The 55,707-nt window shown below is 63.0% G+C and carries 60 protein-coding genes (2 of these 60 cut by a window edge); 28 read left to right on the top strand and 32 right to left on the bottom strand.

The features are described 5' to 3' along the window. Positions 1-180, top strand: partial view of an MFS transporter gene (locus NKH50_RS18925; protein ID WP_352880386.1) — the 3' portion only. 1,044 nt of this gene lie to the left of the window's left edge; the window shows 180 of its 1,224 coding nt (coding positions 1,045-1,224); its start codon lies beyond the left edge, outside the window; the stop codon is at positions 178-180. Between the two features lie 59 nt (positions 181-239). Here the strand turns inward: NKH50_RS18925 and ribB are convergent, their stop codons facing one another. Both ribB and aroC read right to left on the bottom strand, forming a co-directional pair. Beyond that, positions 240-1,340, bottom strand: a complete 1,101-nt coding sequence (gene ribB / locus NKH50_RS18930) for a 3,4-dihydroxy-2-butanone-4-phosphate synthase (RefSeq protein ID WP_352880388.1) — start codon at positions 1,338-1,340, stop codon at positions 240-242. Between the two features lie 109 nt (positions 1,341-1,449). Then, positions 1,450-2,550 carry a chorismate synthase gene (gene aroC / locus NKH50_RS18935; protein ID WP_352880390.1) on the bottom strand — a complete coding sequence of 367 codons (1,101 nt, stop codon included), beginning with the start codon at positions 2,548-2,550 and terminating at the stop codon, positions 1,450-1,452. A 275-nt stretch (positions 2,551-2,825) separates the two neighbouring features. Between aroC and NKH50_RS18940 the strand changes: the two genes are divergently transcribed. After that, entirely contained in the window at positions 2,826-3,089 is a 264-nt protein-coding gene (locus NKH50_RS18940; protein ID WP_023716902.1) for a DUF1344 domain-containing protein, read from the top strand. A 63-nt stretch (positions 3,090-3,152) separates the two neighbouring features. Here the strand turns inward: NKH50_RS18940 and NKH50_RS18945 are convergent, their stop codons facing one another. Together NKH50_RS18945 and fabI are read right to left on the bottom strand one after the other, a co-directional pair. Continuing rightward, complete coding sequence (locus NKH50_RS18945; protein ID WP_352880392.1) at positions 3,153-3,740, bottom strand: histidine phosphatase family protein; 588 nt, start codon at positions 3,738-3,740, stop codon at positions 3,153-3,155. Positions 3,741-3,771: 31 nt separating this feature from the next. After that, entirely contained in the window at positions 3,772-4,590 is an 819-nt protein-coding gene (fabI, locus tag NKH50_RS18950; protein WP_031211054.1) for an enoyl-ACP reductase FabI, read from the bottom strand. 571 nt (positions 4,591-5,161) lie between these two features. Here fabI and NKH50_RS18955 point away from each other — a divergent pair. From NKH50_RS18955 to NKH50_RS18975, 5 genes are all read left to right on the top strand, one after another. Further along, positions 5,162-8,257, top strand: coding sequence for an ATP-binding protein (locus NKH50_RS18955; RefSeq protein WP_352880394.1), 3,096 nt, complete (start codon positions 5,162-5,164; stop codon positions 8,255-8,257). After that, complete coding sequence (locus tag NKH50_RS18960) at positions 8,257-9,405, top strand: YcaO-like family protein (protein ID WP_352701611.1); 1,149 nt, start codon at positions 8,257-8,259, stop codon at positions 9,403-9,405. Before NKH50_RS18955 ends, NKH50_RS18960 begins: the two co-directional genes overlap by 1 nt. 61 nt (positions 9,406-9,466) lie before the next feature. Then, positions 9,467-10,135, top strand: coding sequence for a TfuA-like protein (locus NKH50_RS18965; RefSeq protein WP_352505228.1), 669 nt, complete (start codon positions 9,467-9,469; stop codon positions 10,133-10,135). A gap of 85 nt (positions 10,136-10,220) precedes the next feature. Then, positions 10,221-11,402, top strand: coding sequence for a gluzincin family metallopeptidase (locus NKH50_RS18970; protein ID WP_352505229.1), 1,182 nt, complete (start codon positions 10,221-10,223; stop codon positions 11,400-11,402). Positions 11,403-11,430: 28 nt separating this feature from the next. Next, positions 11,431-12,093: a hypothetical protein gene (locus NKH50_RS18975; protein WP_352880396.1), complete on the top strand. Its 663-nt coding sequence runs from the start codon at positions 11,431-11,433 to the stop codon at positions 12,091-12,093. A 136-nt stretch (positions 12,094-12,229) separates the two neighbouring features. On the opposite strand, the gene NKH50_RS18980 is transcribed toward NKH50_RS18975, so the two are convergent. Both NKH50_RS18980 and NKH50_RS18985 read right to left on the bottom strand, forming a co-directional pair. Further along, positions 12,230-13,156, bottom strand: coding sequence for a DnaJ C-terminal domain-containing protein (locus tag NKH50_RS18980; RefSeq protein WP_352880398.1), 927 nt, complete (start codon positions 13,154-13,156; stop codon positions 12,230-12,232). Positions 13,157-13,256: 100 nt separating this feature from the next. Next, on the bottom strand, positions 13,257-13,718 hold the full coding sequence (locus NKH50_RS18985; RefSeq protein WP_352880400.1) for an RT0821/Lpp0805 family surface protein: 462 nt from the start codon (positions 13,716-13,718) through the stop codon (positions 13,257-13,259). Between the two features lie 39 nt (positions 13,719-13,757). Here NKH50_RS18985 and pdxH point away from each other — a divergent pair, with 39 nt between their 5' ends. The 4 genes from pdxH (at position 13,758) to NKH50_RS19005 (ending at position 15,452) form a co-directional block, all read left to right on the top strand. Beyond that, positions 13,758-14,375, top strand: coding sequence for a pyridoxamine 5'-phosphate oxidase (gene pdxH, locus NKH50_RS18990; protein ID WP_292663882.1), 618 nt, complete (start codon positions 13,758-13,760; stop codon positions 14,373-14,375). 71 nt (positions 14,376-14,446) lie between these two features. Then, positions 14,447-14,692, top strand: coding sequence for a CopG family ribbon-helix-helix protein (locus NKH50_RS18995; RefSeq protein ID WP_352880402.1), 246 nt, complete (start codon positions 14,447-14,449; stop codon positions 14,690-14,692). Beyond that, positions 14,689-14,982 carry a type II toxin-antitoxin system RelE/ParE family toxin gene (locus tag NKH50_RS19000; protein WP_352880404.1) on the top strand — a complete coding sequence of 98 codons (294 nt, stop codon included), beginning with the start codon at positions 14,689-14,691 and terminating at the stop codon, positions 14,980-14,982. The genes NKH50_RS18995 and NKH50_RS19000 overlap by 4 nt, the downstream gene beginning before the upstream one ends. Positions 14,983-15,152: 170 nt before the next feature. After that, on the top strand, positions 15,153-15,452 hold the full coding sequence (locus NKH50_RS19005; RefSeq protein ID WP_352880406.1) for a hypothetical protein: 300 nt from the start codon (positions 15,153-15,155) through the stop codon (positions 15,450-15,452). Between the two features lie 90 nt (positions 15,453-15,542). On the opposite strand, the gene NKH50_RS19010 is transcribed toward NKH50_RS19005, so the two are convergent. Next, entirely contained in the window at positions 15,543-16,295 is a 753-nt protein-coding gene (locus tag NKH50_RS19010; RefSeq protein ID WP_352880408.1) for a crotonase/enoyl-CoA hydratase family protein, read from the bottom strand. A 53-nt stretch (positions 16,296-16,348) separates the two neighbouring features. Continuing rightward, positions 16,349-18,112 carry an acyl-CoA dehydrogenase family protein gene (locus tag NKH50_RS19015; protein ID WP_352880410.1) on the bottom strand — a complete coding sequence of 588 codons (1,764 nt, stop codon included), beginning with the start codon at positions 18,110-18,112 and terminating at the stop codon, positions 16,349-16,351. A gap of 123 nt (positions 18,113-18,235) precedes the next feature. Here NKH50_RS19015 and NKH50_RS19020 point away from each other — a divergent pair, with 123 nt between their 5' ends. The 3 genes from NKH50_RS19020 to NKH50_RS19030 all read left to right on the top strand — a co-directional run bounded on the left by NKH50_RS19020 (position 18,236) and on the right by NKH50_RS19030 (position 20,412). Continuing rightward, the gene (locus NKH50_RS19020) at positions 18,236-18,616 is read left to right on the top strand and encodes a type II toxin-antitoxin system TacA family antitoxin (RefSeq protein ID WP_352505233.1); all 381 of its coding nucleotides are present in this window, start codon (positions 18,236-18,238) and stop codon (positions 18,614-18,616) included. Beyond that, positions 18,613-19,116: a GNAT family N-acetyltransferase gene (locus NKH50_RS19025; RefSeq protein ID WP_352501976.1), complete on the top strand. Its 504-nt coding sequence runs from the start codon at positions 18,613-18,615 to the stop codon at positions 19,114-19,116. The genes NKH50_RS19020 and NKH50_RS19025 overlap by 4 nt, the downstream gene beginning before the upstream one ends. A 195-nt stretch (positions 19,117-19,311) precedes the next feature. Then, complete coding sequence (locus NKH50_RS19030; RefSeq protein WP_352505452.1) at positions 19,312-20,412, top strand: glycoside hydrolase family 25 protein; 1,101 nt, start codon at positions 19,312-19,314, stop codon at positions 20,410-20,412. 21 nt (positions 20,413-20,433) lie between these two features. On the opposite strand, the gene purD is transcribed toward NKH50_RS19030, so the two are convergent. Next, positions 20,434-21,711, bottom strand: a complete 1,278-nt coding sequence (purD, locus tag NKH50_RS19035) for a phosphoribosylamine--glycine ligase (protein WP_352737074.1) — start codon at positions 21,709-21,711, stop codon at positions 20,434-20,436. A gap of 156 nt (positions 21,712-21,867) precedes the next feature. On the opposite strand from purD, the gene ubiA reads away from it, so the two are divergent. Beyond that, positions 21,868-22,851, top strand: coding sequence for a 4-hydroxybenzoate octaprenyltransferase (gene ubiA / locus NKH50_RS19040; protein WP_352470707.1), 984 nt, complete (start codon positions 21,868-21,870; stop codon positions 22,849-22,851). Here ubiA and NKH50_RS19045 read toward each other — a convergent pair whose 3' ends face one another. The 3 genes from NKH50_RS19045 to NKH50_RS19055 all read right to left on the bottom strand — a co-directional run bounded on the left by NKH50_RS19045 (position 22,852) and on the right by NKH50_RS19055 (position 26,034). Further along, entirely contained in the window at positions 22,852-23,418 is a 567-nt protein-coding gene (locus NKH50_RS19045) for a DUF6101 family protein (RefSeq protein ID WP_023674094.1), read from the bottom strand. A gap of 186 nt (positions 23,419-23,604) precedes the next feature. Then, a complete protein-coding gene (locus NKH50_RS19050) occupies positions 23,605-25,035 on the bottom strand; it encodes an FAD-binding oxidoreductase (protein WP_352737075.1) in 1,431 nt (476 codons plus the stop codon). Between the two features lie 18 nt (positions 25,036-25,053). After that, positions 25,054-26,034, bottom strand: a complete 981-nt coding sequence (locus NKH50_RS19055) for an L-threonylcarbamoyladenylate synthase (RefSeq protein WP_352737076.1) — start codon at positions 26,032-26,034, stop codon at positions 25,054-25,056. A gap of 201 nt (positions 26,035-26,235) precedes the next feature. Here NKH50_RS19055 and NKH50_RS19060 point away from each other — a divergent pair, with 201 nt between their 5' ends. After that, positions 26,236-26,625 carry a hypothetical protein gene (locus tag NKH50_RS19060; RefSeq protein WP_352737077.1) on the top strand — a complete coding sequence of 130 codons (390 nt, stop codon included), beginning with the start codon at positions 26,236-26,238 and terminating at the stop codon, positions 26,623-26,625. A 28-nt stretch (positions 26,626-26,653) separates the two neighbouring features. Here NKH50_RS19060 and glyS read toward each other — a convergent pair whose 3' ends face one another. Further along, complete coding sequence (glyS, locus tag NKH50_RS19065; RefSeq protein ID WP_352880414.1) at positions 26,654-29,254, bottom strand: glycine--tRNA ligase subunit beta; 2,601 nt, start codon at positions 29,252-29,254, stop codon at positions 26,654-26,656. Between the two features lie 236 nt (positions 29,255-29,490). On the opposite strand from glyS, the gene NKH50_RS19070 reads away from it, so the two are divergent. Further along, the gene (locus NKH50_RS19070; RefSeq protein WP_023674088.1) at positions 29,491-29,664 is read left to right on the top strand and encodes a hypothetical protein; all 174 of its coding nucleotides are present in this window, start codon (positions 29,491-29,493) and stop codon (positions 29,662-29,664) included. Positions 29,665-29,693: 29 nt separating this feature from the next. Here NKH50_RS19070 and NKH50_RS19075 read toward each other — a convergent pair whose 3' ends face one another. The 3 genes from NKH50_RS19075 to NKH50_RS19085 all read right to left on the bottom strand — a co-directional run bounded on the left by NKH50_RS19075 (position 29,694) and on the right by NKH50_RS19085 (position 33,410). Beyond that, positions 29,694-30,755 carry a glycine--tRNA ligase subunit alpha gene (locus NKH50_RS19075; protein ID WP_352880416.1) on the bottom strand — a complete coding sequence of 354 codons (1,062 nt, stop codon included), beginning with the start codon at positions 30,753-30,755 and terminating at the stop codon, positions 29,694-29,696. Positions 30,756-30,819: 64 nt separating this feature from the next. Next, complete coding sequence (locus NKH50_RS19080) at positions 30,820-32,595, bottom strand: tetratricopeptide repeat protein (protein WP_352880535.1); 1,776 nt, start codon at positions 32,593-32,595, stop codon at positions 30,820-30,822. 209 nt (positions 32,596-32,804) lie between these two features. Continuing rightward, the gene (locus NKH50_RS19085; RefSeq protein WP_352880418.1) at positions 32,805-33,410 is read right to left on the bottom strand and encodes a TetR/AcrR family transcriptional regulator; all 606 of its coding nucleotides are present in this window, start codon (positions 33,408-33,410) and stop codon (positions 32,805-32,807) included. 104 nt (positions 33,411-33,514) lie between these two features. Between NKH50_RS19085 and NKH50_RS19090 the strand changes: the two genes are divergently transcribed. Further along, a complete protein-coding gene (locus tag NKH50_RS19090) occupies positions 33,515-34,951 on the top strand; it encodes an MFS transporter (protein WP_352880419.1) in 1,437 nt (478 codons plus the stop codon). Between the two features lie 37 nt (positions 34,952-34,988). Here NKH50_RS19090 and NKH50_RS19095 read toward each other — a convergent pair whose 3' ends face one another. Beyond that, entirely contained in the window at positions 34,989-36,005 is a 1,017-nt protein-coding gene (locus NKH50_RS19095) for a polyprenyl synthetase family protein (protein ID WP_254818409.1), read from the bottom strand. Between the two features lie 160 nt (positions 36,006-36,165). On the opposite strand from NKH50_RS19095, the gene NKH50_RS19100 reads away from it, so the two are divergent. The 6 genes from NKH50_RS19100 (at position 36,166) to moaB (ending at position 39,860) form a co-directional block, all read left to right on the top strand. Further along, positions 36,166-36,390, top strand: coding sequence for a putative signal transducing protein (locus NKH50_RS19100; RefSeq protein WP_352880421.1), 225 nt, complete (start codon positions 36,166-36,168; stop codon positions 36,388-36,390). Then, positions 36,390-37,190 carry a tRNA1(Val) (adenine(37)-N6)-methyltransferase gene (locus NKH50_RS19105; protein ID WP_352880423.1) on the top strand — a complete coding sequence of 267 codons (801 nt, stop codon included), beginning with the start codon at positions 36,390-36,392 and terminating at the stop codon, positions 37,188-37,190. Before NKH50_RS19100 ends, NKH50_RS19105 begins: the two co-directional genes overlap by 1 nt. An 87-nt stretch (positions 37,191-37,277) precedes the next feature. Beyond that, the gene (locus NKH50_RS19110) at positions 37,278-38,135 is read left to right on the top strand and encodes a S49 family peptidase (RefSeq protein ID WP_352880425.1); all 858 of its coding nucleotides are present in this window, start codon (positions 37,278-37,280) and stop codon (positions 38,133-38,135) included. 81 nt (positions 38,136-38,216) lie between these two features. Continuing rightward, positions 38,217-38,402, top strand: a complete 186-nt coding sequence (locus tag NKH50_RS19115) for a hypothetical protein (protein WP_292665400.1) — start codon at positions 38,217-38,219, stop codon at positions 38,400-38,402. Positions 38,403-38,428: 26 nt separating this feature from the next. Beyond that, positions 38,429-39,331, top strand: coding sequence for a 4-(cytidine 5'-diphospho)-2-C-methyl-D-erythritol kinase (locus tag NKH50_RS19120; protein WP_352880537.1), 903 nt, complete (start codon positions 38,429-38,431; stop codon positions 39,329-39,331). Continuing rightward, the gene (moaB, locus tag NKH50_RS19125; RefSeq protein ID WP_352880427.1) at positions 39,318-39,860 is read left to right on the top strand and encodes a molybdenum cofactor biosynthesis protein B; all 543 of its coding nucleotides are present in this window, start codon (positions 39,318-39,320) and stop codon (positions 39,858-39,860) included. The genes NKH50_RS19120 and moaB overlap by 14 nt, the downstream gene beginning before the upstream one ends. Before the next feature lie 33 nt (positions 39,861-39,893). On the opposite strand, the gene NKH50_RS19130 is transcribed toward moaB, so the two are convergent. Continuing rightward, complete coding sequence (locus tag NKH50_RS19130; protein ID WP_352880429.1) at positions 39,894-40,868, bottom strand: phytanoyl-CoA dioxygenase family protein; 975 nt, start codon at positions 40,866-40,868, stop codon at positions 39,894-39,896. 188 nt (positions 40,869-41,056) lie between these two features. Then, positions 41,057-41,560 (bottom strand): glycosyltransferase, encoded by a 504-nt coding sequence (locus NKH50_RS19135; RefSeq protein WP_352880431.1) that lies wholly within the window; start codon positions 41,558-41,560, stop codon positions 41,057-41,059. Positions 41,561-41,711: 151 nt separating this feature from the next. On the opposite strand from NKH50_RS19135, the gene NKH50_RS19140 reads away from it, so the two are divergent. Beyond that, the gene (locus NKH50_RS19140; RefSeq protein WP_352540123.1) at positions 41,712-42,866 is read left to right on the top strand and encodes a PA0069 family radical SAM protein; all 1,155 of its coding nucleotides are present in this window, start codon (positions 41,712-41,714) and stop codon (positions 42,864-42,866) included. 168 nt (positions 42,867-43,034) lie between these two features. Continuing rightward, a complete protein-coding gene (rnhB, locus tag NKH50_RS19145; RefSeq protein WP_352880433.1) occupies positions 43,035-43,730 on the top strand; it encodes a ribonuclease HII in 696 nt (231 codons plus the stop codon). A gap of 258 nt (positions 43,731-43,988) precedes the next feature. Here rnhB and NKH50_RS19150 read toward each other — a convergent pair whose 3' ends face one another. The 7 genes from NKH50_RS19150 to NKH50_RS19180 form a co-directional block, all read right to left on the bottom strand. Continuing rightward, a complete protein-coding gene (locus NKH50_RS19150; RefSeq protein ID WP_023674071.1) occupies positions 43,989-44,480 on the bottom strand; it encodes a F0F1 ATP synthase subunit B in 492 nt (163 codons plus the stop codon). 10 nt (positions 44,481-44,490) lie between these two features. Then, positions 44,491-45,072 (bottom strand): F0F1 ATP synthase subunit B, encoded by a 582-nt coding sequence (locus tag NKH50_RS19155; protein WP_352880435.1) that lies wholly within the window; start codon positions 45,070-45,072, stop codon positions 44,491-44,493. 81 nt (positions 45,073-45,153) lie between these two features. Continuing rightward, on the bottom strand, positions 45,154-45,378 hold the full coding sequence (locus tag NKH50_RS19160) for a F0F1 ATP synthase subunit C (protein WP_254820421.1): 225 nt from the start codon (positions 45,376-45,378) through the stop codon (positions 45,154-45,156). Positions 45,379-45,444: 66 nt separating this feature from the next. Then, positions 45,445-46,203: a F0F1 ATP synthase subunit A gene (locus NKH50_RS19165; RefSeq protein WP_352880438.1), complete on the bottom strand. Its 759-nt coding sequence runs from the start codon at positions 46,201-46,203 to the stop codon at positions 45,445-45,447. 70 nt (positions 46,204-46,273) lie between these two features. Beyond that, entirely contained in the window at positions 46,274-46,672 is a 399-nt protein-coding gene (locus NKH50_RS19170) for an AtpZ/AtpI family protein (RefSeq protein WP_023716852.1), read from the bottom strand. Positions 46,673-46,927: 255 nt separating this feature from the next. Then, a complete protein-coding gene (locus tag NKH50_RS19175) occupies positions 46,928-48,112 on the bottom strand; it encodes a cell wall hydrolase (protein ID WP_352880440.1) in 1,185 nt (394 codons plus the stop codon). A gap of 107 nt (positions 48,113-48,219) precedes the next feature. Then, the gene (locus NKH50_RS19180) at positions 48,220-49,539 is read right to left on the bottom strand and encodes an MFS transporter (RefSeq protein ID WP_352880442.1); all 1,320 of its coding nucleotides are present in this window, start codon (positions 49,537-49,539) and stop codon (positions 48,220-48,222) included. Positions 49,540-49,660: 121 nt separating this feature from the next. Between NKH50_RS19180 and NKH50_RS19185 the strand changes: the two genes are divergently transcribed. Further along, on the top strand, positions 49,661-50,578 hold the full coding sequence (locus tag NKH50_RS19185) for a LysR substrate-binding domain-containing protein (protein WP_352880444.1): 918 nt from the start codon (positions 49,661-49,663) through the stop codon (positions 50,576-50,578). Between the two features lie 367 nt (positions 50,579-50,945). On the opposite strand, the gene NKH50_RS19190 is transcribed toward NKH50_RS19185, so the two are convergent. The 6 genes from NKH50_RS19190 to NKH50_RS19215 form a co-directional block, all read right to left on the bottom strand. Beyond that, complete coding sequence (locus NKH50_RS19190; RefSeq protein WP_352880446.1) at positions 50,946-51,836, bottom strand: SDR family NAD(P)-dependent oxidoreductase; 891 nt, start codon at positions 51,834-51,836, stop codon at positions 50,946-50,948. Beyond that, positions 51,833-52,612: a hypothetical protein gene (locus NKH50_RS19195; protein ID WP_352801461.1), complete on the bottom strand. Its 780-nt coding sequence runs from the start codon at positions 52,610-52,612 to the stop codon at positions 51,833-51,835. Before NKH50_RS19195 ends, NKH50_RS19190 begins: the two co-directional genes overlap by 4 nt. Positions 52,613-52,622: 10 nt before the next feature. Beyond that, complete coding sequence (locus tag NKH50_RS19200; protein ID WP_254820426.1) at positions 52,623-53,210, bottom strand: protein-S-isoprenylcysteine O-methyltransferase; 588 nt, start codon at positions 53,208-53,210, stop codon at positions 52,623-52,625. 200 nt (positions 53,211-53,410) lie between these two features. Beyond that, positions 53,411-53,983, bottom strand: coding sequence for a hypothetical protein (locus tag NKH50_RS19205; RefSeq protein ID WP_254820425.1), 573 nt, complete (start codon positions 53,981-53,983; stop codon positions 53,411-53,413). A 148-nt stretch (positions 53,984-54,131) separates the two neighbouring features. Continuing rightward, the gene (locus NKH50_RS19210) at positions 54,132-54,266 is read right to left on the bottom strand and encodes an ABC transporter (protein WP_254820414.1); all 135 of its coding nucleotides are present in this window, start codon (positions 54,264-54,266) and stop codon (positions 54,132-54,134) included. Between the two features lie 198 nt (positions 54,267-54,464). After that, a complete protein-coding gene (locus NKH50_RS19215; protein ID WP_352880448.1) occupies positions 54,465-55,037 on the bottom strand; it encodes a L,D-transpeptidase in 573 nt (190 codons plus the stop codon). A gap of 188 nt (positions 55,038-55,225) precedes the next feature. On the opposite strand from NKH50_RS19215, the gene NKH50_RS19220 reads away from it, so the two are divergent. Then, on the top strand, positions 55,226-55,707 hold the 5' portion of the coding sequence (locus NKH50_RS19220) for an SDR family NAD(P)-dependent oxidoreductase (RefSeq protein ID WP_254820412.1). The gene runs 274 nt beyond the window's last position; 482 of the gene's 756 nt are visible here — the first part of the coding sequence; the start codon lies at positions 55,226-55,228; its stop codon lies beyond the right edge, outside the window.

Consider the following 55,707-nt stretch of genomic DNA (forward strand, 5'->3'; position numbering starts at 1 on the left):
GCGCTCGGCTCGTTCGCCGCCGGCTGGGTGGTGGACGCTTTCGGCGCGCAGAACGGGTTCTGGGTATCGGTGGCATCGGGCACAATCGCGCTGGTCATCGTGCTCGCCGGCCAGCGCAGCCTTGCCGCGCCGGACTGCGACATGGCTGCATGCGACGCAGCTGCGGTCGCTGCGGAATAGTTTCCGGTGCGTCCGGCCCCGAGCCGGGGCCGGACGCATACCAGCACCGTGAGAATGGCCTAAAGAATCTCGGTGTTGGCGATGTGGATGCCAAAACCTTCGAGGCCGACATAATGGCGCTCGCGCGAGGCGATCAGATTGATCGAGGAAATGCCGAGATCCTTGAGGATTTGCGCGCCGAGGCCGATCTCGCGCCATTCGTTTTCGCGGCGGCGAGCCTCTTCGTGATCCTCGCGGTCGCCGGCAGCCGGGCGCTTGCGCTCCTGATGGGCGACGCCGACCGAGCCTTCGCGCAGATAGACGATGACGCCGCGCTTACGCTCGCCCATCGTCTTCATGATGGCGTCCAGTCTGTGGCTGGTGCCGAACACGTCGCTGACCACGTCCTCGGAATGAAGGCGCACCGGCACCTCATCGCCGTCGCGGATGTCGCCGAAGACGATCGCTACATGATGCATCGAATCCCAGGGCAGCGTGTAGGTGAAGACCTGTGCCTTGCCGCCTGCCGTCTCGATGTCGGAACAGGCGACACGCTCGACCAGCGTTTCCTTGCGCTGCCGGTAGGCGATGAGGTCGGCAACCGAGATCTGCTTCAACCCGTGCTTTCCGGCGAAGGCCTGCACCTGCGGGCCACGCATGACGGTGCCGTCATCGTTGACCAGCTCGGAAATGACGCCGACCGGCGGCAGGCCGGCGAGCTTGCAGAGGTCGACAGCGGCCTCGGTATGGCCCGAACGCATCAGCACGCCGCCTTCGCGCGCGATCAGCGGAAAGATGTGGCCGGGCCGGACGAAATCGGAGGCGCCGACATTGCCATTGGCGAGATTACGCACCGTCAGTGTGCGGTCGTCCGCTGAAATGCCCGTCGTGGTGCCGTGCTTGAAATCGACGCTGACGGTGAAGGCGGTGGTGTGGGCCGAATCATTGTCGGCGACCATCGGCGACAGGTTGAGCCGCTTGGCTTCCTCGCGCGGCATCGGCGTGCAGACGATACCCGACGTGTTGCGAACGATGAACGCCATCTTTTCCGGCGTGCAATGGACGGCGGCTACGATCAGGTCGCCCTCGTTCTCGCGGCCGTCATCGTCCATAACGACGACGATCTCGCCGCGCTCGAAGGCGCGCAGGGCTTCGACGATTTTCTTCTGGTCGTAAGGCATAAGTGCTCGCTTCGCTCGCAGGGAATAGGGGAGTAGGGCAGTACGGGAGTAGAGAAAAGGAAAAAATGCTGTCGTGGGAGCTGCGTAACCTGCTCCCCTACTCTACTCCCTACTCCCTTCCCGTTTGTCCCCGATGACGCAGATAATGATCGGCAATGGCACAGGCAACCATCGCCTCGCCGATCGGTACGGCGCGGATGCCGACGCATGGATCGTGCCGGCCCTTGGTCATGATCTCGACGTCGCTACCGTCCTTGTCGATCGACTTTCGCGGCGTCAGGATCGACGAGGTCGGCTTGACGGCGAAACGCGCGACGATCGCCTGGCCGGTCGAGATGCCGCCGAGGATGCCGCCGGCATTGTTGGACAGGAAGACCGGCTTGCCGTCATTGCCCATGCGCATCTCATCGGCATTCTCCTCGCCGGTGATGCGGGCGGCCTCGAAACCGTTGCCGATCTCGACACCCTTGACGGCGTTGATCGACATCAGGCCGGCGGCGATGTCCTGGTCGAGCTTGGCATAGATCGGCGCGCCAAGCCCCGCCGGAACGCCGTCGGCGACGATCTCGATGACCGCACCGACCGAGGAGCCCGCCTTGCGGATGCCGTCCAGATATTTGGTGAAGACGGCGACGGACGCCGGATCAGGCGTGAAGAACGGGTTTTCGGCGTCGCCGACGAAATTCCAGTTCCAATTGGCGCGATCGATCGATTTATCGCCCATCGACACCAGCGCGCCGCGCACCACCATGCCGGGCACGACCTTGCGGGCAAGCGCTCCGGCCGCCACCCGCGCCGCCGTCTCACGCGCCGAGGAGCGGCCGCCGCCGCGGTAATCGCGCAGGCCGTATTTGACCTCGTAAGTGTAATCGGCATGGCCCGGCCGGAACTGGCGGGCGATGTCGCCATAATCCTTCGAGCGCTGGTCGACATTCTCGATCAGCATCGACACCGGCGTGCCGGTGGTGATCATCGTCTCGCCGTCCTCATCGAGGATGAAGCCGGACAGGACCTTCACCTCATCCGGTTCGCGACGTTGCGTCACAAAACGTGACTGGCCGGGGCGGCGCTTGTCGAGTTCGGCCTGGATCTCGTCGCGCGTGAAGCGGATGCCTGGCGGACAGCCGTCGACGACGCAGCCCAGCGCTGGCCCGTGGCTTTCGCCCCAGGTGGTGACGCGGAAAAGATGGCCGAACGTGTTGTGCGACATGGAACCAGCCCTGCCGGCGTCGGAGCCGGCCTAGCGCATAACCCCGAAAATCGGAGCGATTTTCGGAAAGGATCATGCACAAAATCAAAAGTGCTACAGCGTTCCTTGCGCGTCCAGGAGAACGCGCGGCGCTGTCGCCTGCCTTCTATTGGCGTTTTCCACAGTGGTCAAACTGTGATCCGGCGGATTTAGTTTTGACACATTCGATTGGTTTCTGCTCAGTTCCGTTCCGTTGGACCGAGCCGCTGTACCGGCAATGATTAAAGAGGACGATGATGCGTATCCTGATTGGCGCTGTTGCCGCCACGCTGTTGATCTCCACCGCCGCCTTCGCCGGCCAGACCGAAGGCCTGATCAAGAAGGTCGACAAGGATGCGCTGACGCTGACGCTGGACGACGGCAAGTCCTACAAGCTGAACGCCGAAACCGACCTCGATGCGCTGAAGCCAGGCATGGACATCGTCCTCGCCTATGACGTGACGAATGGCGAGAATGTCGTCACCGATATGGAACTACCGGACACCGGATCGACCGAGTAGGACGCGTCGACACTCAGCTGATGCCGGCCCGACCTGATCTCAACATACGCTGCGTCATCGGTCTCAAAGGCACTCCAGGCGCCGGCCGTCCAGTCTGAGCACGCGGTCCTGCGGCACGTCCATGCTGACCGCATCTTGTTCGGACATCCCCAGTACCAAGCGGAACATTACGCGCATGACGCCACCATGGGTCACGCAGACCGTCTGGCGATCGAGCGCGTCGAACCACGGCTTCACCCGTTCGAGCAGCATCTGGTAGCTTTCGGCGCCCTCGCCGGGCGGCTGGAAATTCCATTTATCGAGGCGGCGTCGCCTGGTCGAACCGGGATTGTTCGCCTCGAGTTCGGCAAAGGTGAAACCCTGCCAGTCGCCAAAGCTCAATTCCACGAGCAGCGGCTCGGTACGATAGGCGTGCGGATCGAGCTTCATCGCCGCGCGCAGGCGCTCCATCGTCTCGCGCGTGCGCCGCATCGGGCTGGCGACAAAGTCGAAATCTTCGGGCTTGTCGATGAGTTCGGCCAGCCTGCGCCCGTTGTGGCTAGCCTGCTCGCGGCCAAGCTCGTTGAGGTCGGTATCGGCCTGCCCCTGCAGCCGGGCCTCGGCGTTCCACGCCGTCTGGCCGTGGCGCACGATATAGACGAGCGGGTACATCAGGTCTTCCGGAAGAGGTCAGGCGGTGGCGTCAGTCCTTGACCGTCGAAATATCCGGCGCGTCAACGGCCTTCATACCGACGACATGATAGCCGGAATCGACATGATGGATCTCGCCGGTGACGCCGCGCGAAAGGTCTGACAGGAAATAGACGCCGGAATCGCCAACCTCCTCCTGCGTGACCGTCTGCTTCAACGGCGAATTGTATTCGTTCCATTTCAGGATATAGCGGAAATCGCCGATGCCGGATGCGGCAAGCGTCTTGATCGGGCCGGCGGAGATCGCGTTGACACGGATCTTCTTGGCGCCGAGGTCGACGGCCAGATAGCGCACGCTGGCTTCGAGTGCCGCCTTGGCGACACCCATGACGTTGTAGTGCGGCATCACCTTTTCCGCGCCATAATAGGTCAGCGTCAGCAGCGAGCCGCCGTCGGTCATCAGCGCCTCGGCACGTTTGGCGATGGTGGTGAAGGAATAGACCGAAATATCCATGGTACGCAGGAAATTGTCGCGCGTCGTCTCGACATAGCGGCCGGTCAGCTCGTCCTTGTCGGAAAAGGCGATGGCGTGGACGAGGAAATCGAGCTTGCCCCAATGGCTGGCGATATCGGCGAACACCGCATCGAGGCTGGCCGGGTCGGTCACGTCGCAATGGCCGGCGACATGCGCGCCCAGTTCCGCGGCAAGCGGCTCGACACGTTTCTTGAACGCCTCGCCCTGATAGGTCAGCGCGATCTCGGCGCCGTGATCGACACAGGCCTTGGCGATGCCGTAAGCGATCGAGCGATTGTTGGCGATGCCAAGGATAAGGCCGCGCTTGCCGGCCATAAGGCCCCGTCCACCCGCCATGTCAGCGCTCTCCGCAAGGTTCTCTACTTTGTGGAGTGCCTATCGCACAGCCACAGTGCCCCTTCAAGCGTTCAAAGCGGACAGTTCGGGGGACAAAGCGGTTGCTCAACAGCGCCGCGCGTCCTTTGGGCGCGCAAAGGACGCTGTAGTGCTTTGACCTTGCAGTCGTGGGCCAGTGGAAAAATCCGACGCCAGGATCGGTGTCACGGCGGAAGATGACCCTTTGGCAGAAGTTTCGTTGGCCAGCGGCCGAAGTCACGCTCATGACGCCGAGCCAACTTCCATACTTTGGGCCGTGGACGACCGCTTTGCGGTGCGCCGGGAGCGGACGTCTGGGCTTAGGCCGTCGAATGTCTGCCTTTGGACAAAAAATTTGACGTTGAGTCCGCCAACCCACAGGCGAGAGGTCCTGAGCAGCCGTCGCACCTTCCGGCGATCGCCGCTCAGTAATTTGTGCTCTGTCATACTTTTGATAGTATGCCCTGTCAGCGAGGGTGACATGTCGCATAAGAGCCGAGTTGATGTTCCGAAGGCGGGGACTGGCTCGCGCCTTCCGATCGGCAAAGGGTTGATGGATGACGGTGTCGAGACCCGTCACGAACGGCGCATACTAACCGCTCTTTGCTACGATCTCGTAGGCTCCACCGAGCTGCTGGGCCTGCTCGGCATCGAAGATTTTGAGGAACTTATCTTGGCGTTTCAAATGGCCGCCAAGGAAGCGATTGTATCGTGCTCCGGAACCGTGACGGTCGAGGTCGGCGACGGCGGCGTCGCTGTGTTCCCAGTCGATCTGGGTGCGAAGGATGCGGCGTCGCTGACGATCAGCGCCGGGCTTGGGATCGTCAGGGCGTGCAAGCTCCTTGCCGCGGAGAAAGGGAGGAGCGACCTGCATGTAAGGGTAGGCGTGGCGACCTCGATGACGCTAATCCTGAAGGGCGACACCGCTGTAGCGCAGGACACGGTAACCGGCCCTGCATTTGCGCTGGCAACCAGGCTGCAGGCAATTGCCCGGCCGGATACCGTCGTCGTGTGCAACGAGACGCGCAATCTGGCACGGCGCTCACACGTATTTAGCTTCTACGGTTCTCACGTCATCAAAGGCTTCGCGCAACCCGAGCAGGTCTGGCAGGCGCTGAGTCACAAGCGGGGGGTAGACCGTTTCTCCGCGTTCGGACGCCTCACCAGCCCCTTGGTCGACCGTACGGATGAGGCCGAGCTGATCCACGAATGTTGGAATGAGGCCGTTTCGGGACGTGGCCAAGTCGTAGTGATCGAGGGCGAGGCCGGCATTGGCAAGTCGCGCATCCTACACGAGGTGCGCCGGCGAACGCGCTTCCAACGCAACAGGTTGCTCCTCTTCCAATGTATGCCAGGCGACTCGCGTTCGACGCTGTATCCACTGCGGCAGGCGATGCTGGGCAATTTCGACGACGGCGAGCGTGCACTCACCCCTGCGCTTGTAGCAGAGGTGTTCGCAGCACATGACATTCACGACGCCGAAGTCGTCGACATCTTTTCTTTTCTGCTCGGCGTGGAAGGCGCGAGGTCCGGTTTCCATGAGATGGATCCGGAAGTGATCCGAGAGAAAGCCGGTTGGGCTGCGCGCCATGCGTTACAAGCAACGTGCGCCAGTGGCCCAGTGATCTTGATCGCTGAGGATATTCACTGGATCGACCTTACGTCGAAGCAACTGCTGGGTGAACTTGCAAAACTGGTTCCTAGTTGCCCCGTGCTCTTGATCGCAACGACGAGGCCGGGATCTGGCGACTGGCTGGATGAAAAAAGCAAGCATGTCCTGCTCGCTCCCCTTGAGCATGCCGACACCTTGCGGGCAATCGCGACGATGTGGCCTCAGGGCAAGCGAGCGCCCGCGCCTGACCTGATAGAGTTGGTCGAGCGCGTCACCGGCGGTGTACCCCTGTTCATCGAGGAGGTTTGCCAATGGATGGCGGAGAATGCCGCTAGCGGTACTGAGCACCTGCCACAGGGTGTTTCGCTCGGCCGCGCGGCGGTGTTGGAAACAGTGTTGGACGCCCGGCTCGAGCCTCTCGGCCGCGCCCGCGAGGTGGCGCGCGCGGCCGCCGTCGCCGGCAACAGATTCAGCCTGGACTTGCTGTCGGCGCTCTTGCCGGAATTTGACCCGGGCACAATCTCTGCGGCGCTCAATGCCCTGGCCGAGGCTGGCTTCGTACGCGCCAGGCATGCAGCAGCAACAGTGTACGCGTTTCGGCATGCGCTTATCCAAGAAACGATCTATAGTGGAACACTACGGAAACGGCGCCGGACCCTGCATCAGCGTCTTTATGCGGTGGCTAGTGGCAACCGCAGCCTCGTTGGCTGGCTAACAACGGCAGCTCTTGCCGATCATGCTGAGCGAGGTGGCCTGCTTGACGAAGCGATCGGCGAGTTCGTCAATGCCGGCATGGAAAGCTCGTCCCGCTCGGCTATGGCTGAGGCAAGGCAGCTGCTCGAGCATGCCATTGCGCTTTGCGGGCAGGTTTCTGATCATGACAAACGGGATGCGCTGCGGCTCTCGGCGATGGTGGCGCTCGGGCCGATATTGACCGCTGTCGAAGGGCCAAATTCCGAGCACGCCCGCAGGCTCTACGACGAAGGCGTAAATATCGCACGGCGTCGGCCGATAGCGGAGCGCGCCAAGTGGTTCCCGATCTATTGGGGTTGGTGGTTCACGGGTTCGGTCGTTGATGGCGAGCGGGCGCAGGCCGTCGTCAGTGATCTAAAGGAGGTTAACGACCCCGAGATTCAGCTTCAGGCTAGGCACTGCTTGTGGGCAGTCGATTTCAATCGCGGAGACCATGGTGGATGCATAGCCGCGGTTGATGCTGGATTGCCGCACTATGACGTGGGCCAGGGGCACGCGAATGCCACGCGTTTTGGGGGGCACGACGCGCGCGTGTGCGGCTTGGCGCATCGTGCACTGTCGCTGTGGTTCTCGGGACGTGCAACGAGCGCTCTCCGCTCCATGTCGGAGGCCCGCCGCTGGGCTCAGCAGACTGGCCATGTCAGCAGCATCGCGCATGCCTGTATCAACGGCGCGATGCTGAGTTGCTATCGCCGCGACTTCGCTTCGTTGCGTGACGTGATTGAGGATCTGCGGCAGCTGACCGCGCTTCATCACCTGCCTTCGCTAGTCGTCTCGGCACAAATCTTCGAGGGCTGGTGCGATGGCAACGCTGGCCACCTCGAGCGGGGCAAGGACAAGATGCGTGAGGCCCTCGGCCTGCATGGACAAGTGCAGACACCTGAGGACGAGCCCGTCTATTGCGGCATGCTGGCGGAACTTCTCGCGCGCTCGGGTGAGATCAGTGGCGCGCTTGCCCTGCTTCATTCGGCGGTGGCGCAGGCCGAGGCGGGTGGCAGTCGATATTGGCTGGCGGAACTACATCGGCGAATTGCACAACTTCTCGTCCTTGACGGCGCGGCAGCTGGCCAGGTGGCAGCTGCCCTTGAGAAGAGCCTCAATACTGCAGCCGAGCAAAATGCCGTGCCCATCCTCATCGCGGCCTACGAGACGCTCAGCGTGTCAAATCTCTCGCCCGTCCTGCTTCGGAGCTACAACGACCGTATCGAAGCGGCAAGGAAATCGGTTGAGCCCGGCGAACCGCTGATCGTCAACCCTGAGCCGGAACTGCGGGCCAGCCGATAGTGGAACAATATGAGCGCCTTGGTCCTCCGGCAGACGAAGCGCTGACGTATCTGATGTCGATGCGACAAGCGTTGGGCATCACCCGTATTGCGGACATTACCGGCCTGGACCGTGTCGGCATCCCGGTCGTGCAGGCAACGAGGCCGTTCTCGTTTTCAAACGCGGTCGCGCAGGGAAAGGGTGCCAGCCTGGCTCGCGCTGCCATATCGGCCATTTTGGAATCCGCTGAGAGCTTTTTCGCCGAGCGCATCGAATATCTTGATGCAGCTTACGCTTCGGCCACTTTACTCGGCATACCCTACGGGCGATTTGAGACGTGGCTGCGAGAGCCCGCCCCTGCTGATTGGCGCGGCCGAAAAATCGCTTGGATGGAGGCGGAGAACCTGCTGGGCGGCGGCCGCGACTTCGTTCCGCTGGAATTGGTGCACACGGCCTATCTCGTACCGCCCAGCCCCTGTGACGGAATTTTCACGCCAACCACAACCGGACTGGCGGCCGCGCTTGATGAAGCAGACGCCATCACACACGGCATATTGGAATGCGTCGAACGCGATGCGATCGCCCGCGCTCTCAAGACGCATGGTTTTCTGCAACACCAGCGAATCGATCCAGCGACCATCGATGACGCAAGGGTCTTGGCTTTATTGGATGAACTCGCACGAAAAGACATGATCGTCGGCCTTTGGCTCGCGCCGTCGCCTGTTGGCCTGCCTGTGATTTGGTGCCATCTGATGGAGAGCAATCCTCGAGAGACGGCATTGCTCCATCTGCCGGCCGACGGCTCGGCCGCTGCATTCGATCCGGCGGCAGCTGCCGTCCAAGCGATCCATGAGGCGGCGCAGGCGCGGCTTGCGGCGATCTCGGGTGCGCGCGACGACATGACCCGGGCGTCTTATCCGAAATATCCCGACTGGCAGCTTATCGAGGCGCACCGCCAGCTGATCACCGGCGGCCGCAAGGACGTGAGTTTCGCCCGCCAGCCTGCCGATCGAGCGGCGAGCGGGCAGACCTTGCGTGGCAGCCTTCTCGCACGACTGGAGGAAAGCGGAATCAGCGCGGTGTATCTGATCCGCCTCAACACCAGCCCTTGGAACCGACTGTCGGCCGTCAGGATAGTTATCCCGCAATTGTACCCTTTAGTGGAGTGACCGGATGCGACCTCGGCTCGTTTTCACCGGCCCCACGCTATCGCATCCAGAGGCACAGCAGGTGGCCGACGTGATCTGCCTGGCGCCCGCGGTACAAGGCTCGATCATAGCCGCGGTGCAGCGTTATGACCCGGCTGCAATTGTCATCATAGACGGCGCTTTCCAGGCTGAGCCGGCAGTGAGGCACAAGGAGATACTGTGGGCGATCAGCCAGGCCATCCCGGTAATTGGTGCGGGAAGCATGGGAGCCTTGCGAGCCGCCGAGCTTTACCCGTACATGCACGGCGTTGGCCTTATCTATCGATGGTATCGCCGCTTCGCTTTCCTGCCTGATGACGCAGTGGCAGTGCTGTACGGTCCGAAGGCGGTGAATTTTTCGCCACTAACGCACGCTTTGGTTGATTTGCGAATAACCGTCCGCGCCGCTTGGAGGCGGAACCTGATCTCCACCGATTTGTCAGGAAAGCTTGGGAATACGGCCCGGAACCTCAATTTTAGGGAACGTACGCTGTCGCGAATGGTCCGCGAGACATTACCGGAAGCCGGTGACCATGATATCGAAGCCTGCCGGCAAATTCTCGCAGGAGCTTTCGTTCAGCAAAAGAAACGCGACGCACTGTCGGCTCTGCAACTTATGAGAGAAAAGGCATTGGTGCCGGCGGAATTGAAGAATTTCAGAATGACGGTCGCGTTTGTCCAGGATTTGGAGGACGCCGGCTTAGCAATCTGACGACAGAGTTGCCGGTGATACCTGGTGCAATTTACGAAGTGCAGGCTTCGTGCTAGTGTTGCCGACTATGAGAGGGGCCGCGCAGTTGAACGCGCTCGATGTCGCCGGTCGGGCGGGGATGTCGGCTGGAACGCGCTTCCTGCTATACCCACAAGCGCCTCACGTTTCTGGGTACGAGAAACCCGAGGCGGTCTGGATTTCAACATCGCCTGGTTTGATCCATCCGGGCCCGGAGGATCATCGCATATACGTGCGTGATCCCGTGCTGGACAAGCAGCCGTACGAGTATCCTTACCTGCCGCCCTTTGTTGGCGCGTATTTCCCACCAGCCGAACCCGGCCTTGATGGTCATTTCGACCACCTCTCTCTTCAGTCGCGCCAGTTCCTGGCAGCGCATGCGTTCGCGGCCGCGAGCCGGGTGCTGGACATCTGGGAAAGCTATCTGGGCAAGCCGATTGTCTGGTACTTCGCCGAAACATACGAGCGGCTTGAGATCATTCCCTGGCTTGACTGGGAGAATGCGCAATCGGGGTTTGGATATCTGGAGCTTGGCCGCGAGCGTGGAGCCGACGGGCGCGGCCATCCGTACGCCCTCAACTTCGACGTGATCGCGCACGAAATGGGTCACGCCATACTCTTTTCTCTCTTCGGAGTGCCCACGCAAGGCCTGCAGGACGGCGACTTCGGGCCGTTCCACGAAGCCAACGCCGATCTTATTTCGCTGCTTTCGTTCCTGCATTTCGACAGCGGGATGGATCGATTGTTACGGCACAGCCAGGCAAACCTGCTTGTCCTCAACGAGCTCAACCGCATCGCCGAACTGACGGGCGACCGCCAGATCCGCCTTGCCAGTAACTCGCGCAAGATGACGGAAGTGACCGAAGAAATTCATGACCGGTCTCGCCCATTCACGGGAGCGGTGTTCGATACTCTGGTCGATCTCTACCATGCCGGCCTGGTGCGGCAGGGCTTGGCCGACGAGCGCCTGCTTGGCTTCGACATCAGGCAGGTTGGCGAAGCCGACATGCGGCACATCTCCGACTTCACGGGCGATGCATTCCGGGCCCGTCCGTTCCTTTTTAAGACCGAGCTAATCAAGGCGCGCGACGATGTCGCGCTTGGGCTTGCGCGCGCGTGGACACGCCTCGATGCCGATCATCTCACATTCGCAGTCGCAGCCTCCACCATCATCGAAGTGTCCGACCGCATCCGCCCGGCCATAGCGGCAAGCTTCGAAGAGAATTTCAGGTGGCGGGAAATTTTATGAATTGGTGATTGCAACGGAGGGTAACAACATGAGCGACGATTTTCATCGACCGACTTACACCACGAAAGATCCCCATGGAGCATTTAACGCCACACAAGTGCGCCTCTATGGAATACCTGGTCTTGGTCTTCCTATATCCAGCAAAAAGAAAAAGACATTGGAGCCAATAACAGGAAAATACAAGAATCATTCTATAATAATAGCAAAGATACTTGATGACGGCGATCCTGATGACAAAAGAATTTTACGGTTTAAGAAATATCTTAGTAAAACCCCACCTAACAATAGCAGTTATGTGTTTGTTAATTCGATCGTAAATAGGTTTATGCTTATGCTTGGGGCGATTGATATAAACCCGGCAAATGGTGATAAAGAAATACTTAGTTGCGGTGTAATATTTGGATATGCCTACGAGGGTCATACTTATGATCTCCCGAAGCCCAAGGTAATGTTAATTCCAGCAAATCCGGAGGCAGATATTCCTGAAGACGACTCCAACTATAAATCCAAGGAGAGTGAAGGATACGCCGTCTGGATCGTTGATAAGCTCGACAAATGCGTGGAGATTGAAGTGAATCAGGGTTTCGTCGAGCAGATTGTTCTTGACGCGAATCTACCGGGCAAAAGCTCGCCCACAATGTACGCGTCCCGAATGATGATGGGGCACCGCGGGGGAAGACTTGGCGACTGATAGACGCTAGAGCATGGCCGATCGCGAGTTGTGGTCGGCCAGCCCAGTGGCGCTGGTTGCTCGTTTCATGTCGATAACCGACGGCATGAAACCACTCACGCCCGCTTACGACGTCAAGCGCCAGCCTTTTCGACCATCAGCCCTTTCGCCGGCGCATCAGCGCCTCTAGCTCGGCGTCGCCGCCTTCCGGCAGCATCAGCCGCACGTGCGCGTAGAGGTCGCCGTGACCGCCGGCCTTTTCCGGCAGGCCCCTGCCCTTCAGCCGCAGAACCTTGTCCGAGCTCGACCAAGGGGGGACGTTGACCGCAATCCTGCCGGTCGGGGTTTCGACCGCCACCTTGGCGCCATGCACCGCATCGGCCAGTTCCACCGGCAGGTCGACATGCAGGTCGCGGCCCTCGACGCGGTAGCGCGGGTGCCGGCGGAAACGGATCTTGACCAGTGCATCGCCCGGCTGCCCCGGTCCTTGCTCACCCTGGCCTTTCAACCGGATGGTCTGACCGTCCTCGACATAGGCCGGCAGCTTGACCGCCACCTTGCGGCCGTCGGGGAACATCGCCGTCACTTTCTCGGCGGTTGCGGCCTCCTCGATGGTCACGTCCAGCGTGACGTTGAGGTCGGCTGCGGTCGGCATCCGGCGGCCGGCGCCCATGCCGGCTCCGCGCTGCTGGCTGAAAGCATCGCCGAAGATCTGGCTGAAGATGTCGCTGTTGCCGTCGAACGGATCACCGCCGGGACGGCCGGTGCGGAATTCGAAATGCGCGCCGCCCGGCCCTTGCTGCCGGCGGAAACCGGCGAAAGGATCGGCGCCGCCGGCCGCACTCTCGAAACCCTGGAACCGCGGTTTGCCTTCGGCGTCGATCTCACCGCGATCGAAAGCCGCCCGGTTCTTCTCGTCGCCGACGATCTCGTAAGCCTGGTTGGCGGCGGCAAAACGCTCCTTTGCCTTGGGATCCGGATTCTGGTCCGGATGATACTTCTTGGCGAGCTTTCGGTACGCCGATTTTATGTCCTTGGCCGATGCGTTCTTGGCAACGCCCAGCACCTCATAGGGGTCGCGCATGCTTACTGCCCTGGAGAAGGAGTGGTTCCATGATCGCCTCCTATATGCGCTTGCATAGGAAGAAATTCCAGTGGCTTACCACTATGTCTCCGGCGGAAAATCAGAGCGCCTTGAAATCCTGCATTCGCCAGGCGCTGCCGCCGGCCAGGCATACTTCGCCTTTGAACAGCGCGACGCCGTCGAAGCTCTCGCGTGAAGCGGTGAAGCGACGGCATGTCTCGCCGTTAGCCCTGAATTCCGCGAGCTCGGTGATGGAGCCGCGCGAGCCGGTATCGGCATTCGCCCACGGAATGGCCTGCCCGGCCAGTTGCTCGACGTCGGCGGAGGACACGGCGTTGCGGATCGTGGCCTGGTCGGAGGCGCGGTCCTGATCGAGCGGCGTGACCGAGGCCGGCGTGCTCGAGGTGAGTATCGAGCGGTCGACCTCCGCCTGCTCCAGACTGAAGCCGCCCCCGCCACAGGCGGTAAGCGGCAGGATGATTGTCACGATCATGGCTTTGGCGCTGGCCGAAGCGATAGCGCTCCATTGCCCACTGTCAAAAGCTTGCGCGATACGCGACAATCGGCAATCTCCCCAGCCGGCGATAAATTTGAGAAAACTATGAGCGAAACCGGGTTAACAAGCGGTGACTTTACCGAGGCGGCGGAACCGTTCCGGCTTTTTGCGGCGTGGCTCGACGACGCGACGAAGAGCGAGATCAACGACCCCAACAGCGTGGCACTGGCGACGGTCGATGCCGAGGGCATGCCGAATGTGCGCATGGTGCTGCTCAAGGGGTTCGATGAGGGCGGCTTTGTCTTCTACACGAATTTCGAGAGCGCCAAGGGCCGTGAGATCCTGGGCAGCATGAAAGCGGCGATGTGCTTCCACTGGAAATCGCTGCGCCGGCAGGTGCGGGCGCGCGGCCCGGTGGAGATCGTCACCGACGCCGAAGCCGATGCCTATTACGCGACGCGCCCGCGCGGCAGCCGCATCGGCGCGTGGGCGTCCAAGCAGTCGCGGCCGCTGGAAAGCCGCTTCGCGCTGGAAAAGGCGGTCGCCGAATATACGGCGCGCCACGCGATCGGCGACATCCCGCGGCCAAAACACTGGTCGGGCTTCCGCATCGTGCCGCAGACCATCGAGTTCTGGCACGACCGTCCGTTCCGGCTGCACGACCGTGTCGTCTTTTCGCGCAACGCCGAGGGCGGCTGGGACAAGGTGAGGCTTTATCCGTAGAGGACGATGCGGCAATCCTTGACGAACACTTTGGTTCACTAATAATCATAGTGAACCAGAGGAATGTGGCCATGACGGCTTTTACCGTGCGCGTTCGTGACGAAACTGCAGACCGGCTAGACCAGCTTGCCGAGAAGCTCGACCGCTCGCGCTCCTATGTGGCTGCGAAGGCCATCGAGGATTTTGTAGCCCGTGAGGAATGGCAACTCGCCGAGACAGAGGCCGGATTGGCTGAAGCCTCGCAAGGCGATTTTGCGGGTGCCAGCGACGTAGAGGCTGTCGTTAGAAAATACGTTAAATCCACCCGCCAGGCATGAGCCATAAGCGAATCCGCTGGGCCAAGCGGGCGTTGCGGCGGCTTGATGAAATCGGCACGCATGTTGAGAAAGACAATCCCGAGGCGGCCGCGAGGATCATTGCGCGTATCGTAACGGCGGCGGAACATCTCACCGAACAGCCGGCGATGGGGCGCATCGGGCGCATCAAGGGGACACGGGAACTCGTCTTGGTCGATGTGCCGTATATCGTCCCTTGTCGCATCGACGGCGAAACTGTCGAAATCCTCACCGTCATGCACGCCGCGCAGCGCTGGCCGCAGACCATGTAAGTCGCATCGAGACACAGGAGATCAGGCTCCTGCGCGACCCATGCCGGGCTATAGAGACCTGGCGTTTCCAATCCCACGATCACGATCTCGTGTGCGTGAAACGTTCCAGCGTGCCGCAACGAACCAGGAAAGGGCTCAACGCGCCGCTGGCGCAAATTCAGGAGGAAGCAATGCATTCACTCAGGTTGGTCACGATAGCCGGTCTCGTCGGCCTTTTCGCTTCGCAGGCCTTTGCGGAGGAGGCGATGGGGACAATGACGATGATGAAGGGTGGGGAGGTCATGGCGATCATGCCCGATGGGCATATGGGCACCATGATGCCAGACGCGAAGATGAGCGCCGAAATGATGAAAATGGCGAAACCGATCAAGCATTGCATGATGTTGATGACCGACGCCAAAGGCAAGACATTCATGATCGACACGTCTTCGGCAAAGGCCGAGGCCGAATGTAAAAAAATGGCGATGTGACAAAAAATGGCGATGTGACAAAGAGAGCATGGCGAAACCGCCCGCCGGTTGCTGCCGGCGGGTCCACGATGCGAGACAAGGCCGGACGGTCTAGGCCTTTTTCCTGGTCATGAAGGCCGTCAAGGCGGCGCGGGCCTCATCGGATGTGAGCCGCTCGCGGAAATGGTGGCTTTCCTTGCCGATGCGTTCGACAACGTCGTCGCGCGAGCCGCGCATCAGGTCGCGCGCGATCCTTAGCGCTTGCGGCGGTTTGGCCGAGATCTGGCCCGCGGCCGCCAATACCGATGCTTCGAGTGCCTCTTCCTCGACCACCTCGTAGATCAGCCCGGCGGCCTTGGCGCGCTCGGCCGAAAAGCCCTCGCCGAGGCCAAGCAGCGCGAAGGCGCCTTGCCGGCCAAGGATCTGCGGTGCGAGCAGGCTCGATCCTGCCTCCGGCACAAGGCCGAGATCGACGAAGGGCGTCCGGAACATTGTGCGCGGCGTGGCGAAGGTCAGGTCGCAATGCAGGTTGAGCGTGGTGCCGATACCGACCGCAATGCCGTCGACGCCGGAAACCATCGGCTTTTCCACCTTGGCCAGCGCCATCAGGAAATCCCAGACTTCGGTACCGCCTTCGCCGCCCGAGGCGACGACCATGAAATCGGCAAGGTCGTTACCGGACGAGAAAGCACCGGGCACGCCGAGAAAGACATGGACGCGGATTGCCGGATCGGCGTCGCCGCCGGCAAGAGCCGCCGACATCGTCGCGTACATGGCGCGGGTCAGGGCGTTCTTCTTGTCCGGACGATTGATGCGGATGATCTGGATGGCACCCCGGCGTTCGACGAGGATGTGGTCTGTCACGGATTGGTCCTTTGTGAATTTCGGGCCTTTGTGAATTTCGGCGCGTGCGAACGTCAGGCTGAAATCAGCGCTTTGCCGGCAACGGCAAGGCTGTCGGCGCCGCCGACGACGTGCTCCTTGAGCGCGCCCACTTCGCCAAGCAGGTTCTCGGCGAAGAACCGACACAGCGCGATGCGGCTTTGGTCGGCAAGCGCGCCGCGCGCCAGATAGGCGCCGCCGGCGGCAAGCGAGATCAGCCTGAGATAAGGTGTGGCGCCCGCCAACGCCTCGTCCGGACGGCCTTCGGCCTGCAGGTCTTGCAGGGAACGGCTCGCCTGTGACAGGTCATCAAGCGCCTGGTCGAGGCGATCGGCGGTGCGGCCGAAGCCTTCAAGGTTCGACGCTCGCACCGCATCGGCGACGGCCTTGAGCTCGGCGATGTAGCCATGCACATGCTGACCGCCGCCGAGCGGCAGCTTGCGCGTCACCAGATCGATCGCCTGGATGCCATTGGTGCCTTCGTAAATGGGTGCAATGCGCGCGTCGCGATAAAGCGCCGCTGCCCCTGTCTCCTCGATGAATCCCATGCCGCCATGCACCTGCAGCCCAAGCGAGGCGACCTCGACGCCGACGTCGGTCGAAAAGGCCTTGGCCAGCGGCGTCAACAGATTGGCGCGCTCCTGCCAGTGCTTTGCATCCTCGCTCCGCGACGCGAGATCGATGGCGTGGGCGCAGGAATAGCAGATGGCGCGGGCAATCTGGGTCAGCGCCTTCATGGTCAGAAGACTGCGCTGGATGTCGGGGTGATGCACGATCGGCGCCATGCCGGCACCGCGATAGCTCGCCGCCTTGCCTTGCCGGCGGTCGTTTGCATAGGCGAGCGCCTTCTGCGTCGCCGCCTCAGCGACCGCGACACCCTGAATGCCGACGGCAAGGCGCGCATTGTTCATCATGGTGAACATGCAGGCGAGGCCCTTGTTCTCCCCGCCGACCAGCCAGCCGATCGCGCCGGGCGCGGTGCCTTCGAAGCCATCGCCATAAATCATCGTGCAGGTCGGCGAAGCGTGGATGCCCAGTTTGTGCTCCAGCCCGGAGCAGAAGACGTCGTTGCGTGCGCCCAGCGCGCCATCGTCTCCGACCAGGAATTTCGGCACCAGGAACAACGACAGGCCGCGTGTGCCGGCTGGCGCGTCCGGCAGCCGCGCCAGCACCAGATGGATGATGTTGTCGGTGAAATCGTGCTCGCCATAGGTGATGAAGATCTTTTGCCCGAAGATGCGGTAGGTGCCGTCGCCGGCCGGTTCGGCGCGGGTTCGCAAGGCATTCAGGTCCGACCCTGCCTGCGGCTCGGTCAGGTTCATGGTGCCCATCCATTCGCCGGAGACCAGCTTTTCCAGATATCTGGCCTTGAGTGCCTGCGAGCCATGTTTGTCGAGTGCTTCGACCGCGCCCATGGTCAGCGTCGGGGCGATGCCGAACGCCATCGAGGCGGAGTTCCACATTTCGAGCGCGGCGACGCCGAGCATGGCCGGCAGCGCCTGGCCGCCATACGCTTCAGGCGCGGACAGCGCATTCCAGCCGCCGCCGATCCAGCGGCGATAAAGTTCCTTCCAGCCGGGCGGGGTGGTGACGGCAGCGCCGTCGAGCACCGCGCCTTGCTGGTCGCCGATCTTGTAGAGCGGCGCCACCTCCTCACTGGCGAAGCGGCCGGCCTCGGCCAGAATGGCGTCGACGAGGTCCTCGCCGAGTTCGCCAAAGATGCCGATATCGAGCGCCGGCTTCAAGCCGGCGACATGCTTCAGGGTGAAGGCGATCTCCTCGACCGGTGCCCGATACATGGCGCTCGCTCCTCCTCTGTCCGGCTCTCCTCAGTCCGGCAGGTCAACTCAAGATCCGTGCCGACGCTCCCCGTCCACCTTCGTTTTGCGTAAACGTCAAACTTTGTCACGCGGATTTTGCAGTTGCTGGCTCGTCTGCAAAATTATTTAGAGCCGGACGACGCACTTGATTTGTACGGCTATTTCCCGTACAAGGTAGCATCAGGGGTGACGATAATGCCAAACCAACAGACCCGCACCGCCCGTCTCGAAGCCCGTATTTCGCCGGATATGCTGGACGTGGTGAAACGTGCCGCCGAAATCCAGGGCCGCAGCGTCAGCGACTTCGTGGTCGCCGCCGCTCAAGAGGCGGCGCAGCGTACTATCGAGAACACCACCATCATGCGTATCTCCATCGAAGATCAGCGCGCCATGATGGAGGCGATTCTCAATCCGCCCGAGCCTAATGAGGCACTGCGCAAAGCTGCCGACGCCCACAAACGGCTGGTCGTCGAAACCCGGTGACTTTCGCCGTCATTATCGAACCGCTCGGCGGATCGCATGATCGCAAGGCGTTCAGCTGCGGGGTACCGGCGCTCGACCGCTACATTCGGGAGCAAGCCAGCCAGGATGTCAAACGCCGAGTCGGCAATTGCTTCGTTGCCGTGGATCGCGATGGCGGCGCGATCGCCGGATATTACACTTTGGCGGCGTCGAGCATACCAATCGCGTCCTTGCCTGACGAACAGACAAAACATCTGCCACGCTACCCGGTTCTGCCCGCGATATTGGTCGGCAGGCTGGCCGTCGATGCCCGATACCAGCGGCGGCGGGTCGGGTCGGCGCTGATCGTGGATGCGCTACGACGTAGCGTTAGCGCTGCCCCAGCAGCCTTCGCGTTGATTGTCGATGCCAAGGATGACCAGGCGGTCGCGTATTATCGCAGGCATGGCTTCACCTCGTTTCAGAGCCGCCCGCTATCACTGTTCCTGCCCATAGCAACAGCGTTGAAGCTATTTGGCTGACAATCGCAACCATCGCTTTGCTCTTGAGGAGCACCAAGGATCGCTTCGCCAGCGCTCCAACTCGCCCACTCGGCACCCGAAGCATTTCCTTAACCATGGCGGTTCAGGATTTGGCTTTGGCCAGCAAGGATCTGCTGTTTGAAAACGCCGGCGCGCCCCCTTGTCCGCTCAGCGCTTCTCGTTGTCGCGGCCGCGATGACCCTGGCGCTGACGCCGGCAAAGGCCTCGGATTTCTCCGAACCTTGGAAGGATGCCGACCGGGCGCTGGTCGTCGACGCCTACGAATACAATTCCATCGACTGGACCAGGCTTGCCACCGACAAGCGTCTTGTCGGCTTCATCAACAAGGCATCCGACGGAATGCCGCCACCCTATTTCTGTTTCGGCGACGAGACCGAGGTGCGGCTGTGCAAGACGCTTTGGAAGCGCCATGCGGTGGCGCGTGAGCTGTTCCAGACGCGCAAGGTTGTGGCCAAGGCGCTTGGCTTGAAATGGGGCGCCTATCACCTCGCCCGCCCCGGCAACCCGGTCGGCCAGGCCAATCATTTCATCGAGTTCGCCGAACCCGGGCCGGACGACCTGCTTGCCCTCGACATCGAGGACGACGACCCGACGCAGTGGATGTCGCTGGACGACGCCGAAGAATTCGTCCGTCAGGTGCATCGGCGGCTCGGCCGCTTTCCGGTGCTCTACACCAATGGAACGACCGCCCGGCACATCGCCGACAACAGATACAAATACCAGCTGCTGTCGCGGCTGCCGCTGTGGTATGCGCGCTACAAGCCAGACATCGGCGTGCATTTTCCGATGGGCAACTGGCAGGGTTATGCGCTCTGGCAGTTTTCGGCGCGAGCAAACTGCGGCCGGTTCCGCTGCCCTTACAGGGTCGCGGGCACACCCAACGATATCGACGTCAGCGCCGCGCCGATGAACGCCACGGAATTGCGCGCGCAGTGGCCGTTCGGCGGCCTGATCGACGTGCAGCCGGATTATCTCACCTCGATACCGGTGCCGCTCTCACGCGAGGCGGGGCTCGCCGGCGGCACCATCACTTACGCCAGCGTGACGCCAGCAAGCGTCGAGGAGATGGTCGCGGTATTCAGGGCGCGCCTGGCCAGGTTCAGCAGCGGCTTTCAAATGCCTGCGGCGAAGGCGGCGCCGGGCCTTCTGCGCGGGATTGCCGAATATGTCGCCTGGACGCGAAACGAAAAGCGTGCGGCATCGGTGCCAGGATTTGTCTCCACCGCCGATGCGGTCAGCAGCGTCTCGACCGAATTCGACCACGGCTTGCGCTGAGGCCGAAGGCAGCCCGAAGCATCAGTTCGCCTGCTCGCGCGCCACCGCCAGCCAGCCAATGTCGCGGCGGCAAAAGCCTTGCGGCCAGTCGATCCGGTCGAGCGCGGCGTAAGCCTTCTTCTGCGCCTCGCCGACGGTGCGGCCGGTCGCCGTGATGTTGAGCACGCGACCGCCATTGGCGACGAGTGCGCCGCCGTTGATGGCGGTGCCGGCATGAAATATCTCGACGCCCTCACCCGCCGCCGCCTCGACGCCGCGGATGACCGAGCCCCTTTCCGGCGTGCCGGGATAACCCCTGGCTGCCATCACCACGGTGAGCGCCGCCTCGTCGCGCCAGCGCACCGAAGTATGCGCCAGCTGGCCGTCGGCGGCTGCGTTGAGCAGGACGAGCAGATCGTCCTTCAGCCGCATCATCAGCACCTGGCATTCCGGGTCGCCGAAACGGGTATTGTATTCGATCAGCTTCGGCCCGCTGTCAGTGATCATCAGCCCGGCGAACAGCACGCCGGAAAACGGCGCGCCTGTTTCAGCCATGCCGCGCATGGTCGGCTCGACGATCTCGCGCATGGTTCGGTCGATCATTTCCGGCGTCATCACCGGGGCCGGCGAATAGGCGCCCATACCGCCGGTGTTCGGGCCGGTGTCGCCGTCACTGAGGCGCTTGTGGTCCTGCGCGGTGCCGAAGGGCAGCGCGGTGGTGCCGTCGCACAGGCAGAAGAAACTTGCTTCTTCGCCGACGAGAAACTCCTCGACCACCACTTCCGCGCCGGCCTGGCCGAAGGAGCCGTCAAAACAGGCGTCGAGCGCGGCCAGCGCCTCGTCAAGCGTCATGGCGACGGTGACGCCCTTGCCGGCAGCGAGGCCGTCGGCCTTGATGACGATCGGCGCACCCGTCTTCTCGACATAGGTCCTGGCCGAAGCCAGATCGTCGAAGCGGCCATAGGCGGCGGTCGGGATGCCGTATTTGGCGCAGAGGTCTTTGGTGAAACCTTTCGAGCCTTCCAGCCGTGCCGCTGCCTTTGACGGTCCGAAGACGCGGATGCCCTCGGCGCGCAGGTCGTCGGCAATGCCGGCGACCAGCGGCCCTTCCGGCCCGACCACGACGAGGCCTATTTCATTCTCGCGGCAAAACCGGACCACCGCTGCGTGATCGGCAGTATCGAGCCTCACCAGTTCGGCTTCGTGGCCGATCCCCGGATTGCCGGGCGCCGCGTAGAGTTTGGTCAGCAGCGGCGACGCCGCGATCTTCCAGGCAAGCGCATGCTCTCGTCCGCCGGAGCCGATCAGCAAAACACGCATGCCCAGATTCCTTGCCATTTCACGACCAGGACTGCGCTATTGCGCCGCGCGCGACGGGTCAAGACATTTGGCTGCCGAAGCGCCGATTGCGCGTGGCGAGCGTGCGGGGGCTGCTTGACGCTTGACGGCATTCGCCTCTGCTGCCACTCCAGCAAAATGGAAACCGTCCAGTCGAAAGCGGCCCAGGGCCGCGTCGCCGATGCGCCGAGCGGCCACTGGGTCTATCGCGTGCTGCCGCGGCGGTTGTGGCCCTATGCGCAGCTTGCCCGGTGGGACCGGCCGATCGGCTGGCAATTGCTGCTGTGGCCATGCTGGTGGTCGGCTGCGCTTGCCGCGAGCGCCTATCCGCGTCCGACGGACCCGCTTCTCTCTCTGCTGCCGTCGCCGTGGTATCTGCTGCTGTTTTTTCTTGGCGCGTTCGCCATGCGCGGCGCCGGCTGCACCTACAATGATTTGGTCGACGAGGACATCGACAACCAGGTGGAACGCACGCGCTCGCGGCCGTTGCCGGCCGGCAAGGTCACGCGCCGGCAGGCCTGGATGTTTGTTGTCGTGCAGGCACTGGTCGGCCTTGCCGTGCTTTTGCAGTTCAACAGCTTCGCCATCTTGCTCGGCATCGGCTCGCTGGTCATCGTCGCCGTCTACCCGTTCATGAAGCGGTACACCAATTGGCCGCAACTCGTTCTCGGCCTTGCCTTTTCCTGGGGAGCGCTGATGGGATGGGCGGTCGAGTTCGGCGATCTCGATGGGCCAGCAATCATGCTCTATATCGGCTCGATCCTGTGGGTGATCGGCTATGACACGATCTATGCGCATCAGGACAAGGAAGACGACGCCATCGTCGGCGTGCGCTCGACGGCGCGCCTGTTCGGCGACAATACCAAGGTCTGGCTGGCCGGGCTTTATGGCGGAGCGCTGGTCTGCTTCGCCATCGCCTTTGCCTCGGCACAGGCACCGGTGCCTGCACTTGCCGGGCTGATCGCCGCCGGCGCGAATCTGGCGCGGCAGATCGGCGTGCTCGACATCGACGATCCGGACCAGTGCCTGAGGCTGTTCAGATCGAACAACCAGGTCGGCTGGCTGATCTTCCTCGGCCTGATCGGCGGCGCGGTCTGGGTGGCGCTGAAGCCGCTGGTTTAGCTATTCCCGCGAAATAAGCTCTTCGCCGCCGATGACCAGCCTGAGGCCGAGGTCGCCGGCGCGGCGGCGGGCGAGGAAGCGCGGGCGGCGCATGGTCGAGACGCGACCCTTGCGGCGGTCCTGCGCCGGCAGCGCCTTGATGGCGGCGCCGAGCGATTCTTCCAGCGTGCGGGCGATGCCGTCGGCCTCGATCAGCAGCATCGGCAGGCGGTAGGCGTCGGCCCAGGCGCGCCAGTCGGCGGCGACGTCGTCGAGATCGTCGGCGACCAGCAGCGGCACCGACAGCATCGGATCATTGTGCAGAAGCTCAAGCGTCACTGTGACATTGCCATCCGGATCCTCCATCGCGCGGGCGGCGACGCCGCGAAACGCGTTGGCGGGCAGAGCGATGATCGCCGGCACGCCGCTCATCTCCAGCGTGCGGCGGATAACCGCGCCGCGCTGGTCGATGGTGAAGGTAACGTCGCCATAGTCGTCGCGGGTGGCGTAGCTCACCACCTGCGGCAGGCGGAATGGGTCGAGACGCATATTGCGCCCGGCCCAGACTGGCTTCAGTCCAGTGTTCATATCGTGCCTTTCCTGTTTCTCCTGAGAGCCGGTGTTTCCGGTTCTCCGGGCCGGTTTTCCCAGCCTCGTTTGTGGAGAAACATTAGCGCGGGCTTCTTATCCTCGCGCTTAAGAAAGTCGGTTAAATTTTGCTGATCCGGGGCGGATGGTTATCGGAATGCCAACCGGCGCAGGCCGGCGAAAGGATCAGATAACCTTACCCGGATTCATGATGCCGGCCGGATCGAAGGCGGCCTTCACCCTGCGCATCAGCTCGATCGCCATCGGCGGCGCCGTCGCGATCAATTCGTCCCGCTTCAACTGGCCGATGCCGTGCTCGGCCGAGATCGAGCCATGAAACGCGCGCACAACGTCGTGCACGGCCTTGTTCATGACGTGGTAAAGGCCGAGAAACGCCTCGTCATCGCCGTCGGCCGGCCGGGAGATGTTATAGTGCAGGTTGCCGTCGCCCATGTGGCCGAAGCAGACGACGCGCGCGCCGGGACTGACCGATTGCACGGCGCCGGCGGCCTTTTCAATGAAGGGCGGGATTGACGCCACCGGCACCGAGATGTCGTGCTTGATCGAGGCACCTTCCGGTTTCTGCGCCTCGGGCAGCACCTCCCGGAAATTCCAGAACGCATCGCCCTGGGCCATGCTTGCCGCGATCACCGCATCGCCGACGATCGCTTGCTCGAGGCCTGCCTCCAGCACCTCCTCGATCAGCGCCCTTGCATCGTCGGCCGAACGGCCCGACGAGATCTGCATCAGCACATACCACGGCCAATCGCCGGCAAGCGGCCGCACCACGCCTTGTGCGTGGGCAAGCGTGAAGTCGTAGGGCCTCTGGCCGATCAGCTCGAAGGCGGTGAGCGCTGCCCCTGCACGGTCCATCGCCAGGCTGAACAGCGACAATGCCGCCTCCGGCGATGACAGGCCGGCAAACGCCACCTCGCGCCCCTTGGGCTTGGGGAACAGCTTGAGCACGGCGGCGGTAATGATGCCGAGCGTACCCTCGGCGCCGACGAACAGGTTCTTCAGATCGTAGCCGGTATTGTCTTTTTTCAGCTTGCGCAGATCGTCGAACACTTCACCGGTCGGCAGCACCACTTCGACGCCGAGGCACAGCTCGCGCGCATTGCCGTAGGCAAGCACGCCGGTGCCGCCGGCGTTGGAGGAGAGATTGCCGCCGATCTGGCAGGAGCCTTGCGCGGCAAGCGACAGCGGAAACAGCCGGTCGGCGGCATCGGCCGCTTCCTGCAGCGTCTGCAGGATGACGCCGGTTTCGACCGTCACCGTGTTGGACAGCGTATCGATCTCGCGGATGCGGTTCAGCCGCGACAGCGACAGCACGATCTCGCGGCCGGATGCGTCCGGCACCTGGGCGCCGACCAGCCCGGTGTTGCCGCTTTGCGGCACGATGGGCGTGCCGGTTTCGGTTGCCAGCCGCATGATGCGGCTGACCTCCTCGACGCTCCCCGGCCTCAGCACCAGCGCCGTCCTGCCGTGCCAAAGTCCGCGCCGCTCGGTGAGGTAAGGTGCGATGTCCTGCTGATCGCGCAGCGCATATTTATCGCCGACGATTGCCGCAAAGCGCGCGATGACGGCGGGGTCGAGATCGGGGGAAATGTCGTTCATGGGTGGAAACTATGGTGCTCAATCCATCTTGTCACGCGGGGCGATCTTGTCACGCGGGGCGGCGGCGCGCGAAAGCCGGTCATTGATCGCCTCGCCCAGCCCGTCGAACGGGATCGGCTCGACGGCGATGGTTTTGGCGCCGCTGCCATCGAGATCCTGCAGATGGGCGAAGAGATTGCTTGCCGCCTCGCGCAGGTCGCCGGTCTCCGACAAATTGCGCAGTGCGGCTGCATCGCGCCAGCCTTCGGCACGGCGGCGGCCGAAGGCCAGCAAGGCTTCGCCCGGCGCGACCTTCGCAGCATTGAGCCGCACTGCCGCACCTGGCGCATAGTGCGAGGCGAGCATGCCGGGCGCCTCGATGCCCGAAGCGCCGCGCAGCAACTTTGTCCCGGCCACTGCTTCGATCTCTTCGGCGGCAATGCCGCCCGGCCGCAGCAGCCGCAGCTTTCCAGCTTCGACCTTGACAATGGTCGATTCCAGCCCGACCGGCGTCGCGCCGCCGTCGACCACAAGCTTGATCCGGGGACCGAGATCGGCGGCCACGGCCTCGGCCGTCGTGGCGCTGATCCTGCCCGAGGAATTGGCGCTTGGCGCCGCCAGCGCGCGGCCGAACCTGGCGATCAGCTCGCCGCCAAAGCCTTTCGGCATGCGCAGCGCGATCGTTTCCAGACCGGCGGTGACCAGCGGATGAATGCCGTTGCCGGGCCGTTGCGGCAGCACCAGGGTCAGCGGCCCCGGCCAGAATGCGTGCGCCAATCTTTCCGACAGCGGATCGAACAGCGCGATGCGCTCGGCCATCGCCGGGTCGGCTATATGGGCGATCAGCGGGTTGAAGCGAGGGCGGCCCTTGGCTTCGAAGATGCGGGCCACGGCAACGCCGTTGGTCGCGTCGCCGGCCAGCCCATAGACGGTCTCGGTCGGGATGGCGACGACATCGCCGCTCTCGAGCAGCGCCAACGCCCTTTCCATCGCCTCGCCGACGGCACGAATTTCAGCCACTGTCGTCACCTCACGGATGCGGGTGCCTAATACGCTGACGCCGACGGAGCAAGTCCGGGCGTAGGCGAATCGCAAATCGCTAAAATGCTATGTTTCCCCGCAAGCCGGCATCAACTGCCCTCGGCTAGGGTGCCGCCTTGTTGGGCAAGGGGAATTATCATGCTTTCGATGCGTATCCTTGGAGCGCTTGGTCTGGCGTTTATGGCCGGCACGGCACAGGCCTCGTCGCTCGTTTTTCTCGGGCAAACGACGGCGACGCCTTCGGTTGTAAATGCCGGCGCGCTCGAACGGGCGAAAACACCGTCGATCGTCGCGCTCGGCGAGAAGTTGCCTGACGTCAATGAAAACGTCGCCGATGAAAAGGTCGCGGCAATCCCGAGCCAGCCGAGTCATGGCTTCGACGGAAGTCCGATGATCATTCGCGGCGGTATCGTCGGCGATGCCTTTGCAACGCCCGCGCCCAAAGCCGCGCCGGCCACCGCTGCCGCGCCCGCCGCGGACAGCAAGGCCGACCCAAAGGTCGCCAGCAAAACCCCTGAACCAGCTGCGCAGCAGCCTGCGCCGCTAGCAGCTCCCGACCAGCCGAAATAGCGCCACAAGCGATGATTTTTCCCGGACGTCAGCCGGCTATCTTGGAGAAATCCGCGACCCGGTCGGTCGCCGCGCGGATGCGGGCGAGCAATGCCAGGCGATTGGCACGCACGGCCTGGTCCTCATCGTTTACCAGGACTTTCTCAAAGAATGAATCAACCGGCTCGCGCAACACGCTAAGCGCCAGCATGGCGGCGGAAAAGTCTTCGTTTTGAATTGCTTCGCTGGCTTGCCTCTCGGCCTGATTCACCGCCGCAAACAAGGTTTTTTCGGCGTCCTCCCGGAACAGAGCCGGCTCAACATGGTCGGCGATCGTCGTTTTCTTCTTCTCCTCGGCGGTGAGAATGTTGGCGGCGCGCTTGGTACCGGCAAGCAGGTTCCTGCCGTCCTCAGTATCAAGGAATGAGCCGAGCGCTTCGACACGGCGGACGATCTGCAGGAGATCGTCGTTTTGCGATAGGCCAATCTCCCCCCTAGAGGGGGAGATGCCCAGCAGGGCAGAGGGGGGCGCGACAGAATGAGAGGCTGGCGGGACAGCGCCCCCCTCTGTCGGCTTCGCCGACATCTCCCCCTCTAGGGGGGAGATTGGGCGCGAACCTGCCGCCAACACCGCGTCGATCAGATCATGCCTCGCGCCCTGGTCGCGGAGATAGACCTTTAGGCGATCGTGGAAGAAGGACAGGAGGTTGTTGATCTCTTGCTGCTGCCTCTCTCCAGAACGCTCAAAGGTGTTGTTTGAGATTGCGGAATCGCGTTCGATGACGAGATCGGTAAGCGAATCTCCCCCGAGTTGCTGCTCTAGCTCCGCAGCAATTTCGAACTGTCGGTCGAGTTCGGGATCGCGTATGTGATCCGCAATATTTTCGGACGCGACATTGGCCACAGATTTCAGGGACAACCTAATCCCGTTCTCAATCAGTATCCTCGTTACCCCCAGGGCCGCTCTCCGCAGCGCATAAGGGTCCTTCGATCCCGTCGGCTTTTCATCAATCGCCCAGAATCCAACCAGCGTATCCAGCTTGTCGGCAAGCGCTACTGCGATCGAAACCGGATCGGTCGGCACGTTATCGGACGGGCCTTGCGGCTTATAATGCTCCTCGATCGCCGCGGCGACCGACGGATGCTCGCCCTGCAGCAGCGCGTATTTGCGGCCCATGGCGCCTTGCAGTTCCGGGAATTCGCCGACGACTTCGGTGGTGAGATCGGCCTTGGCCAGAATGGCAGCGCGACGCGCCAGCGCGGTAATCTCCCCCCTTGAGGGGGAGATGTCGCCGAAGGCGACAGAGGGGGTCGTCTCGCGTGGAGCGCCGACTTCCTCTTTCTTCGAAAGGCCAGATCGCGTCGCGCCAGCCGAAGCGACCCCCTCTGGCCTGCCGGCCATCTCCCCCTCAAGGGGGGAGATTGCGCGCACCACGACCGGCGCCAGTTCTTCCGCCAGCCGCTTGATGCGCTCCACCCGCTCGCCCTGCGTGCCGAGCTTGGCGTGGAAGGTGACGCCGAGATGGTCGAGGCGGGCCATGCGCTGGTCGAGCGGTTTGTTCAGATCGAGCCCGAATTTTTCCGCCGATGCCTGCAACTGGTCGAGATCCGGCAGGTCGCCCTGATCGGTCTTCCAGAAATAGAGCGCGTCGGACAGGCGCGCGCGCACCACCTTGCCGTTGCCGTGGGCGATCTCCTTGCCGCCGTCCTTGGCCTCTATGTTGGCGGTCAGGATAAAGCGGTTGGAGAGGTTTTCGCCGACACCGTGCGGCCGCGTCACAAAACACTTCTGGTTGGCGCGGATGGTGAGCCTGATCACCTCGGCCGGAATGGTCAGAAAATCCTGCTCGAATTCGCCCATCAGCACGACAGGCCATTCGACCAGGCCCGACACTTCCTCCAGCAGCCCCTCGTCCTCGACGAGGTCGAGCCCGCTGGCGAAGGCGAGGTTCCTGGCATCGGCAAGAATGATCTCCTTGCGCCTGTCGGCGTCGAGCACGACCTTGGCCGCCTCAAGCTTAGCGACATAATCGTCGAAGCGGCGCACCGTGATGGCGCCCGGCGCATGGAAACGGTGGCCGTAGGTGACGTTGCCCGAGCGGATGCCGTCGATCTCGAACTCGACCACAACCGGCTCCTCGGTTTCCGGGCCGAAGGTGCACAGGATCGATTGCAATGGCCGCACCCAGCGCAACGAGCCGGGCTTGGCCGAAGCCGGCCCCCAGCGCATCGATTTCGGCCAGGGGAAGTTGCGGATGATGCCCGGCACCAGCTCGGCGATGATCTGCTCGGCCGGCCTGCCCGGCCTGGCAATATGGGCGACATAGAAGTCGCCCTTCTTCGGATCGGAATGAACATGCGCGTCGGCAATCGAGGCAAGGCCGGCCTTGCGCAGAAAACCTTGCACCGCCTGCTCGGGCGCCTTGGTCGAGGGGCCCTTGATCTCCTCGCTGATGTCCTTCGAGCGGGCGGTCAGGCCGCGGATGTCGAGCGTCAGCCGGCGCGGCGTCCAATATTCGCGCGCCGCCTCATAGGTCAGCCCGGCTTCGACCAGACGGTCGGTCAGCAGCTTCTTCAGGTCGCCGGCAGCTTTCCTCTGCATACGAGCAGGAATCTCTTCCGAACGGAGTTCTAGGAGCAGGTCGGGCATTGATTGTGCTCACGCGGCAAATGGTCCGGGCGGGGCATAGCAACTCGGCCGGCCGCTGTCACCCTTCCCAGCAAGATCGGGCCAGCACGATCAAGGCATCCAACCGCGATTTCCGAGAAAATTCAGCCGCCTGTCGGACACGAAGCGGTCCGCCCGTCCTTGGGTCAAAGATTTCCATGAACCGAACGCAGCGCTGAAGCGACCAACGCTCAGGCAGAGAACTATTGGCTAAACGAATGAAAACGGCATCGACATTCCTGCAGATCCTCGCGCTCAGCGCCTGTTTTACAGCACAGGTGCATGGCACGTTCTCGATGCCCGGCGTCAGGCAAGCGCTGCGGACAATAGCCGGTGCAAGCGGCCAAGGTACGTTGCCAATCAGCGCTCCTGTCGAAATCGCCTGGAGCTAATGTGCATGTCGCGCAAAAGTGTGCAGCGGTTAAGCCGCCATTCCGCCCGCCTGCGTCAGCAGAAACGCCTCGCCGCAGGCCTTGGCCAGATTGCGCACCCGCAAGATGTAACTCTGGCGCTCGGTGACCGAAATGACGCCGCGTGCGTCGAGCAGGTTGAAGACGTGGCTGGCCTTGATGCACTGGTCGTAGGCTGGGAAGACCATGCGGTGATAACCCTCCCCCTTGAGGGGAGGGTGGCCCGAAGGGCCGGGAAGGGTCGCCCGCACAGTGCTCGATGCTTGACTTGAGGTGCCTTCTGAGATGACCCCCTCTGCCCGCTTCGCGGGCATCTCCCCCTCAAGGGAGGAGATAGGCGCGCCGGCTTGTAGCAGCGCCTTGCACTCGGCTTCGGCGTCTTCGAAATGACGCAGCAGCATCGCGGTATTGGCGAATTCGAAATTGTGGCGCGAATATTCCTGCTCGGCCTGCAGGAAGACGTCGCCATAGGTCACCTTGTCGGCGCCTTCGCGGCCGTTGAAATTGAGGTCGTAGACATTGTCGACGCCCTGCACATACATGGCCAGCCGCTCCAGCCCGTAAGTGAGCTCGCCCGCTACAGGTGCGCATTCGATACCGCAGACCTGCTGGAAATAGGTGAACTGCGACACCTCCATGCCGTCGCACCAGCACTCCCAGCCCAGCCCCCAGGCGCCCAGCGTCGGGCTTTCCCAGTCGTCCTCGACGAAGCGGATGTCGTGCAGCAGCGGATCGATGCCGATCGCGGCCAGCGAGCCGAGATAAAGCTCCTGCAGATTGGGCGGGTTGGGCTTCAGGATCACCTGGTATTGGTAATAGTGCTGCAGCCGGTTCGGGTTCTCGCCATAGCGGCCGTCCTTGGGGCGGCGCGACGGCTGGACATAGGCCGCGTTCCAGCGTTTTGGGCCGAGCGCGCGCAATGTCGTGGCCGGATGGAATGTGCCGGCGCCGACTTCCATGTCGTAAGGCTGGAGGACGACGCAGCCATAGTCCGCCCAGTAATTATGCAAAGTCAGGATCAGCCCCTGGAACGAGCGGCTGGGATGCATGTGGGCAGGGATATCAACGGTCACGGCGGCCTCCGGCTGGATGCGGCACCTCGTAGAGTGCCGCTCCGCGACCGTCAAGGCGATGGGGTCACCCCTTCGGGGCGGGCGCCGGCTCGGCCTTCACCTTGGGGGTTTCCTGCGCCGTGTTGGATTCGATCGGCGGCAGGCCCTTCATCAGCTTTTGCTGCAAGGCGGCAAGCACATCCGGGTCCGGCTTCAGGTCGCGGGCCTGGTTCCACTGGAAGGTGGCTTCCAGTTTGCGGCCGACGCGCCAGTAGGCGTCGCCGAGGTGATCGTTGAGCACCGGATCCTCCGGCTTCAACGAAACGGCGCGTTCCATTTCGCGCACCGCGTCGTCGAACTGGCCAAGGCGGTAATAGGCCCAGCCCAGCGAGTCGACGATGTAGCCGTCGCTCGGCCTCAGGTCGACGGCCTTCTGGATCATCGCGAGGCCTTCCTTGAGGTTCATGTTCTTGTCGACCCAGGAATAGCCGAGATAGTTCAGGACCTGCGGCTGGTCGGGGTAGAGCTCCAGCGCCTTGCGGAAATTCGGCTCGGCCTTCGGCCATTCCTTCAGCCGCTCATAGGCGATGCCGCGCTGGTAGAAGATGTTCCAGTTGGCGGCGGTCGGCGTCTTCAGCACCTCGACTGCCTTGTCGTAAAGATTGGCGGCGGAGCGGAAATCCTCCTTCGCGGAATAGACGCCGCCGAGCGCCAGATAGGCGCGCATGTCGTCTGGATGCGCATCGACGATGGCCTTGAGGTGAGCGATCGCCTCGTCATTGCGGTCGAGATCGGCAAGGTTGAGGCCAAGCTGCAGGTCCGAAAGCTCCTTCAGCGGCGAGCCGGCGGGAATGCGGCGATAGAGCGCGATGGCGCCCTCGCCGTCTTTCAACTGCTCGGCGACGGCGGCAAGCTGAACGAGCGCCGCGTCGTTGCCGGGCCGCAGCGCCAGGGCATATCGCAGATAGAGCCGCACGAACGGCTCGCCCCCGCCGCGGTTGAGCGCGGTGGCGAGATCGAGCAGGATCTCCGAGGCGCCGTCCGACGGACCGGCAACGAATGGTTCGATCTTCTCGCCCTTGTTGATCTTGTCGCGAAGCGCTGCAATCTCGACCTTGCCGGGCGCAAACGCCTCGGCCTTGTCGAGCACCGACAGCGCCTTGGCCTTGTCGCCTCTGCGGGCGAGGAAAGAGGCGTAGGCCTGCGCGTTGCGCATCCACGTTTCGGGGGCCGCACCGCCAGCGGCCGTGTCTTGCAGGGTGGCGGTGTAGAGCGCATCCGCCCTGTCGGGCAGGCCTGAGGCGTCGGCAATCAAGGCACGGTGGAACGACTTGAACGGGCTGAACCAGTCGGGGCCCTGCAGCTTGTCGATGGAAGCCATGGCCTCGCCGGCGTCGCCCTCACCTTGCTTGGCCCAGCCGGTCATGACGCCGGAGATCAGCCGGTCGAGATCGGATTCGAGCGAAAGCTTGAGCCAGTATTCGGCCTTGGAGAAATCCTTCTTGTGGAAGGTATCGATGGCCAGCGCCAGGCGCGAGAAGCGCTCGACGTCGGGAATCGCCTTGAGCTTGTCGGCATAGACCAGGGACTCGTCGAAGCGCCCCTGCGCGATCAGCGACAGCATCAGGCTTTGCTGCAGTCCCGTATCGTTCGGATCGAACGCAAGCGCCTGCTTGTAATAGGAAATGGCGCTGTCGAGGTCGTTGTCGCCTTCGGCAATCCGCGCCGCGAGATAGGCTCCCGAGAAGGATGTGATCCTGACCGGCTCGGCGGTCTGTCTGGCATGCGCCGGCAAAGCCGAGATCGCCATGCCCGTCGCGATTGCCAGCCCCGTCAGCCAGCGCGCATATCCTTGCCGCATCATATCCCTTTCAGCCAAACGCCATCTCCGCGTCAGCGGGATCGCCGTAGACTCGATCTTTACAGGTAAAGCATGGCCTTTTTGGGGTCACGCTTCAACCCGGCCCGAATTCACAATCGGGTCAAGCAACTAATAAACCATGCCGAAAGAGGTCGTACGACCGCATTGCGACAATCCGACAATGGGAAACCGGCGTCACGGCCTGGAACTCAGGACGTTTGCGAAAGGCTTGCGTCGAGCGCCTGCATGGCGACGGTGACAAGATCGTGCAGCCGCTTTTTCGGCACGCCGTCGCGTGCCTGCACCGAAAGGCCGTGCATCAGCGTGGCGTAATAATCACCCAACGTCTCGGCGTCGGTACCCGGCTTCAATTCGCCATCGCGCAGCGCTTGCTTCAACCGCTCGACGATCGATGCGGTACGCGCCAGCCGGTGCTCCGCCAGCCATTGCTGCACGGCGTCGTTTTCGACGGCGCAATTGGTGGCGGCCGTCACCACCATGCAGCCCTGCGGCTGCCCCGGCCGCGTATAGATTTCGACGGCGTCGCGAAGCATGCGCTCGATGACGCGCCGGACGTTTGGTTCTTCCTGCAGCGCGCGCGTGGCAAAGCCGCCCTCATTGGCCTCGTAAAGTGCCACCGCTTCGCGAAACAGATCCTCCTTCGAGCCGAAGGCGGCATAGATGCGCGCCGATGCGAGGCCAAGCGCCGAAACGAGATCGGCCATCGAGGTGCCCTCGTAGCCACGTCTCCAGAAAGCGTCCCGGGCTTTCTCCAGCGCCTGGTCGCGGTCGAACTCCCTTGGCCTTCCCGCCATTGCGACCTCCAATTTTTGTCGATCAACAAATAATCCTCTTGACTTCGGATTGCAAATCCCGATTCTTTGTCGATCATTAAATAATAGTCGACAAGGAGACCGACATGAGTTCACTGGATCAACGCGCGCCGCTCGGCGCAATCGCAGCGCAAGGGACGACCGGTGTGAAGCGCGGCGTAACGCTGGCGCTGCTCGCCTTCGCGCAGCTCATCATCTCGCTCGACCTCAACATCGTCTTCGTGGCGCTGCCGGAGATCGGCGCCGGCCTCGGATTTTCCGGTCAGACCCTGCAATGGGTGGTGAGCGCCTACACGGTCTTTACCGGCGGCTTCCTGCTGTTCGGCGGCCGGGCCGCCGACCTGATCGGCCAGCGCCGCGTCTTCATCTTCGCACTCTGGCTCTACGCGCTTTCTTCGCTTGTCGGCGGCCTGGCATGGTCACCGGAAATCATCATTGCGGCACGCGCGGTCCAAGGCATCGGCGCCGCATTCCTGTTTCCGGCGACGCTGTCGCTGATCAACCGTCTGTTCGCCGAAGGACCGGAACGCAACCGGGCGCTCGCCGTCTGGGGCGGCGCAGGCGCCAGCGGCCTGACGTTCGGTTCGCTTGCCGGCGGGTTTCTGACCAGCGCCTTTGGCTGGCCGTCGGTCTTCTACGTCAACGTGCTGCTGGCCGGGATCGCCATCATCGCGGCTTTCGCCATCATCCCGCGCGATCGCAAGCGGCACGAGCACCGTAGCTTCGATCTGCCGGGCGCATTGACCGTCACCGCCGGGGCGACGCTGCTTGTCTTCACCCTGGTTCAGGGGCCTGAATATGGCTGGGGATCGACCGCAATTATCGTCAGCGCAGCACTGGCGGCATTCTTCCTGATCGCCTTCACGATGATCGAGGCGAAGAGCGCCGATCCGCTGATGCCGCTGCGCCTGTTTTACAACCGCAGCCTCGTCGCCGGCATGACGATAACCTTCCTCTACATGGCGACTTTCGGAGCGCTGCCCTACTTCCTCACCGTGCTGCTGCAGAACGTGCACGGTTTCACTGCCTTGCAGACGGGCCTCGCCTTTCTCGTGCCGTCGGTCGCCATCGCCGCCGGCACGCAAGCCGGCGAGCGTCTGGCGACGCGCTTTTCCACGCGCAGCACGCTGGTCGGCGGCATGATCGTCGGCGCGGTCGGCACTGCATTGATGGTATCAGGCGCAACCGCGGAGAGCAGCTATCTGTCCCTCGTACCCGGCCTGATCGTCTCCGGCGTCGGACAAGGCATCGTCTGGACCGCAATGTGGATTGCCGCCGCTTCCGGCGTTGCCCATGATCAGCAAGGCGTCGCCTCGGGCATGGCTTCGACGACACTCAATGTCGGCAACGCCATCGGCATGGCCGTGCTGATCGCGATTGCGAACAGCCAAATCGGCGAATTGTCCGGCGATGCGTTGAAAATTGCCGTCGCCGACGGCATCCGCGTCGCCTTCTGGTTCGCGGCGGCGGGCATCGTCGTCAGCCTGCTCGCAGCAATGGTTCTTTCGGCAAAGGCGCGATGAGAACGGCCCCTCCCCGGCGTCGCGGCGCCGACGCCTGTCAATTCACCCGGCTGATGCAGAAATCGATGACGTCGATCAGTGCAGACTTCTGCGGCGTCGCTTCGAGCGGCGCCAGCGCGTCACGGGCGATTTCGCCGAAATGGCGGGCGCGCCCGATGGTGTCGGCAATCGCCCCGTGGCGGAGCATCAGGCCGATTGCCTTTTCCAGCCCGGCATCGTCGGCGGCATTGTCCTCGATGGCGCGTTTCCAGAAGCTGCGCTCGGCCTTGGTGCCGCGCCGATAGGCGAGGATCACCGGCAGCGTTACCTTGCCTTCGCGGAAATCGTCGCCGACATTCTTGCCGAGATCCTTGCTGGTGCCGCCATAATCCAGCGCGTCGTCGATCAGCTGGAAAGCAAGGCCGAGATTCATGCCGTAGGAGCGGAGTGCTGCGCGATCGTTGCGCGTCGCCTGGGCGATGACAGGGCCGACCTCGGCGGCGGCTGAGAACAGCGCCGCAGTCTTGGCCTTGATCACGGCGAAGTGCTCGTCCTCGGTGGTTTCGAGGTTCTTGGCGGCGGCAAGCTGCATCACCTCGCCTTCGGCGATCACCGAGGCCGCACTCGACAGGATGTCGAGCGCTTCCAGCGAGGCGACATCGACCATCATGCGAAAGGCCTGGCCGAGCAGGAAATCGCCGACCAGAACACTGGCCTGGTTGCCCCAGATCATGCGCGCCGTCTTCTTGCCGCGCCGCATGCCGCTTTCGTCGACAACGTCGTCGTGGAGAAGTGTCGCGGTGTGCATGAATTCGACCGATGTGGCGAGCTTGACATGGCCGTCGCCGGAATAGCCGAACATCTGGGCGGCGGCAAGCGTCAGCATCGGCCGCAGCCGTTTGCCGCCGGATGAGATCAGATGGTTGGCGATCTCCGGGATCATCTCGACATCGGAGCCGGCCTTCGACAGGATCAATTTGTTGACGCGCCCCATGTCGGCCGCGGTCAGGTCGATGAGGTCCTTTATCGAGGCGGCTTCGCGCTTCCCGTTTTCAATGTTGAGAACGACACCCACGGCAAAACTCCCAACCTCGATATGCACGACGGCAACATGGTCCCTGGACAGACTCTAGGGTGTCACCCACCGGTGCGGCAAGAGGCGAATTGGCGCGCCGGCTCTGGTACATGATCACGCCTACGTTTACATCAACGCCGCAAACTGCGAGTTTCATCCGATGATAGAGCTCATCCGCACCAACGATGCTGTCATCATTTCGTTTGTCGAATCGCTGATGCGCGATGCCGGTATCGGCTATTTCGTCGCCGACCAGAACATGAGCGTGCTCGACGGCTCGATCGGCATCCTGCCCCGCCGTGTCATGGTGGACGCCGACAAGGCCGATGCGGCACGGCGCATCCTGACGGATGCCGGCATCGCCAACGAGATCCGCCAAAAATAATGTCCGCGTCGCCCGCTGCCCTTGTCCCGAACATGCCGGCTCACACGGTCGATGCCTTCCATCGTGGTCGCTTCTGGCTGGTACAGCCGAGAAAGGCGGGCCACCGCGCCGGCATGGATGCGATGATGCTGGCGGCTGCCGTGCCGTCCTCCTTTGCCGGGCGGCTGGCCGACTTTGGCGCGGGTGCCGGTGCCGCCGGCTTGGCGGTGCTGTCGCGATGCCCCGCTGCCGCGGCCGTGCTTGTCGAGCGTTCCCCGGAAATGGCGGCCTTCGCCACCACCACGCTTGCCCATCCCGGCAATGCGCATCTCAGCGACCGCGCCTCGGTGCTCGTCGCCGATGTCGCGCTGTCGGGCCGGGCGCGAACGGCCGCCGGCCTCGAGGACAACAGCTTCGATTTCGTCATCATGAACCCGCCGTTCAATGCCGCCGAGGATCGCGCGACGCCCGATCCGCTGAGAAAAGCCGCACATGTCTCGGAGGATGGATTGTTCGACAGCTGGATCCGCAGCGCGGCCGCGGTGGTCAGGCCGGGTGGCGGGCTGGCCGTCATCGCCCGGCCGGAACAGCTCGGCGCCATCCTCGATGCCGTTGCCGGCCGCTTCGGCGACGCCGAGATGCTGGCCGTCCATCCTCGCCCCGAAGCGGCGGCGATCCGCATCGTCGTCCGGGCGGCACTCGGCGCACGCGGCAAACTGTCGATCCGGCCGCCGCTGATGCTGCATGCCTACTCAGGCAATGGCCCTTCGGAACGGGCGGAGCTGATCAATAACGGGCTGGCGTCGCTGTTCGGAGACTGATCCATTCTGATTGCCGGGGTGACGGCATTGCCGTTGGCCGGCGAATTCCTACATGCCTCAAGCAAATCGACCGGAGACCGCCCTCTCGTGAAACGCCTTTTCAACCGCCTGCTGCCGAAATCCTGGCGCTCCACCGTCGTCACCATTCCGGTCATCCGGCTGCACGGCCCGATCATGCCCGGCGGCGGCCAGTTCCGGCCGAGCCTGTCGCTCGCTTCCACCGCCGCTCTTCTCGAAAAGCTGTTTTCCTTCGATGCGCCGGCGGTCGCCATCTCGATCAATTCGCCAGGGGGCTCGCCGGTGCAGTCGCGGCTGATCTTCAGGCGCATCCGCGACCTGGCGAGCGAGAAGAACAAGAAAGTCCTGGTTTTCGTCGAGGACGTGGCCGCATCGGGCGGCTACATGATTGCGGTCGCGGGCGACGAGATCTTTGCCGACCCGTCCTCCATCGTCGGCTCGATCGGCGTGGTGTCGGCCTCGTTCGGCTTTCCGGAGCTGTTGAAGAAGATCGGCGTCGAGCGCCGCGTCCACACCGCCGGCCAGAACAAGGCGGTGCTCGACCCGTTCAAACCGGAAAAGAAGGAGGACGTCGAGCGCCTGAAGGCGCTGCAACTGGAGGTCCACGAGACCTTCATCGACCTCGTCAAGGACAGGCGCGGCAGCAAGCTCAAGGACGATCCCGACCTGTTCACAGGCCTGTTCTGGACGGCCAAGAAGGGGCTTGAACTCGGGCTGGTCGATGCGCTCGGCGATATGCGCAGCGTGCTGAAGAGCCGTTTCGGGCCGAAAACCCAGCTCAAGCTGATCACCGCGCCGCGCGGCCTGTTCGGCCGCTTCGGCCTGTTCGGCTCGAGCTTTTCGGCGCCCGATATCGCTGCCGCCGCGGCAAGCGGCGTCATCGATGCGGCGGAAGAGCGCGCGCTGTGGGCGCGCTTCGGGCTTTGAAAAGCTGGTGAAAGCGTCTAGCATAAATCATCAACCGACCCGACCGGCGGCCTTGCCGGCCTTGCGAGGGAGGAGTTTGACATGCCGCAGATCATTTTCTTCGCCGTCGTCGGCATTGCCGCCTATTTCGGCTACCGCTCCTTCGTCAGGGAAGCCGAGCGGGTGACCGCCAAGGTACGTCGGGCCGAAAAGCAGACGGCCAACGGCACCATGGGAACACTGGTCAAGGATCCGAAGACCGGCGAATACCGTCTGGCCAAGGATTGACCGTCGTCCCCCTCGCGGCCGGGCCAGTGAACGCCGAGACCAGCGTCCGGGGATTGCATGCGCACGCCAAGATAAATCTCGCGCTGCACGTCACCGGCCGGCGCGCCGACGGTTATCACATGATCGAAAGCCTGGCTGTGTTCACGCGCTTCGGCGACCGCATCGAGACAGAACTTGCCGACAGCGATGGGTTTTCCGTGTCCGGCAAATACGCCTCCGCGGTGCCGGTCGACGACAATAATCTGGTGGTGAGAGCGCGCGACGCACTGCGTCGCGAGGCCGGTTCCCAACACGCGCCGGCTGTCGCCATCCGGCTCGAAAAGAACCTGCCGGTCGCGTCCGGTGTCGGCGGCGGATCGAGCGACGCGGCGGCTGTGCTGCGCGCCCTGGTCCAGACCTGGGGACTTGATGTCGGCGATGCCGAACTGGCGCGGATCGGCCTTTCGCTCGGCGCCGACGTGCCGATGTGCCTCGCTGCCAAGCCGCTGATAGCCCGCGGCGTCGGCGACGAGCTGACGCTCGTGCCGGGTTTCCCGGCGCTGGGTTTGGTGCTCGTCAATCCCGGCACTGCCGTCTCGACGGCCGACGTGTTCGAGGCGCTTGGCGGCCGCGACAATGCGGGGCTGCCGCCGCTGCCGCACAGCCTCGACTTCCACAGCATCCGCAACTGGCTGGAGATCACCCGCAACGATCTCGAGCCTGCGGCGCGTGCAATCCAGCCCGCCATCGGCAAGGCGCTTTCCGTGCTTAACAAGGCCGGAGCCGGTTTTGCCAGGATGTCGGGTTCCGGCGCCACCTGCTTCGGGCTGTTCGAGACCGGCAACGTGGCCAAGCGCGCGGCCGTCGATATTCGCGGCCGCCATCCAGACTGGTTTGTCGCAGCGACGCGAAGCATGACATCGGAGGCTGAGGCCCATGGCCAGGATTGACGTGAGCCGCCCCTTTGTTCCCGTGCGCATCGCGGTACTGACCGTTTCCGATACGCGCAGCCTCGCCGACGACAAATCCGGGCAGACGCTGGCCGACCGTATTGCCGAGGCCGGCCACATCCTCGCCGCCCGCCACATCGTCACCGACGACCGCGACAAGATCCGCGACAAGGTCCTGGGGTGGTCAAGGGACGAAGCGATCGATGTCGTCATCACCACCGGCGGCACCGGCTTCACCGGCCGCGACGTGACGCCGGAAGCGCTGGAGCCGATCTTCGAAAAGCGCATGGACGGCTTTTCCGAAGTGTTCCACCGCATCTCCTACGACAAGATCGGCACTTCGACGATCCAGAGCCGGGCAACCGGCGGCGTCGTCAACGCCACCTTCGTCTTCGTGCTGCCGGGCTCGCCCGGCGCCTGCAAGGACGCCTGGGACGGCATCTTGAAGCCGCAGCTCGACTATCGGCACATGCCCTGCAACTTCGTCGAGATCATGCCGCGGCTGGACGAGCATTTGCGGCGCGGCTGAGGCGGGCCAAGGTGTCAGCCGAGCGACCTCGGTTTAGCGAATGACCGGCTCGCCGTGAAAACGGCGGCGCGAGGGCGGCGACACGCCGAAGCCAACCTCCATCATCAGCCGCGGGGTGCGCGTCGGCACGGTGCCCATATGGAAGCCGAACGGGTCCTCGACAAAGCCGAGGCCGGCCGGCCCGGTCAGCGTGACCGGGCTCTGCTCGCCGTACACGCCCAACACCTCTTCCGCCGAATGGCCAACCAGCAGCGTCAGCTGGTGCTTCAGGATGCGGCGGTTGTGGGAGCCGCGGACATAGACATGCGGCCCGGTGTCGGCGTCGACCGGCACCAGGTAGAAAAAGAACTTCAGCATGCGCCAGTCATCGAGGTCGAAATGGTATTTGCCGAGCGAGGCCATGTTCTTGTCGGCGTCCGAGACGCCACCGGTCGGAAAGCTCCACCAGACGCGGGTGGTGATCAGCTTGGCCTGGCTGCCGAGATAGTGCGCTGCGATATCGAGAAGCAGCGGATCGCGCTGCACGGCGACCGCAGCGTTGCAGTCGAGGACCCGTTCGAAACAGTGACCGCTGAGCAGCGGGCGGCCGAAATGCTTTTCGGCATCGGCGTGTTTTTCGGGCAGGAATTCCAGCCGGCGGTCGAAATTGCCGAAGCATGGCGTGCGCTCGGCGAAGCGGGCGATCTCCTCATGAATGGCGGCCGGCAGCATCAGGCCCGAATAGAGCCCTTCTGTGCGCAGCGCGCCGACGACGGCATCGCGGTCGACGCCGGCGAACATCGTTTCACCGACATTGCGCGCCGGCGGAACGGGCTTTGCGCCGCGCCAGTGCAGGCGCCGCGCCGGCATGGTGCGGGCCAGCATGAACATCGGCAGCCATGCCGGATTCTCGCGAAGGTCGGAAAGATAGGTCGGGATGCGGGCGGCGATGCGGCGCAGCGTACCGCCGTTGCGTGCGATCGCCTCGAGGCTTGCAGCGCCGGACTTGTCGGGGCTTGAAAGGGTCATCGGGGTCCTCAAATGTCGAGGGAACAGCATCGACGACAGTCGTCGCCGCCGCTCCGGCACACCCCAAACCCATTCGCCCGTTTCGCATGGAATGGTAACCCCCGGCCAGATTTTGTGCAATGCACAATAAGCGACGACCCGCCAGAAAATTGCTTGGGCGGCATTCCCTAGGCCGGGATGGTAAGCCGTCACTTCCGCGGCGCCACCCAGATCTCGGCGTGGAGCCTCCTGGTCGCTAAGCCGCGGGCGATCGCTTCGGCGCTGCGGGCGCTCTTAGACAGCGCGGCGGCCTGACGCTTGCTGATCACCAAGCCTTCGGCGAGAGCGCGATTTCCGGCAAAGACGCGTGACAGGAAGGGCGCGCGGCTGCCGCGTGCCCGCGAAAATCGCGCCGCCATGGTTTGCCTGGCGGTATGGGCGACGACCTCGTCGATCCAGCCCTCCCCCAGCCGCGCGCCCGGTTCCAGCAAGAGCAGCCAGTCGCCCTTGGCCTGCCTGATGCCGACAGCAATGCCGCCGCTGACATAGTGGCAGCCGGCATGTTCGGCGACGCGGTGCGTCTGATCGGTCGAGCCGGTGTCGCAGACGAGAACGTCGCGCACCACGCCCTCGACCGCGCCGCCGATCAGCGAGGCGAGCGTGCGGGCAAGGCCCTCCTCGTCATTCAGGGTTTCGATCAGGACGCTGAGCATGTTTAGCCCAATAGCGGAAAGCGGTGGGCAGCGCCAGTTTTTGCGGCGCGCCGCGAGAAAGTTCTTGCTTTGTTCTCGTCGATGCGATAGGAATACATTCATGAGCAGAGCGATTCGACAGCGGGCGGACAGTCGCTGGGAAAGGGCCAAAATGGAACAGATCGTGCGTGCCGACATTGCCGCCTTCGGCGCTGGCAGGGCCGAGATGGCGAATGCGATGATCGAGCAGAGCGGCATGCGCGTCCGTCCGGACCGCAATCGCGGCAGGTCGGCGGGCATCAATCCGTCCGGCCGTTTCGAGCCGGTCAGCCGGCATGTGTTCGATGACGGCTGGAATTCGCTGGAGGAGCTGCCGCCCTTCAGGACCGAGGTACAGGTCGAGAAGCCGCGCACCATCATCACCCGCAACGAATCGCCCGATATCTCCTTCGACCGCTCGATCAATCCCTATCGCGGCTGCGAACATGGCTGCGTCTATTGTTTCGCGCGGCCGACGCACAGCTTCATGGGCTTGTCGCCGGGGCTGGATTTCGAATCGAAGCTGTTTGCCAAGCCGGATGCAGCGCGGTTGCTCGACAAGGAATTGTCCAGGGATAATTACCAGCCGCGCACCATCGCCATAGGCACCAACACCGATCCCTATCAGCCGATAGAGAAGCAATACCGGATCATGCGCGAGATCCTCGAAGTGCTGGAGGCGCGCGGCCATCCGGTCGGCATCGTCACCAAATCGGCACTGGTGACCCGCGATATCGACATTCTGTCGCGCATGGCCGAGCGCGGGTTGGCCAAGGTGGCGCTGTCGGTGACGACATTGGACAGGATGCTGGCCAGAACGATGGAGCCGCGCGCGTCGACGCCGACCAAGCGGCTGGAGGCGATCAGACAGCTTTCGGACGCCGGCATTCCGGCCTCGGTGATGGTCGCGCCGATCATCCCCGGACTGACCGACCCGGAAATGGAGCGCATCCTCGATTCGGCGCAGGCAGCGGGCGCGCGTGAAGCCGGCTATGTGCTTCTGCGCCTGCCGCTGGAGGTCGCGCCGATCTTCAAGGACTGGCTGCTGCGCCACTATCCCGACCGCTATCGCCACGTCATGTCGCTGATCCGTTCGATGCGCGACGGCAAGGACTACGATTCGGAATGGGGCAAGCGCATGAAAGGCTCCGGCCCCTATGCCTGGCAGATCGGCCGGCGTTTCGAGATCGCCGCCAAACGGCTCGGCCTCAATGCCGAACGGCGCTCGCTCAGGACCGACCAGTTCGTCCCCGCTGCCAAGGCAACCGAGCAGCTGATGCTGCTGTGACAAAGCGTCTCGCGCCAGCCGCTTTGAAGCGGCCGCAGCAGGCGAAAAATCCCGTCCGGCCTGTCCTGTCCCCGGGCTTGCAGACGGTAGCCCCCTCCTAGTCCGGTGCCCCGCCCGACCCGGAGGGGACTTGCGGAGAATCGGAGCCGATGCGAACCTCGCCGCACCATGGCTCGCCCGCGTTCCGATTCTCCGCTTCTCTTCGAAGTCGTCGAGAAACCCGACTTCTCGTTCGAGACGAGAGCGATGGCCGAAGGCCTTTGGCCGGTGGCGGGGATGGACGAGGCCGGCCGCGGCCCACTCGCCGGGCCGGTGGTGGCGGCAGCGGTGGTGCTCGATCCCGCCAACATCCCCGACGGTCTCGATGATTCCAAGCGGCTGACGCATTTGCAGCGTGAGGCGCTGTTCATGAAAATCCTCGGCTCCGCACTCGCCGTGTCGATGGCCTCGGTCAGTGCCGAAGGCATCGATGCCTCCAACATTCTCAAGGCCAGCCTGGAGGCGATGCGCCGTGCAGTGGCCGGCCTGTCAATCCGGCCGAAGCTGGCACTGGCCGACGGCCGCGACGTGCCGCCCGGCCTGCCCTGCGAGGGCAAAGCGCTGATCAAGGGCGACCAGCGCTCGCAGTCGATCGCCGCAGCCTCGATCGTCGCCAAGGTGTTGCGCGACCGCATGATGTGCGGCTGCGGCAGCCATCATGCGCGTTACGGTTTCGAACTGCATATGGGCTACGCCACTGTGCGCCATCGCACGGCGATCGATCTGCACGGGCCGGTGGCGCGGCTGCACCGCGCCTCCTTCGCGCCCTTCCGGTTCGGCGGCACCGAGGTGCTGGAGGAAGAGGTTTTTTCGGGTTTGGATTGAGCGATTCGGCCAGGCGTCATCCCCCTCGAGGGACCCTCGATGGGGAGATGGTCGGCAGGCCAGAGGGGGTCGCCTCGCGTGAAGCGCCAACGTTCTCTTTCGTCCCAGTGGCGTCGCGCCAGGACGTACCGACCCCCTCTGTCGCCTTTGGCGACATCTCCCCCTCAAGGGGGGAGATTATGCGCTCTGCCGCTTTCGCCAACAAAAAAGCCGCCGGGTTTCCCAGGCGGCTTTCGATGAATTTCGCGACGAAGTCGCTTAATTCAGTTTCGACTTCAAATCCTGCAGGGAGGCGTTGAACAGGTCGGCGCCGGCCTTGGCGTCGATCTTGCCGGCCAGCAGCGCGCGCGCGGCTTCGACTGCGATGTCGACAGCGCTGGCGCGCACTTCGCCGATCGCTTCGCGCTCGGCCTGGCCGATCTTCTGCTCGGCCAAGGCGGTGCGCCGGGCGACATAGTCCTCGGTCTTCTTGTGCGCCTCGGCGGCAAGCATGTCGGCTTCACGCTTGGCGGCGGCAACGATGGCCGCCGCCTCCTGCTCGGCTTCCTTGCGCTTGCGCTGGTATTGGCCAAGCAGCTGCTGTGCCTCTTCGCGCAACCGGCGCGCCTCCTCGAGCTCGGAGCTGATCTTGTCGGCTCGCGCATCGAGCGCCTTGGCGATCATGCCCGGCACCTTGATGTAGATGGCGATGCCGAGGAAGATTACGAGGGCAACCGTTGCCCAAAGCGTCGCGAGAGATGTGGCGTCCATGATGCGCTCCTCACCCGGCCACGGATTTGACCGCGGCCGCGATTTCAGCCTTGCTGGCCTTGCCGCCGACAAGCGCCTCGACGATGGCCGAAGCGGTGTCCTCGGCGATCGTGCCGACTTCCTTCATGGCATTGGCCTTGATGGAAGAAATACGCGCCTCGGCCTCGCCAAGCTTCTGGTCAAGCGCTGCCTCGATCGTCTTGCGGGCAGCTTCGGCTTCCGCCTTGGCCGCATCGTTGGCCTGCTGGCCGATCGCATTGGCCTTGCCCTTGGCTTCCGCCAATTCCTGCTCATAGGCGGCAACGGCGGCATCGGCCTCGCTTTTCAGCCGGGCAGCATGATCGAGATCCTGCGTGATGCGGTCGTTGCGAACGTCGATGATGCCGCCAACGCGCGGCATCACTACCCGTTTCAAGAAGAGGTAGAACAGCCCGAAAGTGATTGCCAGCCACACCAGCTGTGACGGGTACGTTGCCGGATTGAATGGCGGGAACGTGCCGTGCGCCTCGGCAGGCACGCCGGTGGCGGCGTGCGTGTCGCCTTCCGCTGCGGCTGGCGCGGACTCTTGCGCAAAGGCAGATGTCACGAACATGGACTATCCCCGAAATTCAGGCCCGCCGCAGGATCGCGGCCTGCCTGTTCAATTCTTCCCAATGTTCAGCCGAACAAATATTCAGCCGAACAGGGCGAGAAGCGCGATGAGAAGCGAGAAAATACCCAGCGCTTCGGTCACGGCGAAGCCGAAAATCAGACGGCCGAACTGGCCGTCGGCGGCCGACGGATTGCGCAGCGCGCCCGCCAGATAGCTGCCGAAGATGTTGCCGAGGCCAACGCCCGCGCCGCCCATGCCGAGGCATGCGATGCCGGCGCCGATGTACTTTGCTGCTTCTGCGTCCATTTGTTCAACTCCTTTGGATCTAAAATTCCGTTGCAAATTCGATCCGGCGGCAATGCCGGAACCTAGTTAGTGCCCGGGATGCAGGGCGTCGTTGAGATACATGCAGGTCAGCACCGCAAAGACGTAGGCCTGCAGGAACGCGACCAGCAACTCAAGCGCCGTCAGCGCCACGGCCATCGCCAGCGGCAGAACCGAGCCCGCCACGCCGACCGCGCCGAGCGCGCTCAGGCTGACGACAAAACCCGAGAACACTTTCAGCGTGATGTGACCGGCGAGCATGTTGGCGAACAGACGAACCGACAGGCTGACTGGACGCGAGACGAAGGAAATCACCTCGATCAGCACCACCAGCGGCAGCAGGTAGACCGGCACGCCATGCGGGACGAACAGCTTCAGGAAACCAAGGCCGTGCTTGGTGAAGCCGTAGACGACGACCGTTCCTATCACCAGCGCGGCGAGGCCGAAAGTGACGATGATGTGGCTGGTGACGGTGAAGAAATACGGGAACAGGCCAAGCAGGTTGGCGACAAGCACGAACATGAACAGCGAGAACACGAACGGGAAGAACCTCATGCCCTGCGTGCCCGCGGCGTCCCTCAGCATATTGCCGACAAATTCGTAGGCCATTTCCGAGACCGACTGAAGGCGGCCCGGAACGAGGCTGCGGCTTGATGTGCTGAGATAGAGAAACGCCGCCGCGACGGCAACCGTCGCAAGCATGAACAGAGCCGAATTGGTGAAAGACAGGTCGTAGCCGCCGATGTGAATCGGAATTATCGGATGGATCTGGAACTGGTGGATCGGATCGACCTTGTCAGCAGCCACTTTAAATCCCCATCAAAGCCGCAGACGGCTTCAGCATTCTGTTCAATGCGCCGGCATGCGGCGCCTCAATTCATTCTTTCGGATCGCGCGGTTTGTCGCCCGTTCCGAATTCCGACACAAGCCCGGCTGACCGCAGGACATTGAGCACGCCGGCGCCAAAACCCAGCAGCAGCCCGACTATCAGACCCCACGGCGATGTCCCCGCCACGCGATCGATAAACCAGCCGAGAGCCGCACCGACCACTATCCCGGCGATGAACTCGCTGGACAGCTTGAGCGCCTGGCCGTATCCGGCCACACTACCCGCTTTCGCGTCGTCTTTCCCCTCGAGCCGATCCGGCCGCCTTGTCGCAAGCGATGCTTCAAGGTCGCGCCGGCGGCGCTCAAGATCGTCGTCGCGGATGTCGGCTTCATGCTGCTTGCCGCGGCCGGTTTTGCCGGTTCCGTCTGGCCCATTCTTGTCGGCCACGCAACCCCCCTGCCCGGTCAGACCGTTACCGTCCGTCCGCTTCTTAAAGTCGCCGGCAACATAGTTAGAGGGTCCGCGCCCGTCAAGCCACGGGCGGACCTTCGAGCTCAAGTATTTTTTCGTTATGAATCAGCTACTTGCCTGGGTGCGACATCGTGCCCGACGCGGTCTCCGGCGGGCTGCGGCCGAATCCCCACAGCGATGCGTCTTCCATCGGCCGCTCTCGCGGGAGAGATGCAAGGGCCGCCAGAGCACTTAGCTCCAGCCGCCGCCATAGGTGCGGTAGAAGATATGCAGGCCGATCCTGGTCATTTTCTGCATCGTCCGCGCCCAGCCCGGATGGACGTAGTTGGCGTAATAATGGGTCGACGAGCCGACTTCCGGAATGAAGATCTTGCCGGCTGTGACGGCCATGGCGACATCCTGGGCGGTCTTGTAGGCAGCGGGGTTGTCGATCCGCTTCTTCCTGCCGTCGCAGGCGAAGGAAAACTGACAGCGGTTGAACCAGTTGTCGTTCTGGTAGACGACGCCGCAGATCGAGTTGGGATAGGCCGGGTTGCGGACACGGTTGAGGATGACCTGGGCGACGGCGGCCTGGCCGCGCACGGACTCGCCGCGCGCCTCGAAGTAGATGCCGTTGGCGAGACAGGCCTGCTCCGGTTTGGAAAAGACGCTCGCCGGCAGCGGCGTCTGCATCCAAGAATGATCGCCCTTGCTCAGCGGCGGAATGAAGCGGCCATCATTCGGGTCCTCGTCCTGCAGCAAGGCCTCGAAAGGCGACGCCTTGGCGTAATCGGGGGCCGACGAGGCATAGGCGGTCGCCAGCACGTCGGGATGATCGTTGTTGACCAGCGCGGCAAGCATCGCCGGCACGCCGGAATCCGGCTTCTTGTCGACGCGCGTGTGGAAGGAGGCGGCGATCTGGATTTCCTTGCCTTTGATCTCTGGCTTGGCGAAGGCCATCCTCAGGCCGCTGTCCATGCTTGGGCGCAGCAGCGAGGAGGTTCGCTCAAAGATCGAGCCGGCGTTGAAGTTCTTCGGCGGCGAGACGGGCGAGACCTGGATGATGCGGCCCTTCTTGTCGGCACGCGTGATGCGGTTCTCGTCCGGCGTGGTGCCGGCGATGCCGCCCTTGCCGCGAAACGAGACGGAGCCGATGCCGGGCAGTTGGACGCCGGAGCCGGAGAGCGAGCCGGTGCTGCTGGAATCGAGGAAGGGCATTTCGGCGGCGTGAACGGAGCCGGCGACGGATTTCTCGACATAGGCGTTCCAGCGGACGCTCGGCGCCTCAAGACCGGAGACCAGGCTTGTCATGTCCTGATAGGCAACGACACTCGGAAAGCCGATCCAGATGCCAAGGCCAATAATAAACGGAGACAGGAAGGAACGCTTTTTCTCACCGGCGGCGGCGACAAGCCGCGTCAAAACACGTCGATGCACGGAACTCTCCAGAAACGCAACGGACCCCACTGGAGAGCTACAATGATGCATTAACCTTGATGGGGCGTTAACAGCTTAGAACGTTATTTTCCCATCTCGTGTCGAAGTCAGGCGCTTTTGCGGCTGTCCGTTGGCGGAAGAAAGATCGGCCAGGCGATCAGCGCGCAAATAGCCGCACCCAGCCAGACGCCTGCCCACGAGCAGAGCACGAGAAGCCCGGGAATGGCGATCGGCACCAGGAAGAAGGCAATGAAGACCAGGCTATTGGCAAGGCCGAGCGCCGTTCCGGCCTGGCTGGCGCCGGCCAGCGTCGCAAGCTCGGTGTAGGCGACGCCGTGCCAGGAGGAGACGCAGATGCCGGCCACGACGAGCATCGCAACGATCGCCGGCGACAGCATCGGCGCTTGGCCTGACAAGTATTGGCCCGAAAACAAGACGAGCGCCGCAAGCACGGTGAAGGCGGCCACGCTCAGCATGCTGCACAGACGCAGGAACGACCGGCGGTTGCCGTGACGGTCGGTGTAGCGGCCGCTCCAGACGCGCATGACCATGGCGCCGACCTGCACGGCAGCCAGGCTGGCGCTGATCACGGCTGTTCCCCTGCCGGCAAAATCATGCAGGAAGACGGAAGCAAAGGTGAGCACGGCCACCTGTGGGAAGCACAGCAGGCCGATGGCTGTCGCGATGCGCCAGACGGCCGGGTTGCGCAGCGGCGCGGGGCCGGCCGGCTTTGCCGCGCTGCTCGAATGGGCATGGTCGTGCGCCGGCGGCTGATGCAGCCAGCGCCAGGCGAGTGAGGTCGAGACGGCGGATGCAGCCGCCAGAAGTCCGAAGACCGCCGTGAAGCCATGGGCCGAAGCGAGCGACGGCAGTACCAGCGCGCCAAGCCCGCCGCCAAGCGGCACCGCCGTCTGCCTGATGCTCATGGCAAAGCCACGCTCGCCTTCGCCGAACCAGGCCATGATGGCGCGGCCGCTGGAGCCGTTGACGCTGCCGCCGAGCAATCCGGTGACCAGCAGGGCAGCGGCGAGAAGCGCGACGCCGGGAATTTGGGTTGGCGACGGCACGACCAGCGCGGCCATGACGAGCAGCCACACCGCGGTTGCGCCGAGCCCGGTCAGCAGCACGCGGCGGTCGCCCCAGCGATCGGTCAGCAGCCCCCACGGCAACTCGCTCAGCGCCACGCCCAAGCCGAGAAGGCCAAGCGCCAGACCGAGCTCGCCATTGGAGAGATGATAGCCCGAGCGCAGGAACACGGCCGTGGCCGGAATGCCGGAGAATGTCGCGGAGAAGCAGGCATTGGCGGCGACGCCGATGCCCAGCACCTTCCAGCGATGATTGGGTCGAAGCGCCGCCTGCTCTGACAGGCTGGTAACGGCGGCCGGGCGACGCGGTTTGCAATCTGCTCGTGTGGCGACAGCGGACATGGTTCAGCTCCTGCATGGGCTGGTTGCGTTCGGTTCTTGACGCGCTGTCTCTACCGCCATAACTTCGTACTGAAAATCAGGAAGTTTTTCACGTAATGTCCCAAATATCAGGATTATCGCTATGCGACGTGTGACATTCGATCTCGACGTTCTGCGCAGCTTCGTTACCGGCATGGAGCTGGGCAGCTTCGCCAAGGCCGCCGACCGGCTTGGCCGCTCGACCTCGGCAATCAGTGCGCAATTGAAGAAACTGGAGGAGCAGGCGGCGACGCCGATCTTCCGCAAATCTGGGCGTGGCCTGGCGCTGACGGACGCGGGCGAGACCATGCTCGGCTACGCGCGCCGGCTGATCGAGCTCAATGACGAGGCCGCGTCCGCCATCCACGATGTCGAGCTGGAGGGTTGGGTGCGGCTTGGGCTACAGGAGGATTTCGGCGAGGCGGTGCTGCCGGAGGTGCTCGGGCGCTTCGCCCGCGCCCATCCCAAGGTCAAGATCGAGGCCAGGATCGCACGCAGCCATGAGCTTGCCGAAAGGATCCTTTCGGGCAGCCTCGATATCGCGCTTGCCTGGCACAATGGCGCGACGCTGCCCTACAGCCGGCATGTCGCCGACGTCCAGATGCGCTGGATCGGCCCGGCAAAACAGATCGAGACCTGCCTGCGCGATGGCGAGCCGTTGCCGCTGGTGGCGCTCGAAGCGCCGTGCCTGCTGCGCAGCGTGGCGACCGAGACGCTGGACCGCGCCGGCCTGGCATGGCGGATGGCCTTCTCCAGCCCGAGTCTTGGCGGCATCTGGGCAGCCGTCGCCGCGGGGCTCGGACTGACGATCCGCACCGATATCGGCCTGCCGGCCAGCGTCAGGGCGATGACGCCGGAGATCGCCGGGCTTCCCGCCTTGCCCAAGATGGCGCTGTTCCTGCATCGCAAGGAGGCCGAGCCCGACCCGATAGCGGCGCGGCTTGGCGACATCCTGCTGCAGGCAGCACTGGAAGCGTTGCCGGGAAGTGGCGACGCGGATGGTCTGAGAAAAGCGGCTTAGCGCAGACGAGCCGAAAGGGCCGCAGGGCGCTCCATAACTTAGTCAGTCGAAGAAGCAGTAATGCTGGCGATCCCTCGCGCGCCCCTCTGTCCTGCCGGATATCTCCCCCTCGAGGGCCGCTCGAGGGGGAGATTAGCAGCTTCGCCGTCCCACCCGTCTTTCGGCGTCGGAGCTTGGCTAAAAGCGGAGGGAACGGCCAATCTCCCCCTGCTGGCGAACAGGTGTCCGAGGTGCGCAAGCGATGCGGATCGGCGCGCCGGGCATGTCGAAAGCCTCGCCTCTATGCTACCAACATGCTTACTTAACGCCCGTCATCGGCGAGCGGTCTCTTGTTTCAATGAGGTTTTTCGGTGACGTGCTGGTCCGGTCAGGGGATAATTCCCCGAGGGCCCCGGCGTAGCTGAATCTGGCGGGTACCGCAGCATTTCTTGAACTTCATACCTGAACCGCAAGGACATTGATCATTGCCGCCGCGCTGCAGCCGGCCGACCAGGGGCAGCAGCGCCGCGGAAGGCAGGAGCGCTGCCGCGAGGGCAGCCAACTTACCCGAGATTCCCGGTACGACGAGGCGACGACCGGATTTGAACGCTCGCCACGCCTGTTCGGCCACATACTTCGGATCCACCTTGGGCAAGATGTTGAAGAGCACCGTCTGATTGGCGCCTGATCTTGCGAGAAACTCCGTGGACACCGGGCCTGGTGCAACGCATGTGACCGTCACACCGGTTCGGCGCAATTCCTGGTGAAGCGCCTCTGAGAAGAAGCGCACGAAAGCTTTGCTAGCGAAGTACAGAGCCATATAAGGCCCGGGAACGAACCCGGCCACGGAACTGAGATTGAGCACCCCGCCCCGTCGGCGCGCCACCATTCCCGGCAGAAAATGAAGGGTCAGTTCTGTAAGGGAATGTATATTGAGATCGATGATGCCGAGTTGACCATCAACAGGCAGCGCCGTCGTCGCGCCCCGCAGGCCATAGCCGGCGCTGTTGACCAGGACATCACAGACTAGGCCGTGTGCGGACAGAAAGCCCTCCAGGCGCGTTGGCGCATCGCCTGCCACGAGATCCAACTCGAGCGTGAATGCCTCGCCGCCCGCCTCCCTAACCTCAGACGCCGCGGCGGCCAAACCCTCAGGCGAGCGGGCAACCAGCACAACCGCACCGCGCTCCCTTGCAGCGACGCTCGCAATCGCCCGGCCAATTCCACCCGAGCCGCCAATCACGACGATAGCTGGCCGGAATTCACCGTGCGAAATCACGTCGCGTTCCTCTGTCTTGCAGGAGCGGAAACACCTTGACCGAGCAGCACCACTTCATTGGCGACAGTGCCGTTCAGAATCTTTTCGAATCTCTCCAGTGCTCGTGCGACGTTCGCTCCATCCATGACCCGGTGATCGTAGTGGATGCGGACATTCACCGATCCGTCTTTGCCGATCGGACCGTAGTTTAGAAGGGTGGTCAGTGGTGTCAGCGGGTTGAGTGATTCCGCACCGAGACCAGAATAGACGGACAGTTGGAAGGTACCGAAGTAATTTGCCCTTTGCCGGGCGATGTTCAACCCTAGCCACATAAGCAGCCACCTGACTGGCGCGGGCGCACCTGCCATCCGCAAGGCACGCCGAAACTCCGGGACCTCCTGGATCGGCCGTGATCGAGCCGCGTGGATGGATCGCTCAAGTTCCGTGATGGAGTAGCGCTCCGGGCATTTGATGCAGCTCAGCAGAACGGCCGGCTCGCCATCATACTCGCGCTCGTGGGCAATCGAGGCTACGCTTGCCGGATACTCGTAAAGCTGCGGCCAGGGCAACTTGACATAGGCGCGCCGCAACTCCGGGGTCTCTAGGGCAAGAAGCGCATACCCTTTCAGGAAGATCGCGGTCCACGAGGGCCTGGTCTGCTGCGCCATTCTAGCCCTTACGAGTGGGCCGAGATTCATCTGACGCTGCACCGCGACCCGTGGCACGCCGATCGAAAACCTCATCAGATCGCCAACAAGGCGCCGGGGCGCGGAAAGCTTCAGGGCTCGGCCTCGCATAAAACGACCTCTAATAAAGATAAGGGAATATTCGCTTGGTCCTTTCCATATAGACACGGTATTGCGAGCCTAAATTCTCCAGCATCATACGCTCTTCCTTATCCACTCTCAGCAGGAAAAGGACTGCGAAACCAACCAAACCCGATATGCCCGCAACCCAGTTCGGCAGCAGAAAGAGCTGGCCGAGCCCCATAAGCAGGAAAGAGGTGTACATAGGGTGACGGACCAAGGCATATGGCCCGGCGCTGACCAGTTCATGCCGTTCGCGAATCTCGAGCGTAATCGACCAGTTACGGCCAAGTTCCTTGTGGGATAAGCGAAAAATCCACAGCGCCGAGCAGAAGATGATGGTTCCGAGCGCCACCGACCACACGCTGGCCGGATGATCAGCCGCTGCGGGGATGCCGGTGGCGACATAGAAGCCAGGCAGGATCGCCAGGCCAAGGAGAGCCGATGCAAGCCCGACGGTGTCGGAACTTGAGCGGCCGCCAGCTACTATTCGCACGCGCCTTGCCCGGCGCTCGAAGGGATACCGGATCACGTACCAAGCGACGATGCCGATCACCCATATGATCTCGCCAAGTGAGGCTAAAGCAATGGTCACTTCAGGTCACCAGCGCCCTTTCTGCGATCGCGACTGTAGCAGCTGCCCCTGAGTATGGCCACTTCACCCATCGCCTCGATTTCGTCACCGGCCTACCTTCAGGCGCAGCGATCCTCTCCGAGTTAGTCCGCACACGCGAAAGCCGGAGGGGCAGTACCGATCGCATTCGGTCCCATTCATCCCTCGAATCTTGGTTATGTATTCATCTCCCGAAGCTCGGTTATGAATTGTTGCGGCCGGAGCTGAATGGCGGGAGTCTTATATCCCATGGAATGAGCGATGTCCGCCACGAAGCCGTTGCAGTTCAAGACCGTCGCCTGCCAGACATGCGAGCTCGCCTGCAGCTTGCGGATGTAGGCAACGACTTTGTCGTATTCGGCCCGGGTCAATATGATTCGCCAGCTTGCGGATCTGTATGGTTCTTCCAGATCACCGTCGCTCCACCCGGTTTCGGCTGGCACCGGCACGATATGGCCCAGAACATAGGGAACCGCACTGTTCGAAGCCGGGTGAAGGCCCGCGACTTGGGGATCGATCATTCTCCCGGCCCGGTCCAGGCGCCCAAAAACTGCGTAGGTGTGGCCGTAGCTTAGGGCGTAGCGGGAGCGGAACTCGATGAAGTACCGCTCGTCGTTTTTTTTAGGCGCAGCTCCGCCATCGGCATAAGATACGAAATTCGGCTGGGGCGGCAGGTCTTTCGTCTGACATGCCGCTGCCGGGAGGGCCACCAACGCCACAAGCAAGAGACGGCTACTTACAAGCGTCATCGCCGCGTCCATTCCCGAACTTCACAATGCACAGACCTAATAACGGCCCATGCCCGCCAACCGCGCCGTACGCCATGAAGCCGGCCAAAGCCCCGGCTGCGTATGTATGGGGAAGGGCTTGGCACCCCTTCCCCATACAAGCCGGTCCTTACTTAATCACTGGTTCCTCTACCGGAGCGGGTGCCGGAGCCTTACCCTTTCCTTTGCCGATCCAGTCGTTCGCGCAGCCGCTCAGGCTGGCAACGGCGAGCACAGCAACCATTGCAACCAATATCCTGTTCATCAAGCAATCCTTTCCCCGGGGGCGGAATAGCCTATAGAATCGCCACAACTAAAACGATATGCAGCCCCACCAAGTTAGCTGCGATCTACACCAACGCCTAGTGCAGAAATGACACAGTTGGCACCCAGTTGCCGGCGGCACCTTTGCGGTGACGTGCTGGCAGGGTTCACCATCCAACGGAGATCAGGCCTCCCACCATCAAACAACCACCACCGTCGTGCCCAACGGAGTACGGTCGTAGAGGTCAATGACGTCGTCATTTATCATACGGATGCACCCGTTCGATACCGCTGTGCCTATCGTCCATGGCTCGTTTGTACCATGTATCCGGAAGTGGGTGTCGCGCCCGTCTTGATAGAGATAAAGGGCACGCGCACCAAGCGGGTTGTTTGGTCCGCCAGGGACCCCCCCTGCATACTTCACCAGGCGCGGCTTGCGCTGCATCATGCTGGCGGTGGGTGTCCACGACGGCCAGTCCGCCTTGCGGCCGACGGTCGCTGTACCCTTGAACGAAAGTCCCTGCTCGCCGACGCCAACGCCGTAGCGCGTCGCCCACCCGTCCGTCTCGACGGCATAGAGAAAGCGTCGCGAAGTATCGACGACGATCGTTCCGGCCGGCTCGTTTCCCTCGTACCGCACGTGCTGTCGTCGGTAACGAGGATTCAGGCCACGCCTTGGTCCGAACGCGGATGAAATCGACGTACATCCGGAGACCATCAGAGCCAGACTACCCAGCACGAGCCCCCGGCGCGCAATGTGGTGTTCTTCCATTTGTACCTGCTAGGAAACTGGTCATCTACCGCCGCCCTCGTCTCTACCATTCCAAGGCCTGCGCGCCAAGTCTCGCTGTGTGGTGGCAAAATGAATTCACAGGATTGACAAGCGAATTGGAGCGAAACTTCTTGCGATAACCGTCTGCCTCTGTTCGGTTATGTCAAAATTGGCATAGGACAGAGACGATGAAGCCTGACTTCCATGGTAAAGTCGCGATTGTGACCGGCGCAGGCTCCGGAATAGGGGCGGCTGTTTCACGGCAACTCGCGCAAGAAGGAGCCGAGATTGTTGTCGCCGACCTTGATGCCGAGGCCGCGCACTGCAGAGCCGCCGAAATAAGCTCGCAAGGCGGCAGGGCCTACGACTTTGCGGTAGATGTCACGGATGCGGCAGCCGTGGAAAGGCTGATCGAGTTCACTGTCCAGAAATGCGGCGGACTGGATATGGCGGTAAACAATGCAGGTATCGACGGCATTCGAAAAGCAACGGCAGACTATCCGCTCGACAACTGGCACAAGCTGATAAACGTCAATCTAAATGGCGTTTTCTACAGCATGAAGTACGAAATCGCCGCGATGCTGGATCGAGGCGGAGGCGCCATCGTGAACATGTCCTCCGTTCTCGGTTCCGTCGGCTTGCCGACTGCGTCCGCTTACACGGCAGCGAA

It is taken from the genome of Mesorhizobium sp. M1027 (genome assembly GCF_040318745.1).
GTDB lineage: Bacteria > Pseudomonadota > Alphaproteobacteria > Rhizobiales > Rhizobiaceae > Mesorhizobium.

Bases quoted from the DNA above. Each gene is read 5' to 3' on its own strand.
- NKH50_RS19090 (WP_352880419.1), top strand. From the start codon at position 33,515: ATGAGTTCACTGGATCAACGCGCGCCGCTCGGCGCAATCGCAGCGCAA.
- NKH50_RS19060 (WP_352737077.1), top strand. From the start codon at position 26,236: ATGGCCGGCACGGCACAGGCCTCGTCGCTCGTTTTTCTCGGGCAAACG.
- NKH50_RS19210 (WP_254820414.1), bottom strand. From the start codon at position 54,266: ATGAACAGGATATTGGTTGCAATGGTTGCTGTGCTCGCCGTTGCCAGC.
- NKH50_RS19080 (WP_352880535.1), bottom strand. From the start codon at position 32,595: ATGCGGCAAGGATATGCGCGCTGGCTGACGGGGCTGGCAATCGCGACG.
- moaB (WP_352880427.1), top strand. From the start codon at position 39,318: ATGGCCAGGATTGACGTGAGCCGCCCCTTTGTTCCCGTGCGCATCGCG.
- NKH50_RS19085 (WP_352880418.1), bottom strand. From the start codon at position 33,410: ATGGCGGGAAGGCCAAGGGAGTTCGACCGCGACCAGGCGCTGGAGAAA.
- NKH50_RS19030 (WP_352505452.1), top strand. From the start codon at position 19,312: ATGACCCTGGCGCTGACGCCGGCAAAGGCCTCGGATTTCTCCGAACCT.
- NKH50_RS19130 (WP_352880429.1), bottom strand. From the start codon at position 40,868: ATGACCCTTTCAAGCCCCGACAAGTCCGGCGCTGCAAGCCTCGAGGCG.
- NKH50_RS18955 (WP_352880394.1), top strand. From the start codon at position 5,162: ATGGATGACGGTGTCGAGACCCGTCACGAACGGCGCATACTAACCGCT.
- NKH50_RS18940 (WP_023716902.1), top strand. From the start codon at position 2,826: ATGCGTATCCTGATTGGCGCTGTTGCCGCCACGCTGTTGATCTCCACC.
- NKH50_RS19070 (WP_023674088.1), top strand. From the start codon at position 29,491: ATGAAAACGGCATCGACATTCCTGCAGATCCTCGCGCTCAGCGCCTGT.
- NKH50_RS19015 (WP_352880410.1), bottom strand. From the start codon at position 18,112: ATGTATCGGGCACCGGTCGAGGAGATCGCCTTCACCCTGAAGCATGTC.
- aroC (WP_352880390.1), bottom strand. From the start codon at position 2,550: ATGTCGCACAACACGTTCGGCCATCTTTTCCGCGTCACCACCTGGGGC.
- NKH50_RS19045 (WP_023674094.1), bottom strand. From the start codon at position 23,418: ATGAACACTGGACTGAAGCCAGTCTGGGCCGGGCGCAATATGCGTCTC.
- NKH50_RS18995 (WP_352880402.1), top strand. From the start codon at position 14,447: ATGACGGCTTTTACCGTGCGCGTTCGTGACGAAACTGCAGACCGGCTA.
- fabI (WP_031211054.1), bottom strand. From the start codon at position 4,590: ATGGCGGGTGGACGGGGCCTTATGGCCGGCAAGCGCGGCCTTATCCTT.
- NKH50_RS19000 (WP_352880404.1), top strand. From the start codon at position 14,689: ATGAGCCATAAGCGAATCCGCTGGGCCAAGCGGGCGTTGCGGCGGCTT.
- NKH50_RS18975 (WP_352880396.1), top strand. From the start codon at position 11,431: ATGAGCGACGATTTTCATCGACCGACTTACACCACGAAAGATCCCCAT.
- NKH50_RS19185 (WP_352880444.1), top strand. From the start codon at position 49,661: ATGCGACGTGTGACATTCGATCTCGACGTTCTGCGCAGCTTCGTTACC.
- NKH50_RS19050 (WP_352737075.1), bottom strand. From the start codon at position 25,035: ATGAACGACATTTCCCCCGATCTCGACCCCGCCGTCATCGCGCGCTTT.
- NKH50_RS19205 (WP_254820425.1), bottom strand. From the start codon at position 53,983: ATGACGCTTGTAAGTAGCCGTCTCTTGCTTGTGGCGTTGGTGGCCCTC.
- NKH50_RS19180 (WP_352880442.1), bottom strand. From the start codon at position 49,539: ATGTCCGCTGTCGCCACACGAGCAGATTGCAAACCGCGTCGCCCGGCC.
- rnhB (WP_352880433.1), top strand. From the start codon at position 43,035: ATGGCTCGCCCGCGTTCCGATTCTCCGCTTCTCTTCGAAGTCGTCGAG.
- NKH50_RS19005 (WP_352880406.1), top strand. From the start codon at position 15,153: ATGCATTCACTCAGGTTGGTCACGATAGCCGGTCTCGTCGGCCTTTTC.
- NKH50_RS18980 (WP_352880398.1), bottom strand. From the start codon at position 13,156: ATGCGCGACCCCTATGAGGTGCTGGGCGTTGCCAAGAACGCATCGGCC.
- NKH50_RS19135 (WP_352880431.1), bottom strand. From the start codon at position 41,560: ATGCTCAGCGTCCTGATCGAAACCCTGAATGACGAGGAGGGCCTTGCC.
- NKH50_RS19215 (WP_352880448.1), bottom strand. From the start codon at position 55,037: ATGGAAGAACACCACATTGCGCGCCGGGGGCTCGTGCTGGGTAGTCTG.
- purD (WP_352737074.1), bottom strand. From the start codon at position 21,711: ATGCGTGTTTTGCTGATCGGCTCCGGCGGACGAGAGCATGCGCTTGCC.
- NKH50_RS19160 (WP_254820421.1), bottom strand. From the start codon at position 45,378: ATGGACGCAGAAGCAGCAAAGTACATCGGCGCCGGCATCGCATGCCTC.
- pdxH (WP_292663882.1), top strand. From the start codon at position 13,758: ATGAGCGAAACCGGGTTAACAAGCGGTGACTTTACCGAGGCGGCGGAA.
- NKH50_RS19100 (WP_352880421.1), top strand. From the start codon at position 36,166: ATGATAGAGCTCATCCGCACCAACGATGCTGTCATCATTTCGTTTGTC.
- NKH50_RS19155 (WP_352880435.1), bottom strand. From the start codon at position 45,072: ATGTTCGTGACATCTGCCTTTGCGCAAGAGTCCGCGCCAGCCGCAGCG.
- NKH50_RS19115 (WP_292665400.1), top strand. From the start codon at position 38,217: ATGCCGCAGATCATTTTCTTCGCCGTCGTCGGCATTGCCGCCTATTTC.
- glyS (WP_352880414.1), bottom strand. From the start codon at position 29,254: ATGCCCGACCTGCTCCTAGAACTCCGTTCGGAAGAGATTCCTGCTCGT.
- NKH50_RS19150 (WP_023674071.1), bottom strand. From the start codon at position 44,480: ATGGACGCCACATCTCTCGCGACGCTTTGGGCAACGGTTGCCCTCGTA.
- ribB (WP_352880388.1), bottom strand. From the start codon at position 1,340: ATGCCTTACGACCAGAAGAAAATCGTCGAAGCCCTGCGCGCCTTCGAG.
- NKH50_RS18945 (WP_352880392.1), bottom strand. From the start codon at position 3,740: ATGTACCCGCTCGTCTATATCGTGCGCCACGGCCAGACGGCGTGGAAC.
- ubiA (WP_352470707.1), top strand. From the start codon at position 21,868: ATGGAAACCGTCCAGTCGAAAGCGGCCCAGGGCCGCGTCGCCGATGCG.
- NKH50_RS19195 (WP_352801461.1), bottom strand. From the start codon at position 52,612: ATGCGAGGCCGAGCCCTGAAGCTTTCCGCGCCCCGGCGCCTTGTTGGC.
- NKH50_RS19140 (WP_352540123.1), top strand. From the start codon at position 41,712: ATGGAACAGATCGTGCGTGCCGACATTGCCGCCTTCGGCGCTGGCAGG.
- NKH50_RS19105 (WP_352880423.1), top strand. From the start codon at position 36,390: ATGTCCGCGTCGCCCGCTGCCCTTGTCCCGAACATGCCGGCTCACACG.